At 65.5% G+C, this 57,671-nt stretch carries 47 protein-coding genes (2 of these 47 cut by a window edge); 25 read left to right on the top strand and 22 right to left on the bottom strand.

Annotated elements, in window-relative coordinates; all coding sequences use genetic code 11:
- Positions 1-1,667: the beginning of an AsmA-like C-terminal region-containing protein gene (locus tag GGD63_RS11340; protein WP_183241839.1), read on the bottom strand. The gene continues 1,966 nt to the left of window position 1, outside the view; only the first 1,667 of its 3,633 coding nucleotides appear in the window; it begins with the start codon at positions 1,665-1,667; its stop codon lies beyond the left edge, outside the window.
- Positions 1,668-1,820: 153 nt separating this feature from the next.
- Entirely contained in the window at positions 1,821-3,053 is a 1,233-nt protein-coding gene (locus GGD63_RS11335) for a cytochrome P450 (protein WP_183241837.1), read from the bottom strand.
- Positions 3,054-3,182: 129 nt separating this feature from the next.
- Here GGD63_RS11335 and GGD63_RS11330 point away from each other — a divergent pair, with 129 nt between their 5' ends.
- From GGD63_RS11330 to GGD63_RS11320, 3 genes are all read left to right on the top strand, one after another.
- On the top strand, positions 3,183-3,794 hold the full coding sequence (locus GGD63_RS11330; protein ID WP_183241835.1) for a TetR/AcrR family transcriptional regulator: 612 nt from the start codon (positions 3,183-3,185) through the stop codon (positions 3,792-3,794).
- Positions 3,795-4,039: 245 nt separating this feature from the next.
- Positions 4,040-4,675, top strand: coding sequence for a response regulator transcription factor (locus GGD63_RS11325; RefSeq protein ID WP_183241833.1), 636 nt, complete (start codon positions 4,040-4,042; stop codon positions 4,673-4,675).
- 247 nt (positions 4,676-4,922) lie between these two features.
- Complete coding sequence (locus GGD63_RS11320; protein WP_183241832.1) at positions 4,923-5,348, top strand: YtxH domain-containing protein; 426 nt, start codon at positions 4,923-4,925, stop codon at positions 5,346-5,348.
- Positions 5,349-5,529: 181 nt separating this feature from the next.
- On the opposite strand, the gene GGD63_RS11315 is transcribed toward GGD63_RS11320, so the two are convergent.
- The 3 genes from GGD63_RS11315 to GGD63_RS11305 form a co-directional block, all read right to left on the bottom strand.
- Positions 5,530-8,133 carry an EAL domain-containing protein gene (locus GGD63_RS11315; RefSeq protein ID WP_183241830.1) on the bottom strand — a complete coding sequence of 868 codons (2,604 nt, stop codon included), beginning with the start codon at positions 8,131-8,133 and terminating at the stop codon, positions 5,530-5,532.
- Positions 8,134-8,271: 138 nt separating this feature from the next.
- A complete protein-coding gene (locus tag GGD63_RS11310) occupies positions 8,272-9,567 on the bottom strand; it encodes an MFS transporter (protein ID WP_183241828.1) in 1,296 nt (431 codons plus the stop codon).
- 296 nt (positions 9,568-9,863) lie between these two features.
- Positions 9,864-12,293 (bottom strand): EAL domain-containing protein, encoded by a 2,430-nt coding sequence (locus GGD63_RS11305; RefSeq protein WP_183242323.1) that lies wholly within the window; start codon positions 12,291-12,293, stop codon positions 9,864-9,866.
- Between the two features lie 286 nt (positions 12,294-12,579).
- On the opposite strand from GGD63_RS11305, the gene GGD63_RS11300 reads away from it, so the two are divergent.
- Complete coding sequence (locus GGD63_RS11300; RefSeq protein ID WP_183241826.1) at positions 12,580-13,746, top strand: ABC transporter substrate-binding protein; 1,167 nt, start codon at positions 12,580-12,582, stop codon at positions 13,744-13,746.
- 6 nt (positions 13,747-13,752) lie between these two features.
- Here the strand turns inward: GGD63_RS11300 and GGD63_RS11295 are convergent, their stop codons facing one another.
- The 4 genes from GGD63_RS11295 to GGD63_RS11280 all read right to left on the bottom strand — a co-directional run bounded on the left by GGD63_RS11295 (position 13,753) and on the right by GGD63_RS11280 (position 18,456).
- Positions 13,753-14,730: a hydroxyacid dehydrogenase gene (locus GGD63_RS11295; RefSeq protein ID WP_183241825.1), complete on the bottom strand. Its 978-nt coding sequence runs from the start codon at positions 14,728-14,730 to the stop codon at positions 13,753-13,755.
- Positions 14,731-14,743: 13 nt separating this feature from the next.
- Positions 14,744-16,597: a TRAP transporter large permease subunit gene (locus GGD63_RS11290; protein WP_183242320.1), complete on the bottom strand. Its 1,854-nt coding sequence runs from the start codon at positions 16,595-16,597 to the stop codon at positions 14,744-14,746.
- Between the two features lie 34 nt (positions 16,598-16,631).
- Positions 16,632-17,663: a TRAP transporter substrate-binding protein gene (locus GGD63_RS11285; RefSeq protein ID WP_183241823.1), complete on the bottom strand. Its 1,032-nt coding sequence runs from the start codon at positions 17,661-17,663 to the stop codon at positions 16,632-16,634.
- 352 nt (positions 17,664-18,015) lie between these two features.
- Entirely contained in the window at positions 18,016-18,456 is a 441-nt protein-coding gene (locus tag GGD63_RS11280; RefSeq protein WP_183241821.1) for a DoxX family protein, read from the bottom strand.
- A gap of 95 nt (positions 18,457-18,551) precedes the next feature.
- Here GGD63_RS11280 and GGD63_RS11275 point away from each other — a divergent pair, with 95 nt between their 5' ends.
- From GGD63_RS11275 to GGD63_RS11265, 3 genes are all read left to right on the top strand, one after another.
- Positions 18,552-19,472, top strand: a complete 921-nt coding sequence (locus tag GGD63_RS11275; protein ID WP_183241819.1) for a LysR family transcriptional regulator — start codon at positions 18,552-18,554, stop codon at positions 19,470-19,472.
- Between the two features lie 145 nt (positions 19,473-19,617).
- Positions 19,618-21,099, top strand: a complete 1,482-nt coding sequence (locus GGD63_RS11270) for a caspase family protein (RefSeq protein WP_183241817.1) — start codon at positions 19,618-19,620, stop codon at positions 21,097-21,099.
- Positions 21,100-21,298: 199 nt separating this feature from the next.
- On the top strand, positions 21,299-22,966 hold the full coding sequence (locus tag GGD63_RS11265; RefSeq protein WP_183241815.1) for a SulP family inorganic anion transporter: 1,668 nt from the start codon (positions 21,299-21,301) through the stop codon (positions 22,964-22,966).
- 6 nt (positions 22,967-22,972) lie between these two features.
- Here GGD63_RS11265 and GGD63_RS11260 read toward each other — a convergent pair whose 3' ends face one another.
- The 3 genes from GGD63_RS11260 to GGD63_RS11250 all read right to left on the bottom strand — a co-directional run bounded on the left by GGD63_RS11260 (position 22,973) and on the right by GGD63_RS11250 (position 26,323).
- On the bottom strand, positions 22,973-23,335 hold the full coding sequence (locus tag GGD63_RS11260) for a hypothetical protein (RefSeq protein WP_183241813.1): 363 nt from the start codon (positions 23,333-23,335) through the stop codon (positions 22,973-22,975).
- Positions 23,336-23,456: 121 nt separating this feature from the next.
- Complete coding sequence (locus GGD63_RS11255) at positions 23,457-24,776, bottom strand: Spy/CpxP family protein refolding chaperone (RefSeq protein ID WP_183241811.1); 1,320 nt, start codon at positions 24,774-24,776, stop codon at positions 23,457-23,459.
- Positions 24,777-24,898: 122 nt separating this feature from the next.
- Positions 24,899-26,323 carry an FAD-binding oxidoreductase gene (locus GGD63_RS11250; protein ID WP_183241809.1) on the bottom strand — a complete coding sequence of 475 codons (1,425 nt, stop codon included), beginning with the start codon at positions 26,321-26,323 and terminating at the stop codon, positions 24,899-24,901.
- Between the two features lie 87 nt (positions 26,324-26,410).
- Between GGD63_RS11250 and GGD63_RS11245 the strand changes: the two genes are divergently transcribed.
- Positions 26,411-26,914 (top strand): thioesterase family protein, encoded by a 504-nt coding sequence (locus tag GGD63_RS11245; RefSeq protein WP_183241807.1) that lies wholly within the window; start codon positions 26,411-26,413, stop codon positions 26,912-26,914.
- A 60-nt stretch (positions 26,915-26,974) separates the two neighbouring features.
- Here the strand turns inward: GGD63_RS11245 and GGD63_RS11240 are convergent, their stop codons facing one another.
- Positions 26,975-27,148: a DUF1328 domain-containing protein gene (locus GGD63_RS11240; protein WP_183241805.1), complete on the bottom strand. Its 174-nt coding sequence runs from the start codon at positions 27,146-27,148 to the stop codon at positions 26,975-26,977.
- A gap of 230 nt (positions 27,149-27,378) precedes the next feature.
- Between GGD63_RS11240 and GGD63_RS11235 the strand changes: the two genes are divergently transcribed.
- The 8 genes from GGD63_RS11235 to GGD63_RS11200 all read left to right on the top strand — a co-directional run bounded on the left by GGD63_RS11235 (position 27,379) and on the right by GGD63_RS11200 (position 35,466).
- Complete coding sequence (locus GGD63_RS11235; protein WP_183241803.1) at positions 27,379-29,964, top strand: ATP-dependent helicase; 2,586 nt, start codon at positions 27,379-27,381, stop codon at positions 29,962-29,964.
- Between the two features lie 8 nt (positions 29,965-29,972).
- The gene (locus tag GGD63_RS11230) at positions 29,973-30,263 is read left to right on the top strand and encodes a type II toxin-antitoxin system HicB family antitoxin (protein WP_183241801.1); all 291 of its coding nucleotides are present in this window, start codon (positions 29,973-29,975) and stop codon (positions 30,261-30,263) included.
- 88 nt (positions 30,264-30,351) lie between these two features.
- Positions 30,352-30,768 carry a hypothetical protein gene (locus GGD63_RS11225; RefSeq protein ID WP_183241799.1) on the top strand — a complete coding sequence of 139 codons (417 nt, stop codon included), beginning with the start codon at positions 30,352-30,354 and terminating at the stop codon, positions 30,766-30,768.
- Positions 30,768-31,439 carry an OmpA family protein gene (locus GGD63_RS11220; RefSeq protein ID WP_183241796.1) on the top strand — a complete coding sequence of 224 codons (672 nt, stop codon included), beginning with the start codon at positions 30,768-30,770 and terminating at the stop codon, positions 31,437-31,439. The genes GGD63_RS11225 and GGD63_RS11220 overlap by 1 nt, the downstream gene beginning before the upstream one ends.
- Before the next feature lie 173 nt (positions 31,440-31,612).
- Complete coding sequence (locus GGD63_RS11215; RefSeq protein ID WP_183242318.1) at positions 31,613-32,131, top strand: DUF962 domain-containing protein; 519 nt, start codon at positions 31,613-31,615, stop codon at positions 32,129-32,131.
- A gap of 29 nt (positions 32,132-32,160) precedes the next feature.
- The gene (locus GGD63_RS11210; protein WP_183241794.1) at positions 32,161-33,192 is read left to right on the top strand and encodes an NAD-dependent epimerase/dehydratase family protein; all 1,032 of its coding nucleotides are present in this window, start codon (positions 32,161-32,163) and stop codon (positions 33,190-33,192) included.
- Between the two features lie 27 nt (positions 33,193-33,219).
- The gene (locus tag GGD63_RS11205) at positions 33,220-33,846 is read left to right on the top strand and encodes an isoprenylcysteine carboxylmethyltransferase family protein (RefSeq protein ID WP_183241792.1); all 627 of its coding nucleotides are present in this window, start codon (positions 33,220-33,222) and stop codon (positions 33,844-33,846) included.
- 315 nt (positions 33,847-34,161) lie between these two features.
- Positions 34,162-35,466, top strand: coding sequence for a sorbosone dehydrogenase family protein (locus tag GGD63_RS11200; RefSeq protein WP_183241790.1), 1,305 nt, complete (start codon positions 34,162-34,164; stop codon positions 35,464-35,466).
- A gap of 245 nt (positions 35,467-35,711) precedes the next feature.
- On the opposite strand, the gene GGD63_RS11195 is transcribed toward GGD63_RS11200, so the two are convergent.
- Positions 35,712-36,536, bottom strand: coding sequence for an aspartate dehydrogenase (locus GGD63_RS11195; protein ID WP_183241788.1), 825 nt, complete (start codon positions 36,534-36,536; stop codon positions 35,712-35,714).
- A 35-nt stretch (positions 36,537-36,571) separates the two neighbouring features.
- On the bottom strand, positions 36,572-37,489 hold the full coding sequence (locus GGD63_RS11190) for a LysR family transcriptional regulator (RefSeq protein WP_183241786.1): 918 nt from the start codon (positions 37,487-37,489) through the stop codon (positions 36,572-36,574).
- A 134-nt stretch (positions 37,490-37,623) separates the two neighbouring features.
- Here GGD63_RS11190 and GGD63_RS11185 point away from each other — a divergent pair, with 134 nt between their 5' ends.
- Both GGD63_RS11185 and GGD63_RS11180 read left to right on the top strand, forming a co-directional pair.
- Positions 37,624-38,922: an MFS transporter gene (locus GGD63_RS11185; RefSeq protein ID WP_183241784.1), complete on the top strand. Its 1,299-nt coding sequence runs from the start codon at positions 37,624-37,626 to the stop codon at positions 38,920-38,922.
- A gap of 21 nt (positions 38,923-38,943) precedes the next feature.
- Positions 38,944-40,017 carry a tartrate dehydrogenase gene (locus tag GGD63_RS11180; RefSeq protein WP_183241782.1) on the top strand — a complete coding sequence of 358 codons (1,074 nt, stop codon included), beginning with the start codon at positions 38,944-38,946 and terminating at the stop codon, positions 40,015-40,017.
- A 137-nt stretch (positions 40,018-40,154) separates the two neighbouring features.
- Here the strand turns inward: GGD63_RS11180 and GGD63_RS11175 are convergent, their stop codons facing one another.
- Both GGD63_RS11175 and GGD63_RS11170 read right to left on the bottom strand, forming a co-directional pair.
- On the bottom strand, positions 40,155-41,009 hold the full coding sequence (locus GGD63_RS11175; protein ID WP_183241780.1) for a tetratricopeptide repeat protein: 855 nt from the start codon (positions 41,007-41,009) through the stop codon (positions 40,155-40,157).
- 12 nt (positions 41,010-41,021) lie between these two features.
- A complete protein-coding gene (locus GGD63_RS11170; protein WP_312013159.1) occupies positions 41,022-41,639 on the bottom strand; it encodes a FecR family protein in 618 nt (205 codons plus the stop codon).
- A gap of 465 nt (positions 41,640-42,104) precedes the next feature.
- On the opposite strand from GGD63_RS11170, the gene GGD63_RS11165 reads away from it, so the two are divergent.
- The gene (locus GGD63_RS11165) at positions 42,105-46,190 is read left to right on the top strand and encodes a VCBS domain-containing protein (RefSeq protein WP_183241776.1); all 4,086 of its coding nucleotides are present in this window, start codon (positions 42,105-42,107) and stop codon (positions 46,188-46,190) included.
- A gap of 27 nt (positions 46,191-46,217) precedes the next feature.
- Here GGD63_RS11165 and GGD63_RS11160 read toward each other — a convergent pair whose 3' ends face one another.
- Positions 46,218-47,153 carry a LysM peptidoglycan-binding domain-containing protein gene (locus tag GGD63_RS11160; protein WP_183241774.1) on the bottom strand — a complete coding sequence of 312 codons (936 nt, stop codon included), beginning with the start codon at positions 47,151-47,153 and terminating at the stop codon, positions 46,218-46,220.
- Positions 47,154-47,308: 155 nt separating this feature from the next.
- Positions 47,309-47,923 carry an ABATE domain-containing protein gene (locus GGD63_RS11155; protein ID WP_183241772.1) on the bottom strand — a complete coding sequence of 205 codons (615 nt, stop codon included), beginning with the start codon at positions 47,921-47,923 and terminating at the stop codon, positions 47,309-47,311.
- A 128-nt stretch (positions 47,924-48,051) separates the two neighbouring features.
- Here GGD63_RS11155 and GGD63_RS11150 point away from each other — a divergent pair, with 128 nt between their 5' ends.
- The gene (locus GGD63_RS11150; protein ID WP_183241770.1) at positions 48,052-48,903 is read left to right on the top strand and encodes an alpha/beta fold hydrolase; all 852 of its coding nucleotides are present in this window, start codon (positions 48,052-48,054) and stop codon (positions 48,901-48,903) included.
- Between the two features lie 31 nt (positions 48,904-48,934).
- On the opposite strand, the gene GGD63_RS11145 is transcribed toward GGD63_RS11150, so the two are convergent.
- Entirely contained in the window at positions 48,935-49,654 is a 720-nt protein-coding gene (locus GGD63_RS11145) for a hypothetical protein (protein WP_183241768.1), read from the bottom strand.
- A gap of 288 nt (positions 49,655-49,942) precedes the next feature.
- On the opposite strand from GGD63_RS11145, the gene GGD63_RS11140 reads away from it, so the two are divergent.
- Positions 49,943-50,866: an ABC transporter ATP-binding protein gene (locus GGD63_RS11140; RefSeq protein WP_183241766.1), complete on the top strand. Its 924-nt coding sequence runs from the start codon at positions 49,943-49,945 to the stop codon at positions 50,864-50,866.
- Positions 50,863-51,624: an ABC transporter permease gene (locus tag GGD63_RS11135; protein ID WP_183241764.1), complete on the top strand. Its 762-nt coding sequence runs from the start codon at positions 50,863-50,865 to the stop codon at positions 51,622-51,624. The genes GGD63_RS11140 and GGD63_RS11135 overlap by 4 nt, the downstream gene beginning before the upstream one ends.
- Before the next feature lie 113 nt (positions 51,625-51,737).
- On the opposite strand, the gene GGD63_RS11130 is transcribed toward GGD63_RS11135, so the two are convergent.
- Complete coding sequence (locus GGD63_RS11130) at positions 51,738-52,061, bottom strand: hypothetical protein (protein ID WP_183242316.1); 324 nt, start codon at positions 52,059-52,061, stop codon at positions 51,738-51,740.
- 335 nt (positions 52,062-52,396) lie between these two features.
- Here GGD63_RS11130 and GGD63_RS11125 point away from each other — a divergent pair, with 335 nt between their 5' ends.
- Entirely contained in the window at positions 52,397-53,179 is a 783-nt protein-coding gene (locus GGD63_RS11125) for a L,D-transpeptidase (RefSeq protein ID WP_246785447.1), read from the top strand.
- A gap of 38 nt (positions 53,180-53,217) precedes the next feature.
- The gene (locus tag GGD63_RS11120) at positions 53,218-54,216 is read left to right on the top strand and encodes a glycerophosphodiester phosphodiesterase (RefSeq protein WP_183241762.1); all 999 of its coding nucleotides are present in this window, start codon (positions 53,218-53,220) and stop codon (positions 54,214-54,216) included.
- 107 nt (positions 54,217-54,323) lie between these two features.
- On the opposite strand, the gene GGD63_RS11115 is transcribed toward GGD63_RS11120, so the two are convergent.
- Entirely contained in the window at positions 54,324-56,603 is a 2,280-nt protein-coding gene (locus GGD63_RS11115; protein ID WP_183241760.1) for a spermidine synthase, read from the bottom strand.
- Positions 56,604-56,812: 209 nt separating this feature from the next.
- Between GGD63_RS11115 and GGD63_RS11110 the strand changes: the two genes are divergently transcribed.
- Positions 56,813-57,671 carry the 5' portion of an NAD(P)/FAD-dependent oxidoreductase gene (locus tag GGD63_RS11110; protein WP_183241758.1) on the top strand. It continues 752 nt past the right edge of the window, so only the first 859 of its 1,611 coding nucleotides appear in the window; it begins with the start codon at positions 56,813-56,815; its stop codon lies off the right edge, out of view.

Raw genomic sequence — 57,671 nt, 5'->3', positions numbered from 1 at the left:
CTCGCTTCCGTGGTCACGCCGCTGGTCTGGCCGAACCGCAACTGCTCCAGCGACAACGACACCGGCGAGTAGCCGAGCTTCGCCGCGAACGGCCGCAGCTCCTGGCCGGCGGAGATGGCGCGGCCGACATCGAGCGAGAGCTTTGCTTCCTCCGGCCATTCGCCTTGCGGCCCCGCCAGCGCGCGGACAAAGCTCGCGGCGGCGTCGAGATCGAGACGGTCGGCCTTCAGCTCGGCGTCGATCCGCGAGCCCTTGCTGGCGCCGGCCTGGACGAAGGCAATTCGTCCCTCGACGGCGCCGCCTTCGATCTCGGCCTTCAGCCTGTCGACGGCGAGATGGTTGGCGGCGATCGTCACGTCGCCGGCAAGGCGCAGTGGCCGCGTGCTGCGACGGTTGATCTCGCTGCGGCCCTGGAGCCAGGCCACCAGCGTATCGGGGTCGGACGACTCGACGTTGAGGCGGCCGCTGAAACTGTCGGCGCCCGGCGTCGCGCCGTTGAGCGAGAGCTGCGTCATGCCCGGCGCGCGCAGCTCGAGTCGCCGGAAGGTCCAGGACCGGCCGTCGGTCGCAAGCTCCGCCGCGATGTTCTGGAGCGGGCGGCCGCCCAGCATGATCTGCTCGGAGTTGAACTCGATCTGCGCCGGGATCGGCGCCTGCGGAATCGCGGCGAGGCCTGCGCGCAGCGCCGGCAGGATGCGCAGCGGCTCGGAGTCGCCCTTGGCCGCCAGCCTGTCGGCATCGATCTGACGCGCCGACAGCACCGCGCGCAGCAGCGGCGAAGCACCGAACCTGAGGTCGCCGACGCCGCCGGCTTTCAATGCGTTGTCATCAGTGCCGATGCTCGCATCGATCTGGTCGAACCTGGCACCAGCCGGGTCGGCCTTGAGTCTTGCGGTGAGCTTCCACGGCGTCGGCCCCGCCTCGCCCGGCTTCTTCGCCGCGGGCACGGCGAGCGTCAGCGCGCCGTCGAATTTCGGCAGGCGGTTGTCGAAGGCGAGCACGCCTTCGAGATCGGCCAGGATCGCACGCTCGCCGGGATCGATGTTGAGGTGCAGACGGGTGGCGCTGCCGTCGGCGCTCGGGCCGGAGGAGATGCGGAACGGGTAGCGCGTGCCCGACACCTTGAGACTGCCGTCGCCGCGCACCGAGCCGGCGAGCGAGCGGACGTCGCCGGAGAATGCGATGTCGGTCAGCTCAAGCGTGGAACGGCTGGCGGCATCATGCAGCGCGACGCGCCCGGTGAGGTTCAGCCGCTCGATCGCGAGCGAGGCCAGGTTGAAGCTGCCGTTCGCGGTGGACGGCAAATCGACCCGCCCGCGCGCATCGAGGCCGAGATCGACCGCCATGCCGCCCACCGTCAGTTCGGTGGCGCGCCATTCGCCGCGCATGAGGGAGCTCAGGCTGAACTCGACATCGAGCTTGTCGGCACGCAGCCGGCCGGGATCGTTGTTGCCGCCGAAGGTCACGGAGCGCAGCCGCAGGGTCGGCGCCGGCAGGAGCCGCGCGTCCAGCTCGCCCGCCACCCGCACCGGCACGCCGATGATCCGGCCGGCCTCCGCCTCGAACTGGGGCCTGAACTGGTTCCAGTCGATGAAGTAAGGCCCGATCAGCGCGGCCAGAAGCGCTAAGATGAAGGCAATCGCCAATCCGAGCAGCGTCGTCTGCACGGGTCTCCCCTCGGCCAAACCGGCACCCGGGTCAAACCTTGACCCTGCAAACCTTGGCCTTGAGGCTTCAGGCGCGCCGGAACAGCCCCTTATATAGAGGGAAGTGTGGCGAAGTCACAGCGACTGTTGCGCGCGGAGGTTAACGCTGCGGCCTCACCAGCTGGCGGGGAGCTGCGTCAGGCCGCGCAGCACGAAGGTCGGCCGCCATTTCGGGTTCTCGACGTCGTCGATGCGCAAGTTGGGCAGCCGCCGCAAGAGCGTGGCGATGGCGATCTCGGCCTCGATGCGCGCCAGCTGGGCCCCGAGGCAGAAATGGATGCCGCCGCCGAACGACAGCGGCTTGACGTTCGCCCGGGTGATGTCGAGCCGGTCGGGGCGATCAGGGTAAACGGCGGGATCGCGGTTGGCCGAGCCGAGCAGGCAGAGCACGGTCTCGCCCTTGGGGATCTGCCTGCCGCCGATGTCCTCGATGTCCTCCAGCGCGACACGTCCGGTCATCTGCACCGAGGAATCGTAGCGCAGGAACTCCTCGATCGCGTTCGTCATCAGCTCCGGCCGCGCCTTCAGCAGCGCGAGCTGGTCCGGATTGCGGTGCAGCGCCAACAGGCCGTTGCCGATCAGATTGACGGTGGTCTCGTGGCCGGCGCCGAACAGCAGGATGATGTTGGCGGTCAGCTCCTCGTTGGTGAGCTTGTTGCCGTCCTCCTCGGCCTGCACCAGCTGCGTGATGAGGTCGTCGCCGGGATTTTTGCGGCGCAGCTCGAACAGCTGCTGGAAATACATCTGCGCCATCATGTTGCCGGCGTTGCCCTTGGCAATCTCCTCCGGCGTGAGCGGCACGGGATCGAGCAGCCGGCCGCCGTCGCGCGAGCTCTTGTAAAACACTTCGCGATGCTCCTCGGGGATGCCGAGCATGTCGCAGATGATGGTGACGGGCAGACGGAAGGCGAAATCCTCGATCAGGTCCATGTGGCCGCGCGCGATCACGGCATCGATGGCCTGGTCGACGATCTCCTGGATGCGCGGCCGCATGTCCTCGACGCGGCGCGCGGTGAAGGCTTTTACGACCAGGCCGCGCAGGCGGGTGTGATCCGGGGGATCAGACTGCAGCATCCAGTGGCTCATGCTGCGGAACACCGGCTCGTCCATGATCTTTTCGCTGTAACGGCGCTTGGACCGCTCGACGAAATCCTTGCCGAAGCGCTTGTCGCGCATCACGAGGCTGACATCGGCGTGGCGGCTGGCGACGAACTGGCCGAACGGCGTCACATGGATCGGATCGATCGCGCGCAGCCGGTCGTAATGCGGATAGGGATCGCGGATGAAGTCCTGCGACAGCGGATTGAACAGCGGATCACCGCCGGCGGCTTGCACTTGCTCGTTCATGGTGACCTCAATCGGTTGCCGCATGACACGCATACGCAAGGCAGCCCCTGCCCGGCGTAACCATCCCCAAAACTGTTATCAACTCGATACATTATTGTATCGAGTTGCATTCTGCCCTAAGCTGCGCAGATGTCAAGGGTGAGAACCAGGCCGACCAGGGACGACACGCGCGACAAGTTGTTCGAGGCGGCCGCGCGCGTGTTCGAGGAGGACGGCATCGGCGGCGCCAGCATCGAGGCGATCGCGGCCGCCGCGGGCTTCACCCGCGGCGCGTTCTATTCGAACTTCAAGAGCAAGGACGAGCTGATCATCGCCATGCTCGAGGACCATGTCGAGCAGTCGATCCGGCGCAACATGGACATCCTCGCCCAGCACGACAATCTCGACGATTTCATCGCGGCATTGAAGGCGATGGACCGCAGCCGGCAGGATCCGCTCGGCCGCGCGCCGCTTCTCCACATGGAGATGATCCTCTACGTCGCGCGCGCCGAGAAGCGTCGGCCCGAACTTGCAAAACGCCTGCGCGCGCGGCGCAAGCTGGTCGCCGACATCGTCGAGGCGACATTGAAGGGCAACGGCAAGAACAACACGGTGAACCCGCCCTGGATGGCCTCCGTCGTGCTCGCGCTCGAAGACGGCTTTCGCCTGCACCGGCTGATCGATCCCGAGACGACACCGGCCGACAGCTTTCTGCGTGCAATTACGGATTTGCGGCGGAGGACAGGACTTTCGTCGAACTAAGGCGTGGATTCGGATGACAACGTTGCCTCGTTCGGCTCTGTCCGCTTCCCGCGCGAATTTGCGATCAAAAGGTCACACTCAACGTCCGCCGCCGCATGTTGTAGCAAATTTGATTTGCACCTCGCGATCCCAGGACGTAACTGCCATTCAAGAGCGACGTGATCCGGCAATGACCGGACGAGAAGGCGCTGCACCAACAGCAAGAAAAGCAAGCACAGCAGCTACTTTTCGTTCAGGAGAATTCATTGCCCGGCATCGTCCATGTCGTGGATGACGACGCCTCGTACCTATCGGCCATCCAACAAGTTCTAGAGGCAGGCGGATACCGCGTCGCCACCTATGCATCGGCGCAGCAGTTGCTGGAGCGGCAGCCCGGCGAAAGCAAGGGCTGCATTCTGCTGGATGTCAGGATGCCTGGCATGAGCGGGCTCGAATTGCAGAACCGCCTGACCGAGCGCGGCTCGACACTGCCCATCATCTTTCTGAGCGCTTATCCCGACGTCAGCATCACCGTGAGGGCGATCAAGGCGGGGGCGGACGACTTCTTCATCAAGCCCGTCGGCGCGGATGATCTCCTGAGCGCCATCGCACGCGCGATCGCGCGGCATCGCAACGCGCGCGAACTCGACGGCGAGCTGGAAGCGCTTCGGGCCCGGCTTTCGACGCTCACCCCGCGCCAGCGTCAGGTCTTCGAGATCATCGTCCAGGGCAAGACGAACAAGCATGCCGCGCGCGAGCTCGGCAGCACCGAGCGCACCATCAAGGCGCATCGGAGCGCGATCATGGACAAGCTTCAGGTCCAATCAGTGGTCGAGCTGGTCAGGATCGCCGAGAGGCTCGGCGTGCTCGGCGAGAAGGACGAGCCCGACGCGACCTCATGAGGTGACGCGGGGCCGCTGCTGGCGAGCGCGGTTGCCTTTGGTCGTGGGCAGCGAGCAATTCGTGCAGACGCTATCGTCGCACATCCGGCAGATCCGTGAAGCGATCCAACTCGGAGGTGTCCTGCCGGTTCCGCGCGGCCGCCTACTTGCTTGTTCCCGAGAAAAATTGACCCAGGTCAACATGGCTCGCACGAGAGCGCGTTACTTGCGAGCCGGTTCGGGAGGCGTTTACCTGAAGGAGGAGCAAATGAAGCCACTTTCTGAACAACTCGCCGAATTGTCGGTGCGCGCAAAAAATACCGAAACTGCCTTTGCTGCCGCACAAAAGGAGGCGCGTGACAAGATCGAAGCGCGGAAGGCAGAGGCGCTTTCGGCTGCAAAGAGGGCAGTCGAAAAGGTGAGCCAGCAAATCAAGTCCGTCGGCGAGTCTGCCGGCAGAGACAGGCAAGCGCTGCAAGCAAAAATCACCGCGGACGTGAACACCTTGAAGGCGTACGCGCTGCAAGCAAAGCATGATATCAAGGCCAACCTTGCCGAGGAGCGCGCAACGCTTCTGGAAGAAGACGCCGGTTTCGCGATCGATTACGCCATAGCCTCGGTTGAACAGGCACAACTCGCCGTCCTCGACGCGATCGACGCTCGCCGCGTCGCCGAGCAAGCCAGGCGCAGTTAGCATCGGGAACTCTGCAAACCGAGGCCGCCTCGGTTGGCGGCCTCTTTCATATCGGGCCAAGCTGCGACGTCGCCTATGGCTTATCGCGACTTACGCGCTGCCGCACAAACTTGCTCACGATAGAAGCAAAGCGGACGTCGTCATCAGTCACATGACGCCGCCGGATTGATAGGTACACGGCCTACGCCGACCGCCTCACCGCGCCCTCACCCACCGCCGCCACGTCCAGCCGCCCCAGCATCGCCCTCGCCTGCTCGGCGCAATGCTCGATCAGCCAGCGCTCGAAGGCGACGGGGGCGAGCGCGGGGGCGTAGAGGAAGCCTTGCACGACGTCGCAGCCGAGCTCGGCCAGCGTCCTGCGCTGGCCCTCGGTCTCGACGCCTTCGGCGACGACGGTCATGCCGAGGCCCTGGCCGACCCGCACCACGGCGGTGGCGATCGCGAGCGCGCCCGCGTCACGTTCGATATCGCGCATGAAACTGCGGTCGATCTTGAGCTCGCGGATCGGCAGATGGGCGAGGCGGCTGAGGCTGGAATATCCGGTGCCGAAATCGTCCACCGAGAGCCCGACGCCGAGCTCGCGGATCGCGTTCATGGTCTCGAGCGCCGCGACGCTGTCCCGCATGAACGCGCCCTCGGTGATCTCGAGCATCAGGGCATCCGGCGGCAGGTCGTATTCGGCGAGGATGTCCTTGAGCCGCGCGGCCAGCGTGACGTTGCGGAAATTGATCGGCGACAGGTTGACCGAGACGCTGGGGATATTGAGCCCGGCGCGGCGCCAGCTCGCCATCTGCCGGCAGGCCTCGCGCACCGACCACAGGCCGATCTGCTCGATCAGGCCGCACTCCTCCGCAAGCGGGATGAATTTCGCCGGCGAGACGTCGCCGAGCTCGGCATCGTGCCAGCGTGCCAGCGCCTCGACGCCGTGGATGGCGCCGTCGCAGCTGCGGATTTGCGGCTGGTAGCTGAGGCTGAGCGCGCTGTCCGCGATGGCGCGGCGCAGCGCCGCGATCAGCGCCAGGCGCTGCTCGGTGAGCCCGTTCATCTCGGCGCTGAACAGGCGATGGGTGGAGCGGCCGGCCTGCTTGGCCATGTACATGGCGGCATCGGCCTGCTGCATCAGCGTGTCGATGTCGGTCGCGTGATCGGGATAGAGGCTGATGCCGATGCTGGCCGACATCTGCATCTGCTTGGATCCGAGCCGCAGCGGCGCGGCCAGCGCTTCGGTGATCCCGGCCGCGATGCGCTCGGCGGCCGCGGCGTTGCGTTGCGGCAGCAGGATGACGAACTCGTCGCCGCCGAGCCGTCCCAGCATGTCCTCCGGGCCGATATGCTCGCGCAGGCGCTGCGCCAGCTGGATCAAGAGCTCGTCGCCGGCGGCGTGGCCGAGCGTGTCGTTGACGTCCTTGAAGTGATCGACGTCGAGGAAGGCCAGCGCGACATGGCCTCCGGTCGGGCAGGCATCGATCGCGGTGGTGATCAGGTGGCGCAGCTGCGCGCGGTTCGGCAGGCCGGTGAGCATGTCGTGATAGGCGAGCCGCGCGATTTCGGCGCGCGCCTCCTTGCGCTCGATCGCGAACGCGCCGAGGTTGACGCAGGCATCGACGATCTGGCGGTGCCATCTGCTCGGCGCCCGCGGTTCGCGATAATAGAAACCGAAGGTGCCGATGACCCGGCCGTCCTTGGCCTTGATCGGCGTCGACCAGCAGGCGCGCAAGCCCACTTCGAGCGGCCGCGCCTTGTAGGGCTGCCAGCGCGGATCGGCATCGATGTCGGCGACCAGAACCGGAATGCCGTAGAAGGCTCCGGTTCCGCACGTGCCGACCTCGGGACCGATCGCGATGCCGTCGAGCGAACGGGAATAGTCCTCGGGCAAGCTCGGACCGCCCAGCGGATGGAGCAGGCCGGCCGCATCGACGTGCAGCAGCGAGCAGACGACGCCGGGCGCGATCTGCTCGACGCGGCGGCACAGTCGATCGGCAATCTCGGTGATCGGCGCCTCGTCGGCGAGCGCCGCCACGATCAGCTGCTGCAGCGAGCGCAGCTGCCGGGATTCGGTGATATCCTCGAGCAGCGCGAAGATGTGCTTGACCCGGCCTTTCTTGTCGCGGAAAGCGTCGATCCGGGCAGAGACCCAGATCTCCTCGCCGTCCTTGTCGTAGACGAGCACCTCGACTTCGCCGGGGTGGCCGTCGGTCACAAGGCGCTTGACGAGGTTCACAACGGCCTTGCGATCGGTGTGGCGACCGGCGATCAGCTCGCCCGCGCGGCGCCCTTCGGCTTCCTCGCTGGTATAACCGAACAGCGCGGTGAACGCGGAATTGACGTAGACGATGTTCTGCTCGACGTCGGTGATGATCACCGCGCGGTTGGTCTGATCGGAGACCGCGTGGAGAAGCCCGATCCTGACGCGGCGTTCGGCATCGGGGGTGACGTCGCGCGCGAACACGATGCGATGGGTCGCACCGTCGACCGTCGCCGACGACATCGACACAAGCGCCTTGATACGGCTGCCGTCGTGCCGCATGAGGCTGATCTCCTGGCGGAGATCCACGGTCGCGCCGGCTTCGAGACATTTGAGGGCGAGAACGGCGGCATCGCGGCCGAGCACCTCGGCGCCGGCGAGCTTCCAGATCCGCTCCGCGGCGGGGTTGAAATGCGTGATGCGATGCGCTTCGTCGACGATGACGATGCCGTCGTCGGCGCGTTCGAGCGCGGCGCGCAGCACGTCCTGAGTTTCTGTGACAAGGTGATCGTAGGCGGGCATCGTCTGAACCGGCGGCATCGGGAAATGCGGCAATCAGCGAGAGGTTAACGCTCCGATGGTGTCCAAGACGTTTTTGCCATTCCGCCGCACCGCGCCAAGAGGCAGCATGCTTAACGCTTCGCGAAAACGGCAGAGGTATCTTGATGCGTCCAGAACCTATTCGGATGCCGGTTTGAGCTTGTGCAGCCGGCCGGCCACGGCGCGCACCTTGCCCGGCGACGCCCGCCAGATCGAGAGCGCCGACAAGCCGCTCACGACCATGGCAATGCCGAAGGCGAGCGTGTAGTCGCCGGCGCGATCGTAGAGCAGGCCGGTCACCCAGGGGCCTGCCGCACCGCCCGCCAATGCTGCCAGCATGATGGTGCCGAAGATGCTGCCCTGGTGCCTGCCCTGAAAAATCTCGAACACCACCGCGCCCATGATCGAGGTCAGGCCGTAGCCAAGTGCGCCTTGCGTGAACACCATGACGTAGACGAGCCAGAGCGAGGGCTGGAATTTTAGCGCGATCAGCGCGCCGAAGCAGACGACAAAACCTGCGCAGCTGATCGCCCAGACCCACTCACGCCCGATGCGATCGGAGACATAGCCGAGCACGATCTGGCCGGGAATGCCGAGCAGGCTGACGATGCCGAGCGCCCACACCGCGACGCCGGGGCTGAAGCCGATATCGAGCAGGAATTTCGTTTGATGCACCTGTACCGCGTACCAGATGTACAGGCCGGAGAAATAGCCGACCGTGATCCACCAGAACCGCGCGGTCGCGACGGCGCGTTTCAGCGTCCATTCGGTGTTGACCCAGACGGGATCGACCACGTTGGAGATCGGCTTTGCCGCGCCTGCGGCTGGGGCCGCATCGCCGTCCGGCCGCAGGCCGATATCCTCGGGGCGCTTGTGCAGCAGCAGATTGATCGGCGCCAGCGCGATCAGGACGAGCAGGCCCATCGCGGTGCAGGCGGTGCGCCAGCCGGTCTGCTCGATCATGTGCTGCACCCATGGCAGCAGCGTCACCGAGCCGATGCCGACGCCGGCAAAGGCGATGCCGATGGCAAAGCCGCGCTTGCGGATGAACCAGTTCGGCAGGAACAGCGACTGGCCGGAGTAGCCGAGACAGACGCTGCCAGCGCCGACCATGACGCCGATGGTGACATAGAGATGCCAGGGCTGGCTGGTGAGCGGTGCCAGCAGCAACCCGCCGCCCATCAGCACGACGCCGAGCTCCATCACCGCGCGCGGACCGGCGCGATCCATCAGACGGCCGATCAGCGGGCTCGCAACGCCGGAGGCGACGAAGCCGAAGGAGAAGGCGCCCGCAGTGATGCCGCGCTCCCAGCCGAATTCGGAGATGATCGGCGGAAAGAACAATGAGAAGGCCGTGCGAGCATTGACGCCGATGGCCATGGTGACGAAGGTCACGGCGACCACGACCCAGCCGTAGAAGAACGGAAGCCGCATTTTTCTATTTCATCCCTAGACGATCCTACCGACCATCTGAGGGTGTCCGGGTCAAGCGCTTTTCGCGCATGCCCCTAGAGCGGCAGCGCTATCGCATTTGGGAGCGGTCTCCCGCGGCCCATCCTTCGAGACGCCCGCTTGAGGCGGGCTCCTCAGGATGAGGGCTGAGTGCGCGGCTACAGTTTCAACAGCCAGCGATGCCGCTTAGCCTCGTCCTGAGGAGACCGCCACCGGGTCCGCGCAACGCGCGGCCCGATGACAGGCTCCGCGGTCGTCTCGAAGGACGAGGCGCGCGCTCAGGCGGCGTCGAGCTGTGAAGGCTGGACGGACTCGTCGAATGCGATCTCGTCGAATGGCTGCGGACGCCCGAACAGATAGCCTTGCGCAAAATTGACGCCGAGCGCCCTGAGCCGCTCGAACTCCTCGGCTGTCTCGACGCCCTCGGCGGTGACCGACATGTCCAGCCCGCGCGCCAGCGTCACGATCGAGGAGATGATGGCGGATGAGCGGGGCTGGTGCGTGAGGTTGCGGATGAACGACTTGTCGATCTTGATCTTGTCGAACGGGAACGCGGTGAGATAGCTGAGCGACGAATAGCCGGTGCCGAAATCGTCGAGCGCCAGCTCGATGCCGATGCTCTTGAGCCGCTCCATGAAAGCGTGATTCTCGACGCCGCGCTCCAGCAGCACCGATTCCGTGATCTCGATCTCCAGCCGCTCGGGTGACAGGTCGGAATCAGCCAGCGCCGCGCAGATCATCTCGAACAGCTCGGCTTCCTTGAACTGGATCGGCGAGAGATTCACGGCGACCATCAGGTCGGAGGGCCAGCCGGCCGCGTCCGCGCAGGCGCGCCGCAGCACGAATTCGCCGAGCGGAACGATCAGCCCGGTCTCCTCGGCCAGCGGAATGAACTGATCCGGCGGGATCAATCCGCGGCTCGGATGCCGCCAGCGCACCAGCGCCTCGAAGCCGCGCCGCGCGCCGCTCGTGGCCTCGACGAACGGCTGGTAGTGCACCTCGAGCTGGCAGCGCGCGATCGCATCGCGTAAGTCCCCCTCCAGCGTGTTGCGCGCCTCGAGCTCGGCCGACATCGCCTCGTCGTAGACGGTGAAGCAGTTGCGGCCCGCCGATTTCGAGCGATAGAGCGCGAGGTCGGCCTTTTTCAGCAGCTGTTCCTGGTCGCTGCCGTGATCCGGCGCGATCGCGATGCCGATGCTGGTGCCGATTTCGACGCGATGCCCGGGCAGCAGGAACGGCTGCGCGACGAGCTTGGCGATCCGCGCCGCGAGCTCGGTCGAGCAGGCGCGCTGATCCTCGCAGGCTTCCTGGATGATGGCGAATTCGTCGCCGCCGAGCCGCGCCAGCACGTCGGTGGCGCGCAGCGCGGATTTCAGCCGCTGCGCCACCTGACGCAACAGCACGTCGCCGGCGCCGTGACCGAGGGAATCGTTGACGTTCTTGAAGCGGTCGAGGTCGAGCATCAGGATCGAGAAGGTCGCACCGCTATCGTCGAGCTGGCGGTTGAGCTCGTCGAGCCGGGCGAGGAAGAAGGCGCGGTTCGGCAGGCCGGTCAGGATGTCGGTCTGGGCGAGCTCGAGCACCCGCCGGTTCGCCAGCGACAGCCGCCGCGAATTGCGGCTGGCAAGCATGAGATAGGTCGACAGCGACAGCGTGAGCAGCATGCCGACGATGAGGACCGCGACCGCGCGATCATAGGCCGTCTCCAGCGCGCCGCCCGCCGTCGGCATGGCGCGCACCTGCCAGTCGGTATCGCCGATCTTGAGACCGCCCGACCAGTGCAGAGTCCGCGCGACATCCCGCATCGACTGCGGCGCGGTGGCGGCGGACGAATAATCCGGCAGCATGTCCTCGAGACTGACGATCTGCCCGGTGAAGGGCGGGTAGACGTTCACACTGACCGCAGGGCTCGCTCCGGTGGTTACGCGAATGGACTGGATCAGCAGCGGCAGATCGAAGATGCCGACCACGAAGCCGGCCAGGTTGCGACGCCGGTCCGCGATCGTGTCGCGCGACGTTCCCTTGGCATAGACGGGAATGGCGACGAGGACGTCGGGCAGCCGGCCGCCCTCCCTGGGTTCGTAGAGACGGGTACGGATGGCCGCAACCCGATCGTTGTCGCGGGCGCGCTCCAGCGCCGCAAGGCGTTCCGGGATGCTCGCATAATCCATGCCGTAGACCTGCGACGTCTTCGGCTGCGTCGAGTAGAACACCGGGAAATATTCGTCGCTCTGCGGCGCGGCCGCGAAGGCATCGCCCTCGGGCACCTTGATGCAGTAGCCGGACACGCCGTCCGTGATTGCAGCTGCCTCGTATTCGGCGCGCTCCTTGCGGTTCACGCGCGGCAGCCAGGCGATGCGCAACATGCCGGGATGGCGCTCGAACAGGCGCGCGCTGAAGGTTTCGAATTCGCTGCGGGTGATTTCCTCGTTGGTCGATTCGAACAGCGTGCGCAGCGCGACGAGCCTGGAGATGTACTCGCCCATGCCATTCTGCATGACGATCGCTTCGGTTTCGGCCGCGTTCTCGAACTCGATCGTGTTGACGCGGTTTTCCCATCGCGCAACGGCGGCGGCGCCTACCATCGAGAACAGAAGCCCGACGGCGACCGCGACCAGCGCAGGGCGATAGAGCCCGAGCAGCGGCGCGGCACGCCACCATCCGGTCACTCGCTTCCGATCCTGATCGTTCCGATCGCGACCACCCATCTTGATCCGCACGTCCCCTTCGGCACGGCGGCACGAACTTCTGGTTGAGCCGCCGGAACTGCTATCGGACAAGGATCGGGGTTAAGAACTGCACAATATCGGAACGAGGCCGTCCCGCATTGCGCGGAGTAGTTAATGACTGCCGTGCAAGTCGCTGCAGACTGGAAATAACTTTCCGGTTTTACCCGGAGTCTTACGGATCATCGGTACGGCGCCGGTTAGCGAGCTGTTCAGCCTGCAGAACTATGTTTCGAACACGCTCATCCTGCACCCGGCAAACACTCCCATGACCCGATCGCGCTCCGCGACATGTCTCGCCTTGACCATCGCATTGCTGGCAGCAAGCCTGCTGCCGGCGCAAGGCGGCGAGGCCGGCGTCGGCGACGATGCGATCCTGTTCGGCCAGGCGGCTGCGCTGGAGGGCCCCTCCTCCGCGCTCGGCCAACGCATGCGGCAAGGCATCGTCGCGGCGTTCACCGAGATCAACGCCAAGGGCGGCGTCCACGGCCGCAAGCTCCAGCTCGTCAGCCGTGACGACGGCTACGATCCCGACCGCTCGGTGGCGCAGACGTTGCGGCTGATCGACGACGACAAGGTGTTCGCGCTGATCGGCGCGGTGGGCACGCCGACTGCGATGGCGACGATACCGATCACCAGCGCCAGGAACATTCCCTTCATCGGCCCGTTCACCGGTGCCGAGTTCCTGCGCGACCTCGAGCTTGCCAACGTCGTCAACATCCGCGCGAGCTATGGCGCGGAGGCCGAGGCCTGGGTCAAGCATCTCACCGAGGATCGCCGGTTCACCCGTATCGGCATCTTCTACCAGGACGATGCCTTTGGCCGCGACGGTCTCCTTGGCGTGAAGCGCGCGCTCGCCAAGCGCGGCCTCGAGCTCGCCGCCGAAGGCACCTTCGAGCGCAACACCCGCGCGGTCGGCGCTGCCTGGCGCATGATCAAGCGCGCCGACCCCGAGGCCATCGTCATGGTCGGCACCTACGGGCCCTGCGCCGAGTTCATCAAGCTGGCGCACCGCAGCGGCGCCTATCCGACCTTCGTCAACATCTCCTTCGTTGGCGCCAATGCGCTCGCCAAGGAGCTCGGTCCCGACGGCGAGGGCGTCATCGTCTCGCAGGTCGTGCCGTTTCCCTGGGATCGTTCGCTCAAGCTCGTCGCCGACTACCAGGCGGCGCAGCAGGCGTTCGATCCGGCGCTGACACCGGACTTCGTGTCGCTCGAAGGCTATCTCTCCGGCCGCCTCACCGCCGCGGCGCTGGAAAAGGCAGGACCGCAACCGACGCGCGCGAGCCTGCTGCACGCCATCAACGAGATCGGCCGCTTCGACATCAGCGGCAGCATCGTCACGGTCGGCATGCGCACGATCGACACGCCGGCGAAGGTGTTTCTGACGGTGATCCAGAAGGACGGGACGTTCCGGGCGGTGGACCGGCTGTAGGGCCGCTCAGGGCCGGCGCGTCCAGCGCTCGGCGTTGACGGCGCCTTGCGGCACCTCGCCCCGCACGATCGCTTCCACCTGCCGCACGGTTTCCAGCGACTGGTATTCGATCGCCTGCGGCGTCAGTCCGCCGACATGCGGGGTCGCGATGACGTTCGGCAGCCTGGCGAGCTCGGGCGTCGGCATCTGGTCGGGCGCGCGGCCGACATCCATCGCGGCACCGGCGATGCGGTTCTCGCGCAGCGCGCGTGCCAGCGCGGCCTCGTCGACGAGATTGCCGCGCGAGAGATTGACGAAGACGGCATGCCTCTGCATGCGCGCCAGCGCCGCCTCTCCGATCAGGTTCTCGGTCTGCTCGTTGGCGATGGCGAGGCAGACGACATAGTCCGATGCGGCGAGGAGCTCGTCGAGACCGACCCGCCTGATCGCGGCATCGCTGACATCAGCGTAGGGATCGGAGACCAGCACCTCCATGCGCAGCACTTTTGCGATCTCGGCGAGATAACGCCCGATGCTGCCATAGCCGATGATGCCGATCCTGCTGCCGGCGAGCTGGCGGCCCATCCGCGCCTCAGGCTTGCGGCCGGCCTGGTAATCCGCCGTCGTCCGCGACACGCCGCGGGAGAGGTCGACCATGAAACCGAGCGCGAGCTCGGCGACCGCCTGCACGAAGCCGGGCCCGGCGCGGGTCACGAGCACGCCGGCTTGCGACGCCGCGTCCACATTGACGTTGCGGATGTCGACCGCGCAGCGGACGAAGGCCCGCAGGCGCGGCAGTTGCGCAAAGATCTCGCCGCGCCCTTCCGTCATGCGATCGGCAACGATGATGTCGGCATCCTTCGCAGCGCGCACGAGGCCGGCCGCATCCAGCGTTTCGTCGCTCTCGTGCAGGATCACCTCGGCGGCCGCGCGCAGGCCGCTGAGGCTGCGATCGCCGTAGTAATTGCGCCGCATCTCCGGCGTGTGCGCGAGCAGAACCTTCACGACAAAAACTCCTTCAGTAGCCGAATGCCCGCGGCAGCGCGGTCGAGAGCCATGGCACGAAGGCGATGACGAGCAGGCAGAGGAACAGCAGGCCAAGATAGCCCATGATCGGCTTCACCGTCTGCTCGATCGGCACGTTGCCGATCAGGCAGGCGCCGTAGAGTCCGAGCCCGAGCGGAGGCGCGAACAGGCCGATGCCCATCGCGATGACCAGCACGACGCCGAAATGCAGGGGATCGACGCCGAGCTGAACCGCCACCGGCAACAGCAGCGGCCCGAAGATGATCAGCGCCGCCGCGCCCTCCAGCACCGAGCCCATCACAATCAGCACGACGATGGCGAGCAGGATGAACAGCCAGACGCCCGAGGTCTTGGAGAGCCCCAGCATGAAATCACCGACCGCATGCGGCACCTGCTGCAAGGTCAGCGTGAACGCCAGCGATTGCGCGGCGGCGACGATGAACAGCACGAGACCTGCGCGCGTTGCGGCCTGGACAAAGCTGTGCGCGGCCGTCCTGAAGCTGAGCTCGCGGAACACGACGCTGCCGACGACCAGTGCATATGCCACGGCAAAAGCGGAGATCTCGGTCGCGGTGGCAAAGCCGCTCTTGAAGCCGAAGAAGATCAGGAAGATCAGGCCGAACGCGGCGATCGCGCCGCTCCACAGGCCCGACACTGGCATCTGCGGCGCGACATCCTCAGCCTCCGGCGGCGGCTTGCCGAAGATGATGGACACCGCGATCAGCACCAGCGCCATCAGCGCTGCCGGCAGCAGTCCCGCCATGAACAGACCGCCGATCGACAGGTTCGCCACGAAGCCGAGGATGATCAGGTTGATGCAGGGCGGAATGGTTTCCGCCATCACCGCGGAGGCCGCGAGCAGCGCCACCGCGCCGCCCGGATTCTGCCTGGAGCGGCGCGCCGCCGGGATCAGCACCGAGCCGACAGCGGCGACATCGGCCATCTTCGAGCCTGATATGCCCGAGAACAGCACCATCGAGGCCACCATCACGACGTTGAGGCCGCCGCGCATCCGCCCCACCGCGCGCTGCAGCAGCTCGATCAGGCGCACCGACATGCCGTTGGCTTCCATGAGATAGCCGACGAGGATGAAGAACGGGATCGCGAGCAGGACGAAATTGTCGATGCCGCGCGCCATCTGCTGGGCGAAGATGACGCCGGGCAGCGCGCCCTCGACCCAGATGAAGATCAGCGCGGCGAGCGCCAGCGCAAAGCCGATCGGCAAGCCGCCGAACAGGGTCGCGAAGAAGCCGATCAGCATCAAGGTGCCCGCCGACGGCGCGGAGGACGGTGACAGATAATCCCAGGCGAGATGGAGGCCGGTGACGACGATGATCGCGACCAGCCCCCTGACGATATCAGGCAGCGGCCTTGCGCAGAGATGGTCGATCGCGAACACCGTCATGAACAGCGCCCCGATGCCCATCGGATAGAAGGTCAACTCCAGCGGCAGGCCGGAGCCGGTGGTCTGCCCCGCCGTCAGCGAACCCAGCTTGATGGCGTGATAGGCGACGTAGCCGGAGATCAGCACGATCAGCAGGGCGCTGGCGGCATCGACCAGCGCGCGCAGCCGCACCGACAACAGGTCGCGGAAGAAGGAGACGCCGACATTCTCGCCGCGCGCGAGCGCGCTCGCCGCACCGAAGAAGGCCGAGCCGACCATCAAGCCGCGCGCGACGTCGTCGGACCATTCGACCGGTGCATTGAAGAAGAAGCGCAGCAGCACGGACGCGCACACAACGATGAGATCGGCGGCCAGCAGCACGGCCGCGATCGCATCGCTGAGGCGAAGCAGGAGCGCCATGCTGCCATGGCGGCCGCCCGGGAGCGGCACGGCGGCTGTCATCGCCATTTCGGACTTGGCCATTGGGACTTGGCCATCAGGCTTGCGTCGCGCGGATCATGTCGATGACCGGCTTGGAATCCGGCCGCGCCTTGATGAAGTTCTCGTACTGCGGCGCGACGCGCTTCTTGAAGGCTTCGCGGTCGCATTCGGCCACCGTCACGCCCTTCTCGGTCAAGGCCGCCAGCGCCTCCTTCTCGACCGCCAGCCCATGGGCACGCGTGTCAGCTGCGGCCTTCTTGGCGGCATCGAGAAAACCCTCGCGCAGCTTCGGATCCATGCGGTTGTAGGTCATGTCGCTGAAGTAGATCGCGAGCGGCGAGAAATTGTGCTGCGTCAGCGCGTAGAATTTTGCCGTCTCGAAGAACTTGCTGGCGAGGATCGTCGGCGGATCGTGCTCGAGGCCGTCGAGCACGCCGGCCTGCAACGCCGTGTAGATCTCGCCAAAGGCCAGCGGCGTCGCGGCCGCGCCCATCAGGCGCAGGCATTCGGTGATGACGGGATTGGGCAGTGTGCGGATCTTGAGGCCGGCGAGATCCTCCGGCGTCTTCACCGGCTTCTTCGCCAGCACGCTGCGCGAACCGAAATTATAGGCCCAGGCGATGATGCGGATGTTGCCGCCCTTGAGCAGGGCGTCCTCGATCGGCTTGGCGGCGCCGACATCGAACGCCTTGGTCTGCTGCGGGAAACTCGAGAACAGGAAGCCGAGGTCGAAGGTGCCGACCAGCGGCACCAGATTGGCCGAGATCGACGAGCCCGACACCATGAGGTCGATGACGCCGAGCTTCACCGAGTTGATGACGTCGATTTCCTGGCCGAGCTGGTTGTCCGGGAAGAAGGCGACCTCGATCTGCTCGCCGAGCCCGTTGCCCTTCAGGTTCTTGACGAGGTTGTCGTAGTAGACGCGGCCATTGGCATATTTTGGATCGTTCGGCAGCGAGGAGGAGCATTTCAACTTCATCGTCGCAGCTTCGGCGCGGCCGATGATCGCGGGAGAGAGCACGAGGCCGGCGGTGACCGCCGCCGATGACTTGATGAACGCGCGACGGTTCACGGGCACGATGGTCATGGTGCGGTCTCTCCCCAATTATTCTTCTTGCAGCCGCGATCGTTGTCGCGGCGTGTTGGCTCGACTGTATGGCCAAAGCGACGACACAGGCAAGGGATGCGGCCGGCGGCGTCGCGATGGCGCGAGCGGCAGGCGCTCTGCAGAAACCGCGACGGAACGCCTTTGTTTATCGGTGTTTTCGCGCATGCCGCACGGCAGCGACAAGTCCTGCCATGCAGGATTGAGAGGGATCGATCCAATTCAGGTATGGATCAATGCCGAACGCATATCGATTGGATTGCACAAGGCAGACGAACGAAAGCCGCGGGATCGTGATCCCGCGGCCCGCAAGGCTTCAGCGAATGCAGTGATGTCAGCGCGAATGCGCGCCGCTGAGCTGGCCGCCCGCCGCGACATCACGCGAGGGACGCAGCGCGTAGGCGCCGTCGCCGAGCAGGGCCTGCGCCGCGAGCGCAATCGCCCAGAAGGCGGGGAATTCCCAGCCACCCTTGGGATTGGTGAAGAAGAAGCCGGCCGCGCCGTGCACCGAAAAGATCGCACCGAGCAGGATCGGGATTCCGGCCAGCGCCGCATAACGGGTCCAGACGCCGAGGATCAGGGCGACGCCGCTGAGCACTTCCACGGTCATGATGAGATAGGCGAGCTCGGGCGGGAAGCCGAGGCTGCCGAAGAACTTTGCGGTGCCAACCGGGGTGAACACGAACAGCTTCAGGCTAGCATGGGCGAGGAACAGCGCGCCCAGGGTCACGCGCAGCACCAGCGCGGCGTAAGGGGCGGTACGGGAATCGATCATGGCGGTCTCCTTTGCAGCGCAACATGATCTATTCTCAATTCGATGATAATCTGCTATTTTCGAAATATACTTCACACTAATAGAGTGAGATAGGCTTGCTCGACCGCCTGACCAGCCTGGAGGTCTTCGCGAAGGTCGCCGCGGCCGGCAGCCTGTCCGGCGCAGCCCGGGCCATGGGCCTGTCGCAGACCATGGTGACCAAGCATGTCGCCTCGCTGGAGGCGCGGCTCGGCACAAAACTGTTCCACCGCACCACGCGGCGGCTCTCCATCACCGAGGCCGGACGGAGCTACCTGGAATCCGCCGAGCGCATTCTCGCCGACATGGAGACAGCCGATGCCGCGATCGCGCGCGAACGCGTCGAGCCGCGCGGGCTGCTGCGCGTCAACGTCCCCGTCGTGTTCGGCACGAGGCAGATTGCGCCTGCGATCGCGGAGTTCTCGGCAGCCCATCCCGAGGTCACCGTCGAGCTCGGTCTCAACGATCGCCTCGTCGACCTCGCCGAGGAAGGCTGGGACCTCGCGATCCGCATCGGCAGCTTGCGCGACTCCAGCATGGTGGCCCGAAAGCTCGCGCCGAACCGCCTCGTGGTCTGTGCCGCACCTTCCTATCTTGCCAGGCACGGCACGCCGCGCACCGTCGCCGACCTCGCCGGGCATAATTGCCTCGGCTACACGCTCTCGCAGCAGGCGAGCGCGGCGGAATGGCTGTTCGGCGTCCACGGCGAAATCCGCGTCCAGGTCAGCGGCACCTTGCGCGCCAACAATGGCGATGCGCTGCGCGCGGCGACGCTGGCCGGCCTTGGCCTCGCGCGACAGCCCACCTTCATCATCGCCGACGATCTGCGCTCAGGCGCGCTGGTCGCGCTTCCCCTCGACCAGCCGGAGATCCAGACGTCGGCGGTGCATGCGGTCTACCTGCCCGACCGCCGTCCGCCGGCCAAGGTGCGCGCCTTCATCGACTTCCTCGCCGCGCGCTTTGCGCCTGTGACGCCCTGGGACCGCGGACTGCCGTGACGCGCTACGGCCGGACGCGCCAGCTGCGGCAGACCCACGGCCCGATTTTGTCGCACGCCCAACGTGAGCCAGCGCACAGACGGCGTCATGGCACGGACGTAGAAAAGGTGACATCATCGCGCGCATTGCCGATGGAGGTGATATCATGCGCCGTCCAGTCCTTTCCAATTTGCTGCTTGCGTCCGGCCTTCTCGCTCTCACACAACTGACAATGCCGACCGATGCTGCGGCCGAAGCGCGGCTTGCGCTGGTGATCGGCCAGTCGGCCTATCGCACCGTGCCGGAACTGCCCAACGCCGCCAACGACGCCAAGGGCATGACCGAGCTGCTCGGCAATGCCGGCTTCACCGTCACGTCGGCAGCCAACCTCGGCCAGAACGAGATGCGCACGGCGATCTCGGACTTCGCCGGCAAGGTCAGCGCCAGCGGCGCCGACACCGTCGCGCTGGTGTTCTATGCCGGCCACGGCCTGCAGATCGACGGCGAGAACTATCTGGTGCCCGTCGATCTCGATCCCAAGCGCGAGGCCGACATTCCGCTCCAGGGCGTGCGGCTGAACGACATGCTGAACACGCTCGGCGCGCTGCCGACGCGGGCGCGCATCTTCATGCTCGATGCCTGCCGCAACAATCCGTTCCCCGCGCTCAGCGGCGCCGGCCACGGCCTTGCAATCGTCGACACCAAGGCCGGCTCGCCCGGCTCCTTCATTTCCTACTCGACCTCGCCCGGCGCCGAAGCCGAGGACGGCAATGGCATCGACAGCCCCTACACCACGGCCGCGCTGACCATCGCCAAGCAGCCCAATCTGCCGATCGAGGAGGTGTTCAAGCGCATCCGCGTCGCGGTGGCGCAATCGACCGACGGACGGCAGATCCCCTGGGAAAGCTCGTCGCTGACGACCGATTTCAGGTTCTTCGGCGGCGAGAGCAGCGGTCAGCCGGCTCTGCCGGGCGCGTCGGCCATGGCGCTCGCCAACGGCACGCGCAGTGTCGCGGACTGGCGCAAGGATTTGCAGGGCAAGGAGCCGAAGGCCGCCTATGAGCTCGTGATCACTGAGGACACCGTGGAGGCGTATCAGGCCTATATCGAGCTCTACGCGCAGGACGCCCGCACGCCGCGCCTGCGCACGGTGGTGGAGCGCCGGCGCCAGATGCTGGCCTGGGAGCGCGCGGTCGCGATCAACACCCGCGCCTCGTTCGAGGCTTACCTCGCGAACTGGGACAATAGCGATCTCGCGGCGACCGCGCGCAGGCTGCTGCTCCGCGTGCAGAACCGCAACTATGCGCTGCCCGTCGCCGCGGCAGCCACCCCTGCTCCGGTCGCCGTCGCGATGGCGCCGACCTGCCCGTGCTCGACGCCCACGCCTCCGGCGAGCCCCGTCAACCCGGCCGTGACGCCAATCATCAAGAAGCGCGTCGACGACACCCCGCCGAAGCGCAAGGTGGTCGAGACGCCGCCGAAGCCGCGCCGGCCGCCGCCTGAGGAAGTCGTGTACGAGCGCGCACCGCTCCCCGGCCCGCCGCCCGGCGCCGTGATGCAAGGCATCGGCATCGGGATTGGCATCGGCATGGGCATGGGTGGTGGCGGCCGGGGCGGCGATTATCACAACGACCGCGGCCGATACTGAGAGGACCTCGCGCGATACGGAGGACAGCTATGTCCTCCGTCATTGCGAGCGAAGCGAAGCAATCCAGAGTCTTTCCGCGGAGGGATCCTGGATTGCTTCGCTCGCAATGGCGACGGATGTAGAGAGATTGCGTCTACCGCCTTCCAATCCGGAAATGCTGTAGTCTATTCGATCGACACAAGCATTTCCGGGGACCTCGATGCCGCACGACGCCGATGCCAAGCACGCATGGCCTCTCTTCCGCTCGCTCGCATCCTATTCCCTGCCGGGCGACCTGATGGCGGGGCTGACGCTGGCGGCGATAGCGATCCCCGAGCAGATGGCCACCGCGCGGCTCGGCGGCTTTGCGCCGCAGATCGGCTTCTTCGCGTTCATGGCCGGCTCGCTCGGCTTCGCGCTGCTCGGCGGCAACCGCTTCCTCTCCTGCGGCGCGGACTCCACGATCACGCCGATCTTCGCCGGCGGGCTTGCCGCGCTCGCCGCGGTCGGCTCGCCTGAATATCAGGGGTACGCGATTGCGCTGGCATTGATGGTCGGCGCGATGATGCTCGCCGGCGGCGCCTTCCGCCTTGGCGGCATCGCCAACCTGCTGTCGGTGCCGGTCATGGTCGGCTTCCTCGCCGGCATCTCCGTCCACATCATCGTATCGCAATTGCCCGGCGTGCTGGGACTGAAGTCGCCGGGCGGGCCGACGCTCGATCGCATCGGCGCGCTCGCCGGCGAGCTTAACCGCAGCAATCCCTTCACGCTGTGCATCGGCCTCGGTGTGCTCGCAACGGTCTTCGTCTCCGAGAAGATCAGCGCGAAAATTCCAGGGGCGCTGATCGGGCTCGTCGCCGCAACGCTGGCCACGATCGGTCTCGGCCTCGAAAGCAAGGGCGTCAGCGTGGTCGGCGTGGTGCCGGGCACACTGCCGCGGCTCACCTTGCCCGAGCTCGCGCCGGAGCATTGGGTGCATCTGGTGTCGCTCGCCTTCGTCATCACGGTCGTGGTGATGGTGCAGACCGCCGCGACCACGCGCTCGTTCCCGTCCGATCCCGACAAGCCTGCCGATGTCGACCGCGACTTCCTCGGCGCGGGTGCCGGCAGCGTGCTGTCCGGCCTGTTCGGCGCGTTCCCGGTCAATGCCAGCCCGCCGCGCACGGGGATCGTCGCCGAGACCGGCGGACAATCGCAGCTCGCGGGGCTTGCGGCGGCGGCAATCGTGCTGGCGCTGCTCGCATTCGGCACCGGACTGCTGCGGCACGTTCCGGACGCGGCCCTCGGCGGCATTCTGCTGTTCGTCGCGCTGCGGATCATCCGCGCGAAGCAGATCGCCACGATCTACCGGCAATCTCGAAGCGAATTCCTGCTGATCGTCGCGACCGCGACGCTGATCATCGTGCTGCCGATCCAGCAGGGCGCGTTCCTCGGCATCGTGCTGTCGCTGCTGCACGGCATCTGGAGCACGACGCGGGCGCGGCTGGTCGAGTTCGAGCGCGTGCCGGGCACCACGATCTGGTGGCCGGCCCATCCGCACATCAGCGGCGAGCGCATCGATGGCGTTGCCGTGATCGGGCTCCAGGCGCCGCTCTCGTTCCTCAACGCACCGGGTTTCCGCAGCGACGTGGCCAAGGTGCTCAGCACATCGACGCCGCAACTGCTGGTGCTCGAGGCCGGCGGCATGGTCGAGATCGACTTCACCGCCGCGCAGATCCTGCTCGAAATCTTCAAGGCGTGCCGTGAACAGGGCGTCACCGTCGCACTGGCACGGCTGGAATCCGTGCGCGCGCAGGAGGCGTTCGAGCGCTTCAGATTGTACGATGCCCTGCCCCGCGAGCACGTCTTCCACAGCGTGGACGAAGCGGTGCGCAAGCTGGCGAAATAGTCGTCCTTACTGCGCCAGCACGGGATGATCCCGCAGCACCGTCTCGCGGATCCAGCTGGCATGGATCGCGCGAAACAGGATTTGCGCGGTCTTGAGGTCGCCCGCCTCCATGCAGAGATCGACGATGCGATGGACCGCATCATCGCGCATCAGTCCGTCCGAGATCTTCATCGCGATCTCCATCGCGACCTTGGCCGCGCGCTCGTAGCGCGCGCTTTCGTGCTTGTCGTTGCGTGCAGACCCCGCCGCGCTCGCGGCCGCCGCCTCGCAGATCGCACGAATGCGCGCGACGGCCTCGATGTCGCCGAGCGGCCCCTCGATGGCTTCGTCCCAGATGTCCTGTCGCGTCTTGCGCGCGAACCACTTCATCGCCCCACCATCCGCGGTCTTCGAGCCGTCATCTTGCCGCGCTTTAGCCTCTCTCCAGCATAGAGAGGCCCATCGATATCGGCGAGGCGATTTTTCCGTCACACTCCACCTTGATACGCATTCAGGATGTCCGACGTGGACCGATGGCCTCGAACTGCGCCTTCTGTTCGTCATTCAGCGTGGCGTAGAAATCCTCCAGTGCCGCGCGCACCGACTTGACGCCGTCGAGCATCATGTCGAGCCGCTTGCGGACCGCGGCCATTCGTGCCGGCGGCGTCATCACGTCGCTCGGCTCGCAGGCCGCCTTGAGCGATGCGCTGACCTTGGCACTGGTATCCTGGAGCACCTGCAGCGCGGCGCGCTGCGTGTCGTTGGGATGAAGCCGGGCCTCGATGTCGGTGCCGGGCCAATCGAGCGCAGCAGGCGAACCGCAAGTCTGGACCAGCGATCCCCCGCTGCCGTTGGAAGGCGCTACGCGACGCTGATCTTCTGCCAGCGCGTTGAATCGCGCCTTCTGCTCGTCGGTGAGCGAGCCATAGAATCTATCGAGGGCGGGCTGAACGAGATCGACGGCTTTCACCATCGCCTCGACACGCTGCTGCATCGCCGCCAGCCGGCCGGGCGCTGTCGCCGCGACCTGCGTCGGACAGGATGTGCGGATCAGCGCTGCAGCGTCAATCGAGGCATTGCCGAGGGCATCAAGACTGGCGCCCTGCGCCTCGGTCGGCTGCACCGCCGCGGCGATCTGATCGACCGGAAGACCGACGATTTCGCGCCGGTCGCTGCCGCACAGTTGGTCCAGCGCAACACCTCGCGCCCGCCGCCGGCCCTGCGGGGGCGGTGGCAGATAGGCCGAAAGGCCGTCATAGCCATAGGGGCCGAAGAGGCCGGCATAGATGTCCGGATAGCCATAGCCCCAGAAGCCGAGACCGTCGCCCCAGATCGTGTAGTCGTAGAGGTCGTTATAGGCGAACGGCCAGAACAGCGGTCCGACCCAGCCATAACCGCCTCCCGTGTGCTGCCACCATCCGCTGCTGGTGCCATGCCAGCCGGCGAGCGCAGCCGCCGCCGTGATCTGGGCGCGTGCCGCCGGGTTGCTGATCAGACGACCGTTGCGGAAGGCGCTGGAATGCAAATTGAGCGCGTTGCGGAAGTTCGCAGGGCGCACGGCCGCATTGCGGATCTGGCCGAAATTCGAACCGTGCCGGGCGCCGGTTGCAAACCGCATCGCGCGATGATGACCGCCACCATGCGCATGCCCGAAGCCGTGGCCACCGAAGTGGCCGCCGCCGTGATGGCCACCACCGTGCCCGCCGCCATGGCCGCCACCGTGACCACCGCCATGTCCGCCACCGTGGCCGCCACCGCCCTTGCCCAAGGCCGTGCCCGCCAGCAGACAGGCAAGCGCCATCACGGCAATTCCAATGACCGGTCGCAACATCGCATCCTCCCGCAGAACCGCGCCATTGAGGCATCGGAACCTGGCAGGAATTGGAACCAGCGGGACTGCCGAAAGTTCCCGGTCCCCGGGCGGCGTCGACGTTGCTTTTGGTGCGCCGCGCGCTACGCCTCCGGCACGATCTTGCCGGGATTGAAGATATTGAGCGGATCGAGCGCCTTCTTCAGCGCCCGCATCGCGTCCAGCGCCTCGGGGCCGAGTTCGGCCTTGAGGTATTTCTGCTTGCCCTGGCCGATGCCGTGCTCGCCGGTGCAGGTGCCGTCCATCGCCTGCGCGCGCTCGACCAGGCGATGCATGAACTCCTCGCCGCGCGCCATCTCGTCGGCATCGTTGGTGTCGCAGACCAGCGAGCAGTGGAAATTGCCGTCACCGACATGGCCGACGATCGGCGACAACAAATTGAGGCGCTTGAGGTCCTCCTCGGTCTCGCTGACGCAGTCGGCGAGCCGCGAGATCGGCACGCAGACGTCGGTCGCGACCACGCCGATGCTGTCGCCGGGGCGCAGCGCCTTCACCGACCAATAGGCGTCGTGCCGCGCCTGCCACAGTTTCGTGCGATCCTCAGGTTTGGTGGTCCAGGAGAAATCGCCGCCGCCGCAGTCCTTTGCGATCTCGCCGAACGCCTTGGATTGCTCGGCGACCTCGATCTCGCTGCCGTGGAATTCCATCAGCAGCAGCGGCGTCTCCGGCAGCGTCAGCTTCGAGTAGGCGTTGCAGGCCTTCACCTGCGCGGCATTGAGCAGCTCGATGCGGGCGACGGGAATGCCGGTCTGGATCGCCAGGATCACGGCCTGACACGCCCCGTGCACGGTCTCGAACGATACCGCGCCGGCCGCAATCGTGTCAGGGATACCGCGCAGGCGGATCGTCAGTTCCGAGATGATGCCGAGCGTACCTTCGGCGCCGACGAACAGATGCGTCAGGTCGTAGCCCGCGGACGATTTCTTCGCGCGCGTGCCTGTGGTGATGATCTCGCCGTCGCCGCGCACCACCTTCAGCGCCAGCACGCTGTCGCGCATGGTGCCGTAGCGCACCGCGTTGGTGCCGGAGGCGCGGGTCGAGGCCATGCCGCCGAGCGAGGCATCCGCGCCGGGATCGATCGGGAAGAACAGGCCCTGGTCGCGCAGATGCTCGTTCAGCGCCTTGCGGGTGACGCCGGGCTGGATCACGCAGTCGAGGTCCTCGGCATGCACCGCAAGCACCTTGTTCATGTCGCGCAGGTCGATCGAGATGCCGCCGGCCGGCGCGTTGACCTGGCCCTCGAGCGAGGTGCCGGTGCCGAAGGCGATCACGGGCACGCGGTTCTTCGCGCAGATCCGCACCACGTCCTGGATGTCGGCGGTCTCCTGCGCCATCACCACGCCATCAGGCGGCTGGTTGACGATCCATGTGGTGGTATGGCCGTGCTGCTCACGGACGGCCTGCGAGGTGATGAGGCGGTTGCCGAAGCGTGCGGCAAGCTGTTCCAGCGCGCTCGCGAGGGCTTTCGGCTCCGGCCGCGGCGGATTATTGGTGATGGTCGTACCCACGGACATTCCTCCAGACAGAAGAAACCGTGGCAAAGGACATAAAACCGGTCAAGTCAAGGGACCGGACGCATAGCTTGGGAAGGACACATGCCGGAGACCGCCACAGCCCCGAACGCCGAGCCGTTCCGCAGCTCGATCATGCAGATCGAGCCGCAATGGATCGACTATAACGGCCATCTCAACATGGCCTATTACAACGTCATGTTCGACCGGGCGATCGACGAGTTCTGGCTCGATATCGGCATCGGCCCGGTCTACAAGACCGAGCGCCACGGCTCGACCTTCACCGCCGAATGCCATGTGCGCTATTTGCGCGAGATCCATCTCGGCGATCCCGTGCAGATCCTGGTGTGGCTGCTGGAAGCCGACGACAAGCGGCTGCACACATTCGAGGAGATGAGGCACGGCACCGAGGGCTGGCTGTCCGCAACGTCCGAAAACATGTCGCTGCACATGGACATGAAGGCGCGGCGCGTTGCGCCGTTTCCGCCCGACATCCAGCAGCGCATTGCTGGCATCGCCAAGACCCACAGCGCCCTGCCGCGCCCCGAGGGCGTCGGCCGCAATGTGGCGATGCCCTCGAAGCGGTAGTGCATGATCCGGAAAAGTGTAAAGCGGTTTTCCGGTAGGATCATGCACCAATCAGACCCGCTATATCCTGGTGCGGCCGCGGGCGAGGCCGACCACGGCCGAGATCAGGAACAGGACGACCGCGATGAAGAAGATGACCTTGGCGATCTCGATCGAGGCGCCGGCGATGCCGCCGAAGCCCAGAATGCCGGCGATCAGTGCGATAACCAGAAACGTCACAACCCAGCCTAGCATGGTCAAACCCTCGTCTTGATGTCTCTCGGCACGGCTGGCCGCGCCACCTGCCAGACAATCTCGACGCGGGAACGATGGTTCCGACACGTATAACGGCGAAATTCGCGCCTGCCGCAGGAACAAATCGGCCCGCCGTGTACGTGGAAAACCCGCGCCGACGCCCCATATAGGCAGCAATCCCTGTTAAGAAGGCTCCCTCCCGTCACCCCGCGGTGCCATCGTGGGGCCAAATGATTCGCATGACCGAGCCGAGCAAGATCACAGGCGTACCCGACCACCAGCCCGCAGCCGGCGGCATCGCCGCGCGTGCGCGCGCCTCGGTGGGCCCGAAATATTTGTCCGGGCTCAATCCGGAGCAGCGCGACGCCGTGGAGACGCTGGACGGCCCGGTCCTGGTGCTGGCCGGCGCCGGCACCGGCAAGACGCGGGTGCTGACGACGCGCATCGCCCACATCCTGAGCCAGGGCCGCGCCCGCCCCGCCGAGATCCTGTCCGTGACCTTCACCAACAAGGCCGCGCGCGAGATGAAGCACCGGCTCGGCCAGATGCTCGGCCACGCCGTGGAAGGCATGCCGTGGCTCGGCACCTTCCACTCCATCGGCGGCCGCATCCTGCGTTTCCATGCCGAGCTGGCGCAGCTCAAATCGAACTTCACCGTGCTCGATGTCGACGACCAGGTACGGCTGCTCAAGCAGCTGCTGCAGGCCGAGAACATCGACGACAAGCGCTGGCCGGCGCGCATGCTGGCCGGCCTGATCGACGGCTGGAAGAACCGCGGACTGATGCCGTCGCAGGTGCCCTCGGGCGAGGCCGCGATGTTCGCCAACGGCAAGGGCGGCAAGCTCTACACGAGCTATCAGGAGCGGCTGAAGATTCTGAACGCCGCCGATTTCGGCGATCTCTTGCTGGAGAACATCCGCATCTTCCGCGAGCACCCGGATATCCTCAGGCAGTACCAGCAGCGCTTCAAATACATCCTGGTCGACGAATATCAGGACACCAACGTCGCGCAATATCTGTGGCTGCGGCTGCTGTCGCAGGCGCCGTCTTCTTCCTTCGCCTCTCCCCGCTTGCGGGGAGAGGCCGACGCGCAAAGCGCGGCGGGTGAGGGGGACTCTCCCAGCACCGAGCCCGTGGAGACTCCCCCTCACCCCGACCCTCTCCCCGCAAGCGGGGCGAGGGAGAGAACCAAAAACATCTGCTGCGTTGGCGACGACGACCAGTCGATCTATGGCTGGCGCGGCGCCGAGGTCGACAACATCCTGCGCTTCGAGCACGATTTCCCCGGCGCCAAGGTGATCCGCCTCGAGCGCAACTACCGCTCCACCGGCCACATCCTTGCCGCCGCCTCGCACCTGATCGCGCACAACGAGGGCCGGCTCGGCAAGACGCTGCGCACCGAGGACCAGGACGGCGAGAAGGTCACGGTGACAGGCTCGTGGGATTCGGAAGAGGAAGCCCGCGGCATCGGAGAAGAGATCGAGCAGCTGCAGCGCCAGGGCGAGAAGCTCAACGAGATCGCCATTCTCGTCCGCGCCTCCTACCAGATGCGCGAGTTCGAAGACCGCTTCGTCACGCTGGGCCTGCCCTATCGCGTCATCGGCGGCCCGCGCTTCTACGAGCGCGCCGAGATCCGCGACGCGCTGGCGTATCTGCGCGTCATCAATTCGCCGGCCGACGATCTCGCCTTCGAGCGCATCGTCAATACGCCCAAGCGCGGCCTCGGCGATGCCACCGTGCAGATGCTGCACGACCATGCCCGCAAGCGCCGCATTCCCTTGTTCGAGGCGGCGCGTGCCGTGGTCGAGACCGACGAGCTGAAGCCGAAGGCGCGCGGCTCCTTGCGCGACCTCGTCGCGCAGTTCGACCGCTGGCGCGCCCAGCGCGAGGTCACCGCGCACACTGACTTGGCCCAGATCGTGCTCGACGAGAGCGGCTACACCGAGATGTGGCAGAAGGATCGCTCGGCTGACGCCGCGGGCCGGCTGGAGAACCTGAAGGAACTCGTGCGCTCGATGGAGGAGTTCGAGAACCTGCAAGGGTTTTTGGAGCACATCTCCCTCGTGATGGATCGCGACGGCGGCGCCGAGGAGGACGCGGTGTCGCTGATGACGCTGCATTCGGCCAAGGGCCTCGAATTCGACAACGTGTTCCTGCCCGGCTGGGAGGAAGGCCTGTTCCCGAGCCAGCGCACGCTGGACGAACAGGGCCGCGCCGGCCTGGAAGAAGAGCGCCGGCTCGGCCATGTCGGCCTGACCCGCGCCCGCCGCCGCGCCATGATCTATTTCGCGACCAACCGGCGCATCCACGGCACCTGGTCGACCACGATCCCCTCGCGCTTCCTCGACGAATTGCCGGCGGCCAATGTCGAGATCACGGAATCCAAGGGCGGCTCGGCCTGGGGCGGCACCGGCGGCTACGGCGCCTCGCGCTTCGACGACATGGAAGCGTTCGGCTCCAGCTATTCGACGCCGGGCTGGCAGCGCGCGCAGGCCAACCGCAACCGTGGCGGTGGCCGCAATGGCGGCGGCCGAAGCGGCGGCTTCGAGGAAGAAGCCGCGACGTTCTCGTCCTCCTCATCGTCAGGACCGGATTTCGGCAGCTTCTCCTCGCGCCGCCGCGGCCCTCTCACCATCGAGGGCGAACTGGTCGCCAAATCCACCGGCACCACCTCGGAATTCTCGCTTTCCGACCGCGTCTTCCACCAGAAATTCGGCTACGGCCGCGTCACCAAGATCGACGGCAACAAGCTCACCATCGCCTTCGACAAGGCCGGCGAGAAGAAGGTCGTGGACAGCTTTGTGCAGCGGGCGTGAGGCCCGATATGGCTCAGTACGTTGCCATCATTGAGAAGGAAGGGCCGGACGACGCCGTCAGCTTGTGGTTTCCGGACCTGCCGGGCTGCATTTCAGGCGGCGACGACGTTGACGAGGCCTTGGAGAGCGCGCCCGAAGCGCTCGCGTTCTATGCTCAGGAGTTGACAGAGGATGGCCGCCAGCTTCCCCCGCTGAGGACGCTGGCCCAGCTCGAGGCCGACCCGGAGTTTGCCGACGACCTCAGGAACCACACCGCCGTCCTGATCGAATGGCCTCCCCTTACCGACGCCGCCGAGTGAGGACTGTTCGCCGCACTCGCCGGACTCTCGACGGCTCTCCCCCGAACAGCCCTTGACCACCGCGAACTTCCCCGTATCAGATAAACCCATGGTCCGGGGCTCCATCACATTGATCGTGCTGGCATTGGTTATGCCGTCGCTTGCGACGGCGGAGACCATGAGCTTTGGCGATTCGATCGGAAAGCTGGCGGCGAGCTGCGGCGCGGAAATCGTCGCCAATTGCCGCGGCGTCAATCCGGATTCGACCCGCCTGAAGGAATGCCTGTCGCGCAACCGCGACGTGCTCTCGCCGCAGTGCGCGAGCGACTATCTCGGCGTCTTCGACGCAATCCAGAAGCGCGTCGCCGCGCGCGTCACGGTGGCGAACGCCTGCCAGCGCGAGATCGTCAAGGTCTGTGGCGGCTCGACCAAGGAGACCAGCAAGTCGGTCCCCTGCCTGGTCTCGACGCCCAAGGGCATCAGCAACAACTGCCTGAAGGCCGTCGACGATGCGGGGTATCGCTGATGCGCGCGAACAGGCTTTTCGCCGCCGGGATATGCGTCGCGCTCGGCCTTGCCCTGCTTGCGGGCGCCGCACGCGCGCAGACGGCGGCGCCGACCCGCGACGACATCGTCGGCAAGCTGAACCACTTCGAAGAGGCCGGCGAGGTCGATCTCCCCGCGCTGAAGCAGCAGGTGATGGAGCGCGCCAAGGCCAGGATCAAGAACGATCCGGGTCCGGTGAACCGGCCGCCAATCGCGCCCGACCTCGCCAAGCTGCCCGCCTTCAACGCGCAGATCCAGTTCGATGCCGACACGCCGATCATCCAGCCGGCTTCCTACCAGACCGTGGGCCGCATCGCGGACGCGCTGGTTCACTCCTCGCTGCTGCCCTACACCTTCCTGATCGTCGGCCATGTCGAATCCAATTCGAAGACGCGCGAGGCCAACGCGATCCTGAGCCAGCGCCGCGCCGACGCGATCCGCGACGTGCTGGTGAACACGTTCAAGATCTCGACCAAGCGACTGCATCCGATCGGCCTCGGTGAGGAGCAGTTGCTCGACCGGGCCAAACCGACCTCGGCCGTCAACGGCCAGTTGCAGATCCTGACCTATGCCAAGGTGCCGGAGGACGCGCCCGCGCATCCGGCTGCGACACCTGCGCCTGCGGCGAAAAAGCCCGCCAAGAAGCGGTAAGCAGACGCTCCCAAGCGTTCGACGGAACCCTTTGAAGTCCTGACCGTTTTGTGATCTGTCCCACAGCGCGACGGCATGGTCTTGCGCGACAATAGTGCCGGTTTGTGCACCGCCCTATCAGGTGCTATAGGCTTTTTTCGTCCTTCCCCGACCCCGTGCTGCATGAGACCAAGATGGGTGGCTTTTTTCAACGCCAACTTGCCGTTTATGTCGAGTACCATCGCGATCCCCGGAACACGGCGATGCATGTGGTCGGCATCCTGCTGCTGTTCACGGGCGCGGTGCTGCCGCTGACGCTGGTGAAGGTCCCGCTGTTCGGGTTCGAGCTCAGCCTGGCGGTGATCCTAGCCTTGCCGGTGCTGATCTACTGGCTGCTGCTCGATGCGGCGCTCGGGGCCGGCATTCTCGCCGTCTCCATCGTGCTGTTCTCGATCGCGTCGACCATTGCGGCGCAAGTCAGCACCGTCACGATGTGGGCGATTTTTGCCGCCCTGGTCGCGCTCGGCCTCGCCGCGCAGACCATCGGCCACAAGGTTTTTGAGGGGCGCGAAGCCTCGTTGTTCACGTTTCCGTCGCATCTTTTGCTGGGACCGATGTTTGTCATGGCGAAATTATTCATTGCACTGGGCTTCCGTCGCGACCTTGCCGCGATTCTGGCGCCTCTTCCGACCAATTCACTTTCAACCCGATAGCTCTAGAAGCGAAACAGCAAACCTTCTGCATGGCTCTCGTACTGGTTACCGGTGGCAGCGGCTTCATCGGACATCATCTCGTAGAAGCGCTCCGCGCCCGTGGGCAGCGGGTGCGCGTGCTCGATGTCCGGCCGCCGGCCGCGACGAACACTGACGTCGACTATGTTCATGGCTCGGTGCTGGACGGCGCCGCGGTCGATACCGCGCTAGCCGGCGTCGACCAAGTCTATCACCTCGCCGGCCTGCCCGGCATGTGGGTCGCCAACAAGCAGGACTTTCACGACGTGAATTGCCGCGGCACCGAGGTCGTGCTGGCGGCCGCGATGAAGCGCGGCGTGTCGCGCTTCCTGCACTGCTCGACGGAATCGATCCTGTTCCCGTATACCGACCTCAAGGGCGCGCCCGCCGAAGAGGCGCTGCAGCCGGCCGACGCGATGCCGGGCGCCTATACACGGTCGAAGTCGCTCGCCGAGCATCATGCCGCCAAGGCCGCAGCCGGGGGCTTTCCGCTGGTGATCGGCACGCCGACCATGCCGATCGGCGCCGCCGACCACAATCTGACGCCGCCGACGGCGATGCTCTGGTACTTCCTGCAGAAGAAGGTGCAGCCGCATCTCAACTTCCTGGTCAATCTCGTCGACGTCCGCGACGTCGCGACGGGCCTCGTGCTGACCATGGAGCGCGGCCGCATCGGCCAGCGCTACATCCTCGGCGGCGACTGCGTCCCGCTGGGGCGGATCCTGCGGATGATGTCGGCGATGAGCGGCCGCCGCCAGTTCCCGGTCGTCGTGCCCGGCAAGATCGCCGAGCTCTCCGGTATCATGCTCGAATACCTCGCCGACAACTTCACGCGCCGGCCGCCCAACGGCACCGCCGAGGGCGTGCGCATCGCGCTTGCCGCGAGCGACCTCTCGATCGGCAAGGCACGCACCGAGCTCGGCTATTCGCCGCGCCCGATCGAGCCGGTCCTGCGCGAAACCATCACCCACCTGCTCGCCCGCAACGGCCAGCAGCCCTCCGGCGCCATCGAGCATCACGCGCTGTCCTCGCGCGCGGGCTGAAGCCGCCGCCTAACGCAAAGAACCTTCATGTCCTTCGATTTCAGCAAGCTTCTCTCTGTCGCCTGGGGTGGCTGGACCACGACCTGGCCGACGCAACTGCTCGCCCTGATCTGGCTCGCCTGGCTCGCCAGCTGGGTCGGCGCCTCGTTCTGGCAGGGCCGCACCCAGAAGCAGGTGTTGACGCTGGAGTCCGGCCGCTACCGCATCCCGATCCTGGTCGGCGGCATCCTGTTCACGCCATGGACCGCGGAAGTGCTCGGCGAGAAGCCGCTCTGGGTGTTCAGCAACCTGGGTGTCTACATCACGGCGCTGATCGTGCTCGCCGGCATCTCCTTCACCTGGTGGGGACGGCTGCATCTCGGCAAGTTCTGGTCCAACACCATCACCCACAAGGAAGATCACCGCGTCATCGATACCGGCCCCTACGGCATCGTGCGCCATCCGATCTACACCGGCCTGATCGCCGGCATGCTCGCGACCGGCATCGCGGTTGGCACCGTCACCGCGATCCTCGGCGCGATCCTGATCTCGCTCGGCATGTGGCAGAAGGGCCGGATGGAAGAGGTGTTCCTGTCGAAGGAGCTCGGCGAGGACGCCTACGGCGCCTATTGCCGCCGCGTGCCGATGATCATTCCGTTCCTGTCGCCGCGGTGAGGTAACAAGCCGCCAACTCTCAGCGTCGTCCCGGCCTAGTGCGCAATTGCGCACTAGGCCGGGACGACGCTGAGAGTTTTGCGCCCCCACATCCTTGCCATGCAAATTCGGCGTGCTGCCATTTGCGCCATAAGCGGCCCGATCTGCGCCAGCCTATGTTGACCTTTTTACCGCCAGCCAGTTGGATGCGCGCGCAACGAGGCACGACGACATTCTATCGTGGATCTGGAGAGGTCGACGATCTGGCCTGAGCCCGCGCGGGGTTTTGGGCGATCCGGCGTGGACTGTGCCTTAAGGGTTCGACAGGGGCTTCTCATGACCTTTTCAAGCATCTTCGCGCAATTCGTCGCATTCATCGGCGGCATCGCGCTGCAATGGCGCAAGCTCTCGGGCACCGAGCCTGCGCCGGCCTGGGGAGAGAAGCCCGCCATTCCCGAGGCGAAGCCGCAAGGCGCGATCCCGACGCTGAAGATGCCGAGCGCGCGCGGCTGGCGCGAGGGCCAGAAGCCGACGGTCGCACCCGGCCTCAAGGTGAATGCGTTCGCGACCGGCCTCGACCATCCGCGCTGGATCGAGGTGCTGCCGAATGGCGACGTGCTGGTCGCGGAAGCGACGCAGATCGCGGGTCCCCCGCGCACCGTGTTTCACTATGCGATGCAGGCGACGATGCGGCGCGCCGCGGCGCTCGGCGTGTCCGCCAATCGCATCACGCTGCTGCGCGACAAGGACGGCGATGGCGTCGCCGAAGTTCGCGGCGCGTTCATGGAAAACCTCAGCCAGCCGTTCGGCATGGCGCTGGTCGGCGACACCTTCTATGTCGGCAATACCGACGGCGTGATGGCGTTTCCCTACGTCGCGGGTGCCGACCGCATCACCGCGCCGGGCAAGCGGCTCACCACCTTCAAGCCGGGCGGTCACTGGACGCGCAGCCTGCTCGCGAGCCCCGACGGCAAGAAGCTCTATGCCGGCGTCGGCTCGCTCAGCAACATCGCCGAGATGGGCATGGAGATCGAGCAAGGCCGCGCCGCGGTCTACGAGCTCGATCTCGTCGCCGGCTCGCACCGCATCTTCGGTGCCGGCCTGCGCAATCCGGTTGGCCTTGCCTGGGAGCCGAACACAAACGTGCTCTGGACCGTCGTCAACGAGCGCGACGGCCTCGGCGACGAGACGCCGCCCGACTATCTCACCTCGGTGCGCGACGGCGGCTTCTACGGCTGGCCCTATTGCTACTGGGGCAAGACGGTGGACGATCGCGTGCCGCAGGATCCGGCGATGGTCGCCAAGGCGCTTCAACCGGACTACGCGCTCGGCGGCCACACCGCTTCGCTCGGCCTGTGCTGGGTGCCCGCAGGCACCCTGCCCGGCTTCCCCGACGGCATGGTGATCGGCCAGCACGGCTCGTGGAATCGCAGCAAGCTGTCCGGCTACAAGCTGGTGTTCATCCCGTTCGAGAACGGAAAACCGTCCGGCCCCGGTCGCGACATCCTGTCGGGCTTCCTGTCCCCGGACGAGAAGGAATCCTACGGCCGCCCGGTCGGCGTCGTGATCGGCCCCGACAAGAAGTCGCTGCTGATGGCCGACGACGTCGGCAACGTGATCTGGCGCGTGACGGGGGCGTAAATAGGCGCCGCAGCGATCGCAATGCGTTCCGTCATCCTGAGGTGCGAGACACGTGGCGCAACGCGCCACGTGGGGAGCCTCGAAGGATGAACGGCCGCGATGCAGCCGGGCCGTCGTCCTTCGAGGCTTGCTCTGCGGCGCGGATGCGCCGCAATGCAAGCACCTCCAGCGACGAGCGCTACGCGCTCGCGCGGGGATGACGGGGATAGAGTGCACCACGTCTGAGCTAGTTAAGCCTCAACCCATCACGTCCCGACACACAACGTGGCGCGCTGCTTGCGGAGCAGCGCGATCACCGACAGCGCGGTGATCAGGCCGGTCTTGGGATTTTCGGACGGGATGTTCTCGATGCCCATCGAGAACCGCGCCGAATCTGCTTCGACCTCGATGCGATGAACGTTGCGCGTCACGGTGGGGTCGGCCCAGACTTGAATCTGGGTGCGATCGGGTCCGATGCCGGCCAGCGACAGCGCAACGGCGACATTGACGTTTGCGGGAAAGCCCTTCGCCGCTTCCCGCGCGCTGCCCTCGAACAGCTTCAGCGGCTCGCGCAGATTGTCGATGTCGATGTTGTTCTGGACGATGAACGGCGCGCCCTTCAGTCCGTCGATCGGCTTGCGCGTCACCATCTTCACCGAATGGATGGTGCCGACCGCGGCGGCGTTGACGGCATCGAGGCCGATCAGCGCGCCGGTCGGCACGATGATGCGGCCGCCATTGGCGCGGGCGAGATCGACCAGATCGAAATTGTCGAGCAGCCCGCCGACGCTGACCACGACCGCGGCCTTGCCGCGCTTCACCGCAGGCTCGACGATCGCACGCAACTGGCTGCTCGGCGCGCACTCGACCACGATGTCCGCGACGTCGGCAAGCTGGTCGATCGGAAGGATTTTCGGCGGATTACGCAGGCCGCTGATGAAGGCCTGATGCTTGGCGGCATCACGCACGGCCACGGCCGCGAGCGACAGGCCCTCGATGCCCTGATCGAGGGCGGTTGCAATCTTGGTGCCGATCGAGCCCAGCCCCGCAATGGCCACCCGCAATTCGCCCGAAGCCTTCTGATCCGTCATCACCATCCCTCTGTCCAGGCTGATGTCATAGCCGCTCACGCCTCCCGCGCATAGCTGCGCAGGCGGGCTTCCAGAATGGCCAGCATGGCATCGCGGGCCGGATCGCGCGAACCGCGCAGCCAGGCCGCGGCGAGCGGCAGGCGGCCGACCGGACCGCTCTGCCTCGGCCGAAGCGGCACGAAGCGCACGCCCGGGACCGCCATCCGCATGGTCCAGCGCGGCACGATCGCGACCCCGAGCTTGGTTGCCACCAGATTGATGATGGTCTGCTTCTCGTCGGCGACCTGCACGATGCGCGGCGTGAGACCAGCCTGCTCGAACAGCTTGATGGTGAGGTCGTGGCTGTGCGGCCGCGAGCGGCGGTCCGGCACCAGCATCGCCTCGTCGGCGATCTCGGCTAGCGTGACCGATTTGCGTGCAGCGAGCGCGTGCCGCTGCGGGAACGCGACGATGGCGGTCTCCTGGAGCAGATCGCGGAATTCCAGCCGCTTGTCTGCATTGTAGGGCGGGCGCACGAAAGCGAGATCGAGCGCGCCGGTCAAAATCTTCGGCAGCAGCCGGACGGTCTTGTCCTCGAGCAGCTGCACCGCGATCTCGGGATGCTTGTCGCGGAAGTCGCGCAACAGCGGCGGCAGCAATCCCGCCGCCGCGCTGTCGATGGCGCCGACCCGCAGCCGCCGCGCGGCGCCCGCACGCGACCGATTGCGCAGATTGCTCTCGACCGCCTCGACCTTGGCGAGGATGGTGCGGGCATCGCGCAGCAGCGTGGTGCCGTCCTCGGTCAGCGACACCGCGCGCGTGGTTCGCGCGAACAGCCGCGTGCCCAGATCCTCCTCCAGCAGCCTGATCTGCCGGCCGAGCGCGGAGGGCAGCATCTGGAGCTGCTGCGCCGCGCGGCCGAAATGCAGCTGCTCGGCCGCCGCCACGAAGCATCGTAGCTGATGCAATTCCATCCAGTGTCCTCTCGTCTCGCCCAGCGAGGATTATATCATTTTTTTGTATAAACCAGCGCCAATTGAGTATCCCTCCTGCCTCCGCCTAGGCTTGCCGCCTCACAACAACAAACCGGGGTTTGAGGGAGGCGAGGATGGCGAGCGAGATTCAGACGCGCGTGCTGCGCAAGATCACCTGGCGCATCGTTCCCTTCATCATGCTGCTGTACTTCGTGGCCTTCATCGACCGCGTCAACATCGGCTTCGCCTCGCTGACGATGAACAGGGACATCGGCCTGTCGCCGGCGGTCTACGGTTTCGGTGCCGGCATCTTCTTCTGGGGCTATTTCCTGTTCGAGGTGCCCTCCAACATCATCCTGCACAAGATCGGCGCGCGGATCTGGATCGCGCGGGTGATGATCACCTGGGGTCTCGTCTCCGCCGCCATGGCCTTCGTGCAAGGGCCGACCAGCTTCTACGTCCTGCGCTTCCTGCTCGGCGTCGCGGAGGCCGGCTTCTTTCCCGGCATCATTCTCTATCTCTCCTACTGGTTCCCGGCGCGCCAGCGCGCCGCCGTAACGGCGCTGTTCATGGCGGCTGCGCCGCTCTCGACCGTGCTGGGCTCGCCGATCTCGGGCGCGCTGCTGGAGATGGACGGCCTGCTCGGCTTCAAGGGCTGGCAATGGCTGTTCGTGCTGGAGGCGCTGCCGGCCGTGCTGCTCGGCTTCGTCGTGCTCGGCTTCCTGACCGATCGCCCGGAAAAGGCAAAGTGGCTCGCTGATGACGAGCGGCGCTGGCTGGTCGAGACCATGAACGTGGAGACGACCAGCAAGGCCGCGACCGCGAGCCACAGCATCTGGCGCGGGCTTGCCGATCCGCGCGTGCTGGCGTTGTCGCTGATCTATTTCGGCACCTCCGCCGGTCTCTACACGCTCGGCGTCTGGGCCCCGCAGATCATCAAGCAGTTCGGCCTGTCCTCGCTCCAGGTCGGCTTCCTCAATGCGCTGCCGGCGACAGCCGCCGTCGTCGCCATGATCCTGTGGGCGCGGCATTCGGACCGCACCGGCGAGCGCACCTGGCACGTCGTGTGGGCCTGCCTGATCGCCGCCGCCGGGCTCGCTTATGCCGGGCTCGCGGCCGGTGTCGTCGCCGTGCTGGTCGCGCTGACGCTGGTGAGCATCGGCATCTCCTCCGCAAAACCGCCGCTGTGGAGCATGCCGACACTGTTCCTGTCCGGCCCTGCGGCCGCAGCCGGCATCGCCACCATCAACTCGATCGGCAATCTCGGCGGGTTCGTCGGCCCCGCCATGATCGGCTGGATCAAGGACCAGACCGCCAGCTTCGTCGGCGGGCTCTATTTCGTCAGCGGCCTGCTCGTTCTCTCGGCGGCCCTGACCCTGCTATTGTCGCGCGCGAAAACCGCGCCCGTCGAACCCGTCCCGCAATCCCACTGATCTCTCAAACGGAGCCTTCCCATGCGCACCCATTCGATCGCAGCCATTCCCGCCGACGGCATCGGCCCCGAGGTGATCTCGGCCGGTGTCCGCGTTCTGGAGGCGCTGGCCAAGCGCAGCGGCGACCTCGCCTTCAACGTCAAGACCTTCGACTGGGGCTCGGACTATTACAGGAAGCACGGCGTCATGATGCCGGCCGACGGCCTCAACGAATTGAAGAAGTTCGATGCGATTTATTTCGGCGCGGTCGGTGCGCCCGATGTGCCCGACCACATCACGCTGTGGGGCCTGCGCCTGCCGATCTGCCAGGGCTTTGACCAATACGCCAATGTGCGGCCAACCAAGATCTTGCCGGGCGTCGCCTCGCCGCTGCGCAATGTCGGCGTCGGCGACCTCGACTGGGTGATCGTGCGCGAGAATTCGGAAGGCGAATATGCCGGCATGGGCGGCCGTGCCCACAAGGGCCTGCCGGAAGAGGTCGGCACGGAAGTCGCGGTCTTCACCCGCGTCGGCGTCACCCGCATCATGCGCTATGCATTCCAGCTCGCGCAGTCGCGCCCGCGCAAATTCCTGACCGTCGTGACCAAGTCGAACGCGCAGCGCCATGGCATGGTGATGTGGGACGAGATCGCGGCCGAGGTCGCGACTGAATTCCCCGACGTGACCTGGGACAAGATGCTGGTCGATGCCATGACGGTGCGGATGACGTTGCATCCGAAGAGCCTCGACACCATCGTTGCGACCAACCTGCACGCCGACATCCTCTCGGATCTCGCCGGCGCGCTGGCCGGCAGCCTCGGCGTCGCCCCGACCGGCAACATCGATCCGCAGCGGCGCTTCCCCTCGATGTTCGAGCCGATCCACGGCTCGGCCTTCGACATCACCGGCAAGGGCATCGCCAATCCGGTCGCGACCTTCTGGACCGGCGCGCAGATGCTCGAGCATCTCGGCGAGAAGGATGCGGCCAGCCGACTGATGGCGGCCGTCGAGCGCGTCTGCGCGGCGGGCGTGCTGACGCCCGATGTCGGCGGCAAGGCGACGACGAAGGACGTGACCGACGCAGTGATCGACGCGATCCACGGCTCGAACGTCTAAAGCGCGATGAGGTTTGTATGAATCGTCATCGCGCTTTAGGCTGTTGTTTACGCATGATCTTTCCGGAAAACCGCTTCGCGCTTTTCCGGATCATGCTTTAGCGGGCCAACGCGAATTTCGGCGGACCAATCCTGACGTCACTGCACGCCGTAGCGGGCGAACTCGTCGGCGACCTTGAGGTTGATGAGCTTTGCTGCCGAAACGTCGCGGTCGCCGCCGACGTTGTCGCCCTGCCTGAGCCTGGCAAGTCCGCGTCCATAGAGCGCGCTTGCCAGGTTTGGCGCCAGGCGCAACGCGGAACTGTAGTCGTCAATGGCTGCGGCGAACTGGCCCATCTTCAGATGGATCAGCGCGCGTGAATCGTACGTCGCGGCATCGCTCGATCCCGACTGAATCGCCCTGTCGCAGTCGTCGAGTCCGGCCTGCAGGTCGCCGATGATCGCTCGAGCCCAGCAGCGTCCGCTCCGTGCCCACGTCAAATTCGGATCGAGCCGGATGGCCTCGTCGAAATCCCGCACGGCCCGATCATACTGGTTCAGCTTCAGATGGGCTTCGGCGCGGTTGGCGAAGGCGCTGCCATAGTCCGGGTTGAGCCTGATTGCCTCGTCGAAGGACTTGACCGCGTCCTCATAGGCTCCCTTCCTCAAATAGGCGACGCCGCGATTGTTGACCGGCTTGACATAGCCTGAGGCGAGTTCGATCGCCCGATCGAAATCGCCGATGGCGCGGTCGTAATCCGCCGCGGCGGCATAGGCGTTGCCGCGATTGTTGTAAGCCACAGCCAGCGCCTCCGGCTTGGCATCGCCCGAATTGATGAGCGCCGTACAGCCGGCGATCCGGGCTTGGGCCGGAATGCGGTCCGTACCGTTGCACTGCTCGATGCTCTGGAGATGGCTATTCTTCTGCGGCTGCTGCGCGACCGCCGGCGAACCGATCGACAGCAGCACGAGAACGGGCGCGACGCTGTCGATGATGGCCGCCCTGATCGTCATGTCCGTGCCGCTTCAGCATCCTCTGCAGATGTTCAGCCTGGGACCGCTCCCCTGCTCGGGCGCTGCAGCAGTGATGCGCTTCTTCACCAATTTGCTCTTGCCCTCTTCGATGAGAGTCGAAAACTTGACTTCACCGTCATCCAAAACTTCGATATGCGGCGTGGTGCCTCGGATTCCCATCGTGGCAACGGGCGTATCGACTTTCATATCACCGCTCTTCGCGATCTGGCCGGCGACAAAGGTTGCCGTTCCCTTGGCCAGATTGAAGAAGGTTGCGTTGGACTTGCCGTCCGGTTCGTACACGTACTCGTCCAGGGTCATACGCGCATTGCTCGACAGATTGAACGACGAGCCATCGCTGAAATTGATACTGACCCGGCTGTCTGCCTCGGTTCGCACCACGTCGTGCAGATACACGACATCGCCGACCCTGGTTTGAGCAGCCGCATCGCCAAGCTTCGCCTGGACGACGACCGCACCTGTGTGCTCGATCGAGACCGAACCCGTAACGGCGACGATCTTGCCGATGGGTTTTGGCACGACGTTCTCGGGGCCGCGTGTCGCGGGATTGACTTGAGCCTCCGCTGGCGCAGCAAGACCGCTCGCCGATGCCCAGATGAAACCAGTCACTAAAACTGCAATCATATACCTGCACATGACCCGCCCTTTCCGAGAAGATCTTGATTGCGTGCCGCTTGATGGGAGCTATGTAAGCCCCGGCCAAGCTCGCAATTCGTGCATTGTCAGTATCTACAACCTGGATCGGTCCTAACGGACCTATCGTCCAGAAAAAGCAATTCTTCCGTATTTGATCTTAGGCCCAACCCGTTTGCCTGGCCAGCGAAAGTGAGCTAGGTTTCGCTCACCTCAAGCGTCAACTTCTTGAGAGCGCAAATTGCAATTGCGGAGAGGCATCTCCGCTGAACCTGCCATCACATTGGCTATACCTATAGAATCGCATTTTTTATCAAACGTCTTCGGCGTGCTGGCCTGGGGTTGCTAACGCCAAAAATTGCGTCCGTGGCATAGCAAAACCGACAAGAAGACCGCGGCACCGCGCCGAGCCCGAATTATTCGGCACGCGAGGCTACGGCCATGTCAGTTGCTTTTGGCGTTGGGCCCCAGGATGGGGGCACTAAGGCTTTACCCCTCCAGATCATCGGCATCGTTCAGAGCACGTCTGGAAACGTCACCCTCACGCGCGGCGACGGCCCGCCGACACAGGTCAGCATTGGCGACCTTGTTTGCCGCCATGACGTAATCGAAACGGCTGCGGATGCGCAGATCGGGATCAGGCTTCTCGACGACACCATATTCAACCTCGCCAGCGCAGCCCGCATCGAACTGCGCGAGTGCGCCTCCGAATCCGACGCCGCCTCGCGTTCGACAGTCGTTGCGGTCACCAGCGGAAGCTTTGCGTTCGCAGCCGGCCGGCTGCCAAACAGCGGGACCCTGACGGTCGACACGCCCCTTGGCACCGTTCGCGGCCGCTCCCATGCGACCGGCTTCGGCATCCTGACGATGGCGGCGCTGACTTTCGCGATGGTGAAAGAAGCGCAAGGCTCGGACCCCGACGCCACGTTTCTCGACAGCGACACGCTGACTTACAAGGACCTTCAGCACGGCTCCTTCGAGCTCATCACCAAGGAGCGGGTACCGCGGCACATCATCGTCGATGATCCAGGCGAAACCGTCATCCTGAACAGGGTCGGCTCCTCGGTCAGCGTGAATCAGGTTGCCAACAGCGCCGCTCGCATGGAGGAGCTGCACGCGGCTCAACAGGATGTGCTCGCCAATCTCACGCGAGGTCCGACAGGATCCAGCACGCCACCTGGCGTCATTGCCCCCTCGCTGCAGCACATCAACTTCAACTCGGATAACGCGACGGCTCCGCCAAACCTGCTTCCGGCACTGTCGCCCGCCGACATTCCCTTGATCGTACGTCCGCCGCCGTCACTGAACGTGCCGGGCGGGCCCACCGAAATCGACACGATCGCATTCAACGACACGTTCACCGCGACAACCGGCACTTTCTCCGCCAGCAGCCCGCTCAATGCCGTCCTCACCTACGGTCTTAGCGGCGGGACGGCCGGCACCACGGTCCTGGATGGACAGACCTACGATCTCTCGCAGACCGGTCCGTATGGCACCCTCTATCTCAATAGCGCATCCGGCGCCTATACTTTTGTTCCGAACGCGGCTGCCATCAACGCCCTGTCGTCGCCGACGACCATGGACTTCATCGTCACGGTCTCGGACAGCGGGTTCTCGACGAGCCGAACATTCGTCGTCAACATCCTCGGCGTCAACGACACTGCCATCATCTCCGGCAACGCCGCCGGCACAGTGGTGGAGGCGGGCGGCGTCGCCAATTCGGCGCCGGGAACGCCGAGCGCAACCGGCACGCTCACAGACGCCGATGTCGACAATCCGCCCGACACCTTCACGACAGTCAGCTCGCCGACCAGGAGCGCGGGCGGCTACGGCACGTTCACGATGACAGTCGGCGGCGTGTGGACCTACACGCTCGACAATGGCAACGGTACAGTAAAGGCGCTGAATGCCGGCGATACGTTGATCGATCAGTTCACTGTGACCACGATCGACGGCACGCCGCAGCTGGTGACGATCACGATCAACGGCACGAATGACGCCGCAATCATCTCCGGGACTACGACCGGTTCAGTCGTCGAGGCGGGCGGCACTTCGCCCGGCACGCCGATCGCGACGGGCACGCTTCTCGCCGCGGATGTCGACAATCCCGCCAACACGTTCGTGGCGGTCACCACGCCGACGGCAAGCGCGCAAAGCTATGGCAGCTTCACCATCACCGTGGCCGGCGTGTGGACCTATACGCTCGACAACAGCAACACCGTGGTGCAGGCGCTCAACAATGGCGACACCGTGACCGACAGCTTCACGGTGACCTCGGCCGACGGCACCGCACAGACAGTGACGATCACCATCAACGGCAGCAACGACGGGGCGGTCATTTCCGGAACGGCGAGCGGCTCGGTGATCGAGGCCGGAGGGGTGGCCAATGGCACGCCCGGCATGCCGATCGCGACCGGCACGTTGACCGATCTCGACCCTGACAATGCGACCAACACCTTCACGCCGGTCACCACGCCAAGGACGAGCGCGGGCGGCTTCGGCACCTTCACGATGACCGCGCTGGGCACGTGGACCTACACGCTCGACAATAGCAACGCCACCGTACAGGCCCTCAACGTCGGCGACACGCTGATCGATCAGTTCACGGTGACCACGGTCGACGGCACGCCGCAGCTGGTGACGGTCACGATCAACGGCGCCAATGACGCCGCTTTCATTTCCGGAACGACGGCGGGTTCGGTGCTCGAAGCCGGCGGCATCTCCCCCGGCACGCCCGTTGCGACCGGCACGCTCACCGATACCGACCTCGACAATCCCGCCAACACCTTCACGGCGGTGACCTCACCCACGGCCAGCGACGGCGGTTACGGCACGTTCACGATGACCGCGTCCGGGCTATGGACCTATACGCTCGACAACAACAACGCCGTGGTGGACGCGCTGGATGTCGGCGACACGCTCACCGATCATTTCACGGTGACGTCAATCGACGGCACCACGCAAGAGGTGACGGTCACCATCCATGGCGCCAGCGACGCGGATCCCAATGATTTCGACAATCTGGCGACTGGATCAACCGTCGTAACCGATCCCCCGTTTGTCTACGGCACTCCTGGAGGCGACAGCGTCGCCGGTGGCGGCAGCGTTTCCCAGATCGTCTATGGCGGCGCCGGCAACGATACCCTGAACGGAACCGGCGTGGACGACATCATCTACGGCGGATCCGGCGACGACACGATCAAGGGCAACAACGGAGCCGACGTCATCTACGGCGGCTCCGGGCAGGACACGATCGACGGCAGCAACGAGAACGACACCATCATCGGCGGGTTCGGTGCGGATAAGCTCACGGGCGGCAACGGCGATGACGTCTTCGTCTATCTGTCGGCGGTCGATTCCAGGGCCGGCCAGTTCGATACGATCAACGATTTCAGATCGGGAAGCGACAAGATCGATCTGACGGCGATCGGCGCGCTCGGATTCGTGATCCTGGCGTTGAGCTCGACAAGCTCGTCCGTGCCGCCCCACACCATCGCCTGGATCTACGACAGCTCGGCCAACGAAACCGTCGTGTATGTCAATCCGACCGATCAAACCCTAGAGATCGGCGATTCCAGTTTATTGGAAGTCCATCTCCAGGGTGTCGCGACCATCGATTCGTCGGACTTCATCGTGGATCAAGCCGCGGCCCCGGTCCTGGCGGCGAGCGATACAATCGATCCGACCGCCGCCACGCTAGGCGACGCGGCGGTCATGACATTGAGCACCTCCGACGCCTCCACCGGGGCGACGGACAGCAGCGGCTCTGTGTCCTTGGACGGAAGCTCGACCGCAATCGATGTGAGCTATCCCTTCGATATCGATCAGAGCGGGTGGAGCAACGAGATCACCGCGTCCGCCCCGGACGAGACTGCAACACTTCCCGGCCTGTCAGAACCGGCAATCCATTCGCTATCGATGGAGCCCTTCAGATTTGTCTTCGAGACACCCCGGACCGACGACAGCATCCATCCAACCGGAATCGGCGCAGCCGGCATGACGGAGCAAAATCATGCCACAGCTTTCAGCACGCCGGATGCGCTCCTTGCCATCGACCAGCATCTAGATAACGGCAAGGCTGCCGAGGCTCATGGCCATGCAAGCCTTGCCGATACTGCCAGTGCGCTTCTTGATATCGCCCCCCAGAAAGGCCCCGGCAACGGCGGCGGCGCTCATTCGATTCAATCTCAAGCAGGCGAACACAGGCATGCTTCGATGGAGACGCCCGACAGGCCCAATGACCAATTTCATTCTGCGGCAGACGGCACGCACGGCCCACACGGAAACGCGCAGGCCCATCCGTCCGGACTGGGCGATTCCTTCAATTTCCTCAGTCCGGCGATGGAGAGGTCGAGCATCGCCTTTGTGGATGATCTCCCGGCGCCGCTCGATCGTCATGAAAGCGCGGCACATGCCGACGGACATGGTCACGTCGCGGCCGCGGACGAGGTTCCGCAGCTGGACGATGGCACTCACGTCGGGGGCGGCTCAGCCGCGTCTCATGTGCCGCACGATTTCCTGGTGTGAGCTCGATCTGTTGAAACCGCTCTTCCTCTACTTCCGTCCGGCGGGCGGCGGCGTCGCCATCGCGGCCGCAGGCTCCGGCGGCGTCAGATGGCGCGGGACGATGATGGTCTGGCCCGGAGTGAGCTGCGCGTTCTCTGCAAGCGAGTTGCTCTGCGCGAGCGTCCACAGCGGCACGCGATTGGCCGCGGCGATGCTCTCCATGGTGTCGCCGCGACGCACCGGCACCCGCACGCCGCTATCCCACAATTCGACCAGCGTATCCGCGGGCACGAGATAGCGCAGCGGCACGGCATCGGCCTGCGGCGGAATGCGCGGCAGCTGCGTCACCATCTCGACGATCTGACGATGGATGTCGTCGGACTTCTCGATGTTGATGTGCGAGACGCGGCTGTTTTCCTTCAGGTCGTAGCTCGCGTAATGGCCGCGATAGCCGGGCACCGCCACGACGTCGCCGCCGCCGAGCACGCTGTCGGACAGGAAGATATTGATGAAGCGCTCGACATTGAGCGGCACGTCGCCGGTCGCATGCGCGGGATCGATGGCAATCACGAGGCTGATCGGGATGTTCTCCTTGGCCGCCATCTCGGAGATGACGATCGAGCACAACCCGCCCATCGAATGGCCGACCAGCACGATCGGCGCCGCCTTCTCCTTGTAGCTGGAGATGACGCGGCCGCCGATCAGGCGGCACAGCGTGAACTCATAGACATCCGCCGCGAAGCCGGCCTGCGTCAGCTTCTCGCCGAGCCGGTCCATGCCGGTCGAGAAGATCGGGCCCATGGCGCCGCGAAACAGATAGATCTTGGGCGGCGGCAACGGCTCGAACGGTGGGGGCGGCGGCGCAGCAGGCGCAGGCGCAGCCGCGGTGGCCTTGGACTTGGCCGGTGAGGCAACGGCCGCGCCGGTGCTCAAGGCAAGCAGCGCAACCGCTGCCAGCACGACTAGCCGCCTCAAATCAATCATCAGTTCAGCAGTCCCACCACGGGAGGCAAGGGCCTCTCCCAACCGGCTTAGTGACGACCGATTTGGCGGATTTTGGGGCGCGGGAACCAGGGCGCGACGCACCGCCGCGCGCATCAAGGCTATGTGACCTGCCGGATGAGCGCGCTCCCGGCCCATCACTGCCTGCCCTTGAGCCGGCTGCGATGTGCGGCCTGCTTGGCGCGATTGCCACAGACCGCCATGATGCACCACCGCCGTGCGTGCCTGCGGGTGTGATCGGCGAACAGCATCGTGCAATTATGGCCCTCGCACGCCTTCACGTCGGAAAAGTCTTCCTCGCAGACGAACTTCGCCATCGCCTCGCCGATGGGCAGCAGCAGGGACTGCGGTGATTGCCAGTGCCGTTGCCTTTGCAGCGCAAGACCTTCCTCACCCTGGCGAGGCGCGATTTGCAGGAACGCCTCATCGCGCTCCAGGATGCTGTTCAGCGGGCCAAGCTCGTGCAGCGCCTTGCCGGTCAGCGGCCGGCCCGCATGCTCCAGAACAAAGCCCCTGAACCACTCGCGCAAGGCGCGGGCCTGATCGGCGACCTTGTCGAGTTCACCCGGCCTCGCGCGCGCCTTCAGCGCATCCAGCTCCTGCGTCGGCACCAGCTTGGCCTGTGCCAGCCAGTCGATCAGGCCATCGCCATCGTCGATCCAGTCGACGGGCGTATCGACCGGTGTCGCGACCGAGTTGAGGAAATCGAGGCCGAGCGAGTCGGCGATGAACATGGCGGGCGGTCTGTCCATGAGGGGTCCCTGGCCGTCGAAACAACGCAGCCTTTGGTAACCAGTAAAATGGCTATTGACAAGTTACTCGGCAGATACGTAACCTATATATAGGCATTTAAAAGGTTACCATAGCAATGGAGACGGTCATGACCCCGGCCACCTACCGCACCGCCGACGTCGATGGCTTCAAGGTATTCTATCGCGAGGCCGGAGCTCGAGGTGCGCCGAAGCTGCTGCTGCTGCACGGCTTCCCCAGCGCCGGCCACATGTTCCGCGACCTGATCCCGCTGCTCGCCGACAAATTCCACATCGTCGCGCCCGATCTTCCCGGCTTCGGTCAGTCCGACATGCCTTCGCGCGAAAGCTTCCGCTACACCTTCGACAACGTCGCGCAGGTGATCGAGCGCTTCACCGAAGTGATCGGCTTCGATCGCTTCGCGATCTACGTCTTCGACTACGGCGCGCCGACCGGCTTCCGGCTCGCGTTGCGTCACCCCGATCGGATCACGGCGATCATCTCGCAGAACGGCAACGCCTATGAGGACGGCCTCAGCGACGGCTGGACTCCGATCAAGGCCTATTGGCAGGATCCCTCGCCCGCCAACCGCGAGGCGCTCCGCGCCTTCCTCACGCCGGAGGCGACGCGCTGGCAGTACACCCATGGCGTCCCCGATCCGACGACGGTGTCGCCGGACGGACAGAACCTCGACAATTTCTATCTGGCGCGTCCGGGCTCGGGCGACGTGCAGCTCGATTTGTTCGGTGACTACAAGAGCAACGTTGCGCTCTATCCGTCATTCCAGGACTATTTCCGCAAGCACAAGCCGCCGTTCCTGGCGGTCTGGGGCAAGAACGATCCGTTCTTCATTCCGCCCGGCGCCGAAGCGTTCAAGCGCGACAATCCCAAGGCGGTCGTGCAGTTCTTCGACACCGGCCATTTCGCGCTGGAGACGCATGCGCGGGAGATCGCTGAGAGCATTCGCGCGTTCCTGGCGTAACGGGCCGCCGAGCATCACGTGAGAAGAGACTTCAGTTCCTCGCCGGAGCCGTTGCCGCGGCGGCGCGCGCGGGCCGCGGCGCACCGGGCTCGGCGACGGGAGCAGCCGGAGCGCGCGAGCGCATGATCGCGGCGTCGATCTCTGCGATGACGCGGCGCTGGATCGCCTCGTTCTTGTCGATCGAGATATGGCCGACACCGGTGCCGCGCACGTCGACATTGTCGAGCTTGCCGCGCAAACCGGCCGCGGCGCGCACCGGCTCGCCGGGGCCGTCGCCGATATAGATGTTGATGTAGCGCTCGGCGCCGGTCGAGAGCTTGGTCTTGAACACGGAATCGAGGCCGATCGCGAGCTTCACGGGCACGCCGAACTGGTTGAGCTTGGCAATCATGTCCGGCAGCGCGGTCGCGCCGGAGGAATGGCCGACCAGGATGATGGTCTTGATGCGGCCGGCCCTGTAGGCGGTCGCGGCTTCATCGGCGAGCGAGGACCAGGACACGAAGTTCGCAACGGTCACCGGGATGCCCTGCGCCTGGAGCCGGGCACCGATCGTGTCGAGCCCGAGCGAGAAGATGTTGAGCACGCCGCGCAGCAGATAGACATGCGTGGTCTGGACCGCGGCCTGGGTCGGCGCGGCCTTGGCGGTGGACGGGCTGATGGCAACAGCTGACAGCAGGAGCAGGCCCATCGCCCACGCACGGAGGGCGGACAATTGGCTGGCGCCGGCGGTGTGACGGCCGTTCGGTCTCATCGATGTTTTCCCTGGGGACAATACGCTTCGCGATTGGCCGGAATCGTAGCCATGGCCCGCTCGCGGACGCAACAAAGAGCCGCGTGAGCGACAATCTTAGCAGCAAGCCGTGGCGGTTGCGCAACACTTGACCGGAACCTGCCACCGAAGGGCCGGTTTTGAGACCATTTTTCTCCGGGCGATTGCGACCGGGCAAGGGTATTCCTATCTCAGGGCTCCGCTGACCCGCCCTTCCCGGCAGGTTCCAGCCTCCCTCCCCAGCCTTTGCCCCCAAGCCTTTCGGCCATCATGTCCTCCATCATCTCCGTCGCCAATCTGTCCAAGACCTATCGGTCCGGCTTCAAGGCGCTCAAGAACGTCAATCTCGATATCAAGCGCGGCGAGATCTTTGCGCTGCTCGGCCCGAACGGCGCGGGCAAGACCACGCTGATCTCGATCATCTGCGGCATCGCCAACCCGAGCGAAGGCAAGGTTCTGGTCGGCGGCGAGAACATCCAGACCTCCTACCGCAAGGCGCGCTCGCTGATCGGCCTCGTGCCGCAGGAATTGCACACCGACGCCTTCGAGAGCGTGTGGGCGACCGTGAGCTTCTCCCGAGGGCTGTTCGGCAAGCCGAAGAATCCTGAACACATCGAGAAGGTGCTGAAGGACCTCTCGCTGTGGGACAAGAAGGACAACAAGATCATCACGCTCTCCGGCGGCATGAAGCGCCGCGTGATGATCGCCAAGGCGCTGTCGCACGAGCCGCAGGTCCTGTTCCTGGACGAGCCCACCGCCGGCGTCGACGTCGAGCTGCGCAAGGGCATGTGGGAAGTCGTGCGCACGCTGCAGCAGTCCGGCGTCACCATCATCCTCACCACGCATTACATCGAGGAAGCCGAGGAGATGGCCGACCGCATCGGCGTCATCAACAAGGGCGAGATCGTGCTGATCGAGGACAAGGCGACCTTGATGCAGAAGCTCGGCAAGAAGCGGCTGACGCTGCACTTGCAGAACAAGATCTCGTCGCTGCCGGAAAGCCTCGCGCAGTACGAGCTCGATCTCTGCGATTCCGGCGCGACGCTGGTCTACGACTACGACACCAAGGGCGAGCGCACCGGCATCACCAGCCTGCTCAGCGACCTCCGCAACGCCGGCATCCGCTTCAACGATCTCGACACGACGCAATCGTCGCTCGAGGACATCTTCGTCGACCTCGTGAGGACGTCATGAATCACCGCGCCATCCGCGCCATCTATCTGTTCGAAATGGCGCGCACCTGGCGCACGCTGCTGCAAAGCATCGTCTCGCCGGTGGTTTCGACCTCGCTCTATTTCGTGGTGTTCGGCGCTGCGATCGGCTCGCGCATCAGCCAGGTCGAGGGCGTCAGCTACGGCACCTTCATCGTGCCGGGCCTGATCATGCTCTCGGTGCTGACCCAGAGCATCGCCAACGCCTCGTTCGGCATCTACTTCCCGAAATTCACCGGCACGATCTACGAGATCCTGTCGGCGCCGATTTCCTATTTCGAGATCGTGCTCGGCTATGTCGGCGCGGCCGCGACCAAGTCGATCATCCTGGGCCTGATCATCCTGGCGACCGCCGGGCTCTTCGTTCCATTGCATATCCACCATCCGGTCTGGATGCTGGCCTTCCTGGTGCTGACGGCGGTAACGTTCAGCCTGTTCGGCTTCATCATCGGCATCTGGGCCGACGGCTTCGAGAAGCTGCAGATGATCCCGATGCTGGTGGTGACGCCGCTGACCTTCCTCGGCGGCAGCTTCTACTCCATCGACATGCTGCCGCCCACCTGGCGCACCGTCGCGCTGCTCAACCCGGTGGTCTATCTGATCTCCGGCTTCCGCTGGAGCTTCTACGAGATCGCCGACGTCAGCGTATCCGTCAGCATCGGCATGACGCTGGCGTTCCTGGTGATCTGCCTGGCTGTGATCTGGTGGATCTTCCGCACAGGCTACCGGCTGAAGAACTAACTGTCATTCCGGGGCGCCCGGAGGGCGAGCCCGGAATCCATTCACCCACCAACTCTGCCGCTCGATGGATTCCGGGTTCGCGCTACGCGCGCCCCGGAATGACAGCCGTCGACTCACCGATAGCAATGGAAGCGGTGATAGCGGTCGTAGTAGCCGCGGCAGTGGCGGTAGTGGCGATGGGGAATGCCGAACACGCCCTCCACCGCACCAACGGCGCCGCCGACACCGGCACCGACCGCGCCACCAACCACGCCTCCTACGGGCCCGGCGATCCGGTTACCTTCATAGGACCCTTCCTGGGCGCCGCGCACGATGCCTTGAGCATGACCAGCTTGAGGCAACGCCAACAGTGCAAGCAGGATGGCGGCGGCTGCGAACAGCAGGCGGACGGGGAAGCCGGCCGGCAGGACGGCGGCGTTGACACGGGCTTTGTTCATCTTCAGTCCCAGGGAAGTACAGAGTACGGCGGCGAAAGCCGCCAAACGGCAGGCCATCATCAACGCGCCGAGCGGCCAAATGGTTGCGCCTTTGTGACGAATTGTCGGCGATGTGAACGCATGTCCGCTCGCGAAAATGTCAGCATCGCCGCGCGCGGCGCGGCACAAAGCGGCCTTGCTTACATCAGGCATCGCGTTAACGATGGGTCGGCGGACCGCTGGAGCGGAAGCCGGATTGCAGGCATATTGCACGCCGGGGGACGGAGAGCCGCGGCGCCAGCGTGAACAGGCCGGAGGCCAGAACTCAAATGCGTTTCCCTCAAATGCGTTTCCAGATGCGTTCATTTTTTATCGCTTTCACTTCCCTGATGCTTTTGAGCGCGGGCACCGCGCAAGCCAAGGTCGAGATCACCGTCGACAAGGACAATCAGCAGATGACCGTCGCCATCGACGGGGTCGCGCGCTACCACTGGCCGGTGTCGACAGGCATTCCCTCCCGCGAGACGCCGAACGGCGCCTTCCGCGCCTTCCGCATGGAAGAGGATCACTACTCCAAGGAATTCGACGACGCACCGATGCCGCACGCGATCTTCTTCACCAAGATCGGGCATGCCATCCACGGCACGGACTCGGTCGGCCGGCTCGGCTCGCCGGCCTCGCATGGCTGCGTGCGGCTGTCGCGACAGAACGCCTCGACACTCTATGCACTGGTACAGCAGCAGGGCGTGCTCAATACCACGGTGACGCTGACCGGCTCGGCGCAGGTGGCGCTGGCGCGCAATCCGCGCGGTCGCACCAACACTGCCGTCGCCCGCGCCCAGCAGCCGGCCGAGGAGCAGTACGCAACCACAGGCGATCCCGTGAACCTGGCGCCGCCGCAGCAGCCCGCCCGCCGCTACATGCCGCAGGACGACAATTACATCTATCCGGCCGACGGCAGCGACACCGGGGCGCGCTATCCGGCACCGCGCCCGATCACGCGCCCCTATGGCACGCAGGCCTATCAGCAACTGCCGCAGCCGACCTACGACCAGGGCTATGGCCAGCAGGGCTACTATTATCAGCAGCAGCAGCCTCGCCAGTATTATCAGCCGCGCGGCTATTACTATCAGAACTGACGCGGCCGCCACCGAGCGCCGTTAACAGTCGAGGCACCATGCCGTCACGTGCCACGGCCATCCTGACCTTGCTCTCGGTTCTCACCGCGGGACAAGCCATGGCAGGACAAGGCATGGCCTTTGATCTCGAGGCGCATCGCGGTGGGCGGGCACTGCTGCCGGAGAACACCCTGCCTGCCTTCGCCAACGCGCTGTCGATGGGCGTCGACACGCTGGAGCTCGACGTCGGCGTGACCGCCGATGGCGAGGTCGTCATCTCGCATGAACGCGGGCTCAATCCGGATCTGGCACGGGATGCGAGCGGCGCCTATGTGGCCGCGCCCGGCACGCCCTTTGTCAAGCTACGGCTCGAAGACGTCAGGACCTATGACGTCGGCCAGATCCGCCCCGACAGTGCCTATGCCAGGCAATTCCCCGAGCAGCGCGCCGTGCCGGGGACCCGCATCCCCACGCTGAAGCAATTGTTCGCGCTGGTGCGCAAGTCCGGCAATACCAATGTGCGGTTCAACATCGAGACCAAGATCGATCCGAACCATCCGGACGAATCCCTCGATCCGCAAAATTTCGTCACTACGTTGCTTCGGTTGATCGAGGCCGAAAAATTCTCAGGTCGCGTCATGATCCAGTCGTTCGACTGGAGGACCCTGCAGCTCGTCCAGCGGCAGGCGCCGACGATTCCAACCGTGTACCTGACGCTTCAGCGCGGCTCGGCTCCGACGGTGGCGCTCGACAAGGCCACCAGCTGGACCGCGGGCTTCAGCCCGGCCGATCACGGCGGCTCGCTGCCGCGAACCATCAAGGCTGCGGGCGGCGCAATCTGGTCGCCCCATTTCGGCGATGTGACCGCGGCGCTGGTCACTGAGGCCCATGCGCTCGGATTGCGCGTGGTGGTCTGGACGGTCAACAAGCGTGAAGACATGGCGCGGATGATCGAGACCAGCGTCGACGGGATCATCTCGGACAATCCGGACCTGTTGCGGCAGGTCGCCGGCGAGAAGGGAATTGCGCTGCCGGCGGGGACGCCGGTGGAGCCGTAGCGTCCTGTCGCCTTGTAGCCCGGATGGAGCGCAGCGCAATCCGGGGCCGCTCGCGCGTTGGACGCAGTTCCCGGATTACGCTTTCGCTCCATCCGGGCTACAGACCATCACTCCCCGTCCCGTAACCGCCGGTACAGCGCGCCCAGGATGTTCGAATAATCATCGGTCCAGACCCGCACCCTGTCGTCGGCTTCGGTCTGCTCCCACGATTTGGAGGCGGCGAGCTTGCCGACATCTTCCTCCTCGCGCGCGGAGATGACGACGTCGGTCGAGAAGATGTAGTCGGAATCGCGGCCCGAATCCTCGTTGAAGACCCAGCTCTTCAGATCGTTGGCGTCGGCAATGCCGACCACGACAGTCTCGAGATCGAGGTGGCGGTTGGACACGTGCATCACCACGGCGCCGTGGGGCGCGAGCTTGTCCTTGTAGATCTTCATCGCCTCCTTGGTCGCAAGATGGATCGGGATCGCATCGGACGAATAGGCATCGACGATGATGAGATCGTAGGCGCCGTCGGGCTCCTTGGCGAAGGTGAGGCGCGCGTCGCCGATCACCGGCTTCAGGTCCGGCAGGCAGCTCGAGATGTAGCGGAAATTCTTGGGGTCGCGCGCCGCATCCACCATCGACTGGTCGATCTCGAAAAATTTCCAGTCCTCCCCGGGCTCGGCGGCGCAGGCGAGCGTGCCGGAGCCGACGCCGATCGCGGCGACCTTGAGCGGCGCGCCCTTGCGCTCGCGGATCGCGGTGACGGCCTGACCGATGCCGCCGTCCTTGTGGTAGTAGGTGATCGGCTCGGGCCGGCCGGTGACGGGCGTGCCGTCATTGTTGCGGAAGCGCTCGGCGCCGTGAATGGTGGTGCCGTGCATCAGCACGTGGAAATAGCCGCCGGGCGTCTCCACGATCTTGTGCACGCCGAAGAAGCTGCGCACCGTGGTGACGCGGCCCTCGTCCGCCGGATAGACCCGGATCAACGCCAGCGCCAGCGCGACGGTGGCGAAGATCTTCCAGCGACCGGCATTGAGTGCCAGTGTCAGCAGCGCCGCGAGCACACCGACGGCGCCGGCGACCCAGACGCGATGATCCTCGAACCAGGTCGAGAGGCTGCCGGTGGTCGTTGACGGCGCGATCAGCGCCACCGCGAGCGCGGCGAGCGCCAGCCAGTACCATCTCGCGATGCCGGCGAGACGCTCGTTCGCAGACGGGCGGCACAGCGCGGCGAGCGCGATCAGGATCGGATATTCGGCGATCCACGAGAAGGTGAATGGAGCAACGAGGCCTGCGAACAGGCCGCCGACCATGCCGCCGAACGACAGCGCGACATAGAAGCCGGTGAGATGTCTGGCAGCCGGCCGGGTCCGCGCCAGCTCGCCATGACAGGCCATGGCGATGACGAAGAAGCACAATTGATGACCGCCGAGCGTCAGCAGCAGGTTCTGCTCGCCGCCGAAGGCCAGCAGGACGACGACACCGGCGATCGCGACCGGCTGGAGCATCAGCATCCATTTGTGCGGCAGCAGCGGCCGCGACTGGAACACCACCACCCAAGTGAGCAGGTACAGCGACAGCGGCAGCACCCAGAGCAGCGGCGCCGCCGCAACGTCGGTCGAGATGTGCGCGGTCACCGCGATCAGCAGGCCCGACGGCACCGCGGCGAGGAAGATCCAGCGCAACCGCGTCAGCAGGCCCGGCGCCGGCGCATTGACCTCCTCGGTTCGTGCGTCGGCCACCGCCAGTTGCGGTGAGCGCAACAACAGCATGCCGCAGGCAGCGATCAGGAGGATCAGGATCCCATAGCCCGCAGTCCAGAACCGGTTCTGCGTGTGCAGCGTGAACATCGGCTCGAGCAGGAACGGATAGGACAACAGCGCGAGGAAGCTACCGATGTTGGAGGAAGCATAGAGGAAATAGGGATCATGCCCGGCGGGATGGCCGGTGCGGACGAACCAGGCCTGCAGCAGCGGATTGTTGGCGGCCAGCGCGAAGAACGGCAGCCCGATCGAGACCACGAACAGGCCGAGCAGCCAGAACGCGTAGCCCGAGGCCGGCGGCTCGCCATAGGCCGACGCAATGCCGAGCGGCAGCGTGGCGAAGGCCAGCACCAGCAGCACCAGATGCACCGCGACCGGAACGATCCGGTTCCTCGCCTGCATCAAGAGATGCGCATAGGCATAGCCCGCCAGCAGCAGCGACTGGAAGAACACCATGGCCACCGACCACACCGCCGGCGAGCCGCCGAGCCGCGGCAGCACCATCTTCGTGAACAGCGGCTGCACCGAGAACAGCAGCAGCGCGCTGACGAAGATCGCAGCAGTGTAGACCGTCAGCAGCAGCCGGTTGCGCGACGACGACGGCTGCTCCGTGGCGGCGGGTTGCACGATGGAATCCATGGAAGCTCCGGCTCAAACCCCGGCGGGCGCCGGACCGCGCGCAATGGAGCACAAGGCGACTGAACGGGCAATAAAGCGTGTCGTGATGTTGCAGCGAGGATTGCTTGATATAGAGATGTCATTCCGGGGCGCTTCGAAGAGGCGAACCCGGAACCTCGAGATTTCGGGTTCGATGCTGCGCATTGCCCCGGAATGACGCCAGGGACATCATGACCGAAACCGACGTCGTCATCATCGGCGCAGGCCATAACGGCCTCACCTGTGCAGCCTATCTCGCAAAGGCGGGCCTGCGCGTGCGCGTGGTCGAACGGCGCAAGGTGGTCGGCGGGGCGGCGGTCACGGAGGAGTTTCACCCCGGATTCAGGAATTCGGTCGCGGCCTACACCGTGAGCCTGCTCAATCCGCAGGTGATCGATGACCTCAAGCTCGCTGAACAGGGGCTGCGAATCGTCGAACGGCGCGCGCAGAATTTTCTGCCGGCGCCCGATGGCAGCTATCTCCTCACCGGCGAGGGGCGAACCAAGGCGTCCGTCGCGCGGCTCAGCGCGCGTGATGCGGAGGCGCTCGACGGGTTCTCGCGCGAGCTGGAAGACATCGCCGACGTGCTCAGGCAATTCGTGCTGCGCGCGCCGCCGAACCTGCTCGACGGTTTTGGCACGGCTGCGATCCGCGAGGCCGTGAACGCATTGCAGAGCGCCAATATCCTGCGCGGCCTGACGCTTGAGCAAAGCCGCAGCCTGCTCGATCTCTTCACGCGCTCGGCCGGCGAGATGCTGGACGAGCGTTTCGAGCACGACCTGGTCAAGGCGCTGTTCGGCTTCGATGCCATTGTCGGCAACTATGCGAGCCCCTACGCCGCAGGCTCCGCCTATGTGATGCTTCATCATGCCTTCGGCGAGGTGAACGGCAAGAAGGGCGTCTGGGGCCATGCCATCGGCGGCATGGGCGCGATCACGCAGGCGATGGCGCGCACCGCCAGGGATCGCGGCGTCGCGATCGACGCCGATGCCGGCGTGTGCGAGGTGATCGTCGAGCGCGACCGCGCCGTTGGCGTCGTGCTGGAGAACG

Origin of the sequence: Bradyrhizobium sp. cir1, assembly GCF_014198245.1 — a bacterium.
Classification (GTDB): Bacteria; Pseudomonadota; Alphaproteobacteria; order Rhizobiales; family Xanthobacteraceae; genus Bradyrhizobium.
Note: the sequence above shows the minus strand (reverse complement) of the source record. Positions and strands in the feature narration are given on the sequence as shown.

Coding starts and splice junctions, on each gene's coding strand:
- GGD63_RS11315 (WP_183241830.1), bottom strand. CDS start 8,133: ATGCCGCCGGTTCAGACGATGCCCGCCTACGATCACCTTGTCACAGAA.
- GGD63_RS11145 (WP_183241768.1), bottom strand. CDS start 49,654: ATGAGACCGAACGGCCGTCACACCGCCGGCGCCAGCCAATTGTCCGCC.
- GGD63_RS11225 (WP_183241799.1), top strand. CDS start 30,352: ATGGTCCGGGGCTCCATCACATTGATCGTGCTGGCATTGGTTATGCCG.
- GGD63_RS11125 (WP_246785447.1), top strand. CDS start 52,397: ATGCGTTCATTTTTTATCGCTTTCACTTCCCTGATGCTTTTGAGCGCG.
- GGD63_RS11150 (WP_183241770.1), top strand. CDS start 48,052: ATGACCCCGGCCACCTACCGCACCGCCGACGTCGATGGCTTCAAGGTA.
- GGD63_RS11115 (WP_183241760.1), bottom strand. CDS start 56,603: ATGGATTCCATCGTGCAACCCGCCGCCACGGAGCAGCCGTCGTCGTCG.
- GGD63_RS11175 (WP_183241780.1), bottom strand. CDS start 41,009: ATGACGATCAGGGCGGCCATCATCGACAGCGTCGCGCCCGTTCTCGTG.
- GGD63_RS11240 (WP_183241805.1), bottom strand. CDS start 27,148: ATGCTAGGCTGGGTTGTGACGTTTCTGGTTATCGCACTGATCGCCGGC.
- GGD63_RS11285 (WP_183241823.1), bottom strand. CDS start 17,663: ATGACCATCGTGCCCGTGAACCGTCGCGCGTTCATCAAGTCATCGGCG.
- GGD63_RS11140 (WP_183241766.1), top strand. CDS start 49,943: ATGTCCTCCATCATCTCCGTCGCCAATCTGTCCAAGACCTATCGGTCC.
- GGD63_RS11130 (WP_183242316.1), bottom strand. CDS start 52,061: ATGAACAAAGCCCGTGTCAACGCCGCCGTCCTGCCGGCCGGCTTCCCC.
- GGD63_RS11205 (WP_183241792.1), top strand. CDS start 33,220: ATGTCCTTCGATTTCAGCAAGCTTCTCTCTGTCGCCTGGGGTGGCTGG.
- GGD63_RS11200 (WP_183241790.1), top strand. CDS start 34,162: ATGACCTTTTCAAGCATCTTCGCGCAATTCGTCGCATTCATCGGCGGC.
- GGD63_RS11230 (WP_183241801.1), top strand. CDS start 29,973: ATGGCTCAGTACGTTGCCATCATTGAGAAGGAAGGGCCGGACGACGCC.
- GGD63_RS11305 (WP_183242323.1), bottom strand. CDS start 12,293: ATGGGTGGTCGCGATCGGAACGATCAGGATCGGAAGCGAGTGACCGGA.
- GGD63_RS11215 (WP_183242318.1), top strand. CDS start 31,613: ATGGGTGGCTTTTTTCAACGCCAACTTGCCGTTTATGTCGAGTACCAT.
- GGD63_RS11180 (WP_183241782.1), top strand. CDS start 38,944: ATGCGCACCCATTCGATCGCAGCCATTCCCGCCGACGGCATCGGCCCC.
- GGD63_RS11220 (WP_183241796.1), top strand. CDS start 30,768: ATGCGCGCGAACAGGCTTTTCGCCGCCGGGATATGCGTCGCGCTCGGC.
- GGD63_RS11260 (WP_183241813.1), bottom strand. CDS start 23,335: ATGAAGTGGTTCGCGCGCAAGACGCGACAGGACATCTGGGACGAAGCC.
- GGD63_RS11190 (WP_183241786.1), bottom strand. CDS start 37,489: ATGGAATTGCATCAGCTACGATGCTTCGTGGCGGCGGCCGAGCAGCTG.
- GGD63_RS11235 (WP_183241803.1), top strand. CDS start 27,379: ATGATTCGCATGACCGAGCCGAGCAAGATCACAGGCGTACCCGACCAC.
- GGD63_RS11270 (WP_183241817.1), top strand. CDS start 19,618: ATGCGCCGTCCAGTCCTTTCCAATTTGCTGCTTGCGTCCGGCCTTCTC.
- GGD63_RS11165 (WP_183241776.1), top strand. CDS start 42,105: ATGTCAGTTGCTTTTGGCGTTGGGCCCCAGGATGGGGGCACTAAGGCT.
- GGD63_RS11265 (WP_183241815.1), top strand. CDS start 21,299: ATGCCGCACGACGCCGATGCCAAGCACGCATGGCCTCTCTTCCGCTCG.
- GGD63_RS11245 (WP_183241807.1), top strand. CDS start 26,411: ATGCCGGAGACCGCCACAGCCCCGAACGCCGAGCCGTTCCGCAGCTCG.
- GGD63_RS11335 (WP_183241837.1), bottom strand. CDS start 3,053: ATGAACGAGCAAGTGCAAGCCGCCGGCGGTGATCCGCTGTTCAATCCG.
- GGD63_RS11185 (WP_183241784.1), top strand. CDS start 37,624: ATGGCGAGCGAGATTCAGACGCGCGTGCTGCGCAAGATCACCTGGCGC.
- GGD63_RS11290 (WP_183242320.1), bottom strand. CDS start 16,597: ATGACAGCCGCCGTGCCGCTCCCGGGCGGCCGCCATGGCAGCATGGCG.
- GGD63_RS11155 (WP_183241772.1), bottom strand. CDS start 47,923: ATGGACAGACCGCCCGCCATGTTCATCGCCGACTCGCTCGGCCTCGAT.
- GGD63_RS11195 (WP_183241788.1), bottom strand. CDS start 36,536: ATGACGGATCAGAAGGCTTCGGGCGAATTGCGGGTGGCCATTGCGGGG.
- GGD63_RS11330 (WP_183241835.1), top strand. CDS start 3,183: ATGTCAAGGGTGAGAACCAGGCCGACCAGGGACGACACGCGCGACAAG.
- GGD63_RS11160 (WP_183241774.1), bottom strand. CDS start 47,153: ATGATTGATTTGAGGCGGCTAGTCGTGCTGGCAGCGGTTGCGCTGCTT.
- GGD63_RS11320 (WP_183241832.1), top strand. CDS start 4,923: ATGAAGCCACTTTCTGAACAACTCGCCGAATTGTCGGTGCGCGCAAAA.
- GGD63_RS11255 (WP_183241811.1), bottom strand. CDS start 24,776: ATGTTGCGACCGGTCATTGGAATTGCCGTGATGGCGCTTGCCTGTCTG.
- GGD63_RS11280 (WP_183241821.1), bottom strand. CDS start 18,456: ATGATCGATTCCCGTACCGCCCCTTACGCCGCGCTGGTGCTGCGCGTG.
- GGD63_RS11310 (WP_183241828.1), bottom strand. CDS start 9,567: ATGCGGCTTCCGTTCTTCTACGGCTGGGTCGTGGTCGCCGTGACCTTC.
- GGD63_RS11120 (WP_183241762.1), top strand. CDS start 53,218: ATGCCGTCACGTGCCACGGCCATCCTGACCTTGCTCTCGGTTCTCACC.
- GGD63_RS11210 (WP_183241794.1), top strand. CDS start 32,161: ATGGCTCTCGTACTGGTTACCGGTGGCAGCGGCTTCATCGGACATCAT.
- GGD63_RS11135 (WP_183241764.1), top strand. CDS start 50,863: ATGAATCACCGCGCCATCCGCGCCATCTATCTGTTCGAAATGGCGCGC.
- GGD63_RS11300 (WP_183241826.1), top strand. CDS start 12,580: ATGACCCGATCGCGCTCCGCGACATGTCTCGCCTTGACCATCGCATTG.